The sequence below is a fragment of the Mycobacterium sp. URHB0044 genome, assembly GCF_000620625.1.
In the GTDB taxonomy this organism is placed as follows: Bacteria; Actinomycetota; Actinomycetes; order Mycobacteriales; family Mycobacteriaceae; genus Mycobacterium.
Genome location: NZ_JIAW01000011.1, coordinates 171431 through 228153, shown reverse-complemented (window position 1 = coordinate 228153; position 56723 = coordinate 171431). Strand labels below are relative to the sequence as shown.

At 67.6% G+C, this 56723-nt stretch carries 54 protein-coding genes and 1 tRNA gene (2 of these 55 running past the window's edge); 23 read left to right on the top strand and 32 right to left on the bottom strand.

All coding sequences use genetic code 11. From position 1 onward, the window contains the following. The 3 genes from N536_RS0122450 to N536_RS0122440 all read right to left on the bottom strand — a co-directional run. Positions 1–245: the 5' portion of a hypothetical protein gene (locus tag N536_RS0122450; RefSeq protein WP_029115670.1), read on the bottom strand. 40 nt of this gene lie to the left of the window's left edge; only the first 245 of its 285 coding nucleotides appear in the window; its start codon is at positions 243–245; its stop codon lies beyond the left edge, outside the window. Positions 246–608: 363 nt separating this feature from the next. Then, positions 609–1415, bottom strand: a complete 807-nt coding sequence (locus tag N536_RS0122445; RefSeq protein WP_029115669.1) for a rhomboid-like protein — start codon at positions 1413–1415, stop codon at positions 609–611. A gap of 9 nt (positions 1416–1424) precedes the next feature. Then, positions 1425–2339, bottom strand: coding sequence for an adenylate/guanylate cyclase domain-containing protein (locus N536_RS0122440; RefSeq protein ID WP_036437226.1), 915 nt, complete (start codon positions 2337–2339; stop codon positions 1425–1427). 258 nt (positions 2340–2597) lie between these two features. On the opposite strand from N536_RS0122440, the gene N536_RS0122435 reads away from it, so the two are divergent. Both N536_RS0122435 and N536_RS0122430 read left to right on the top strand, forming a co-directional pair. Beyond that, the gene (locus tag N536_RS0122435; RefSeq protein ID WP_029115667.1) at positions 2598–3632 is read left to right on the top strand and encodes an oxygenase MpaB family protein; all 1035 of its coding nucleotides are present in this window, start codon (positions 2598–2600) and stop codon (positions 3630–3632) included. Between the two features lie 3 nt (positions 3633–3635). Then, entirely contained in the window at positions 3636–4889 is a 1254-nt protein-coding gene (locus N536_RS0122430) for an acyl-CoA dehydrogenase family protein (RefSeq protein WP_029115666.1), read from the top strand. 109 nt (positions 4890–4998) lie between these two features. Here N536_RS0122430 and N536_RS0122425 read toward each other — a convergent pair whose 3' ends face one another. The 4 genes from N536_RS0122425 to infC are packed head-to-tail and all read right to left on the bottom strand — an operon-like array spanning position 4999 to position 7064. Further along, positions 4999–5754 carry an RNA methyltransferase gene (locus tag N536_RS0122425; protein WP_029115665.1) on the bottom strand — a complete coding sequence of 252 codons (756 nt, stop codon included), beginning with the start codon at positions 5752–5754 and terminating at the stop codon, positions 4999–5001. 32 nt (positions 5755–5786) lie between these two features. Next, on the bottom strand, positions 5787–6176 hold the full coding sequence (gene rplT, locus N536_RS0122420) for a 50S ribosomal protein L20 (protein WP_029115664.1): 390 nt from the start codon (positions 6174–6176) through the stop codon (positions 5787–5789). A 43-nt stretch (positions 6177–6219) separates the two neighbouring features. Beyond that, positions 6220–6414 carry a 50S ribosomal protein L35 gene (gene rpmI, locus N536_RS0122415; RefSeq protein ID WP_029115663.1) on the bottom strand — a complete coding sequence of 65 codons (195 nt, stop codon included), beginning with the start codon at positions 6412–6414 and terminating at the stop codon, positions 6220–6222. A gap of 8 nt (positions 6415–6422) precedes the next feature. Further along, the gene (gene infC, locus N536_RS0122410; protein WP_197040208.1) at positions 6423–7064 is read right to left on the bottom strand and encodes a translation initiation factor IF-3; all 642 of its coding nucleotides are present in this window, start codon (positions 7062–7064) and stop codon (positions 6423–6425) included. A 260-nt stretch (positions 7065–7324) separates the two neighbouring features. Here infC and N536_RS0122405 point away from each other — a divergent pair, with 260 nt between their 5' ends. The 3 genes from N536_RS0122405 to N536_RS0122395 all read left to right on the top strand — a co-directional run bounded on the left by N536_RS0122405 (position 7325) and on the right by N536_RS0122395 (position 12570). Further along, on the top strand, positions 7325–7660 hold the full coding sequence (locus N536_RS0122405; RefSeq protein WP_029115661.1) for a DUF1844 domain-containing protein: 336 nt from the start codon (positions 7325–7327) through the stop codon (positions 7658–7660). 45 nt (positions 7661–7705) lie between these two features. Further along, on the top strand, positions 7706–11014 hold the full coding sequence (gene lysX / locus N536_RS0122400; RefSeq protein WP_029115660.1) for a bifunctional lysylphosphatidylglycerol synthetase/lysine--tRNA ligase LysX: 3309 nt from the start codon (positions 7706–7708) through the stop codon (positions 11012–11014). A 164-nt stretch (positions 11015–11178) separates the two neighbouring features. Beyond that, positions 11179–12570: an alpha/beta hydrolase family protein gene (locus N536_RS0122395; RefSeq protein WP_029115659.1), complete on the top strand. Its 1392-nt coding sequence runs from the start codon at positions 11179–11181 to the stop codon at positions 12568–12570. Between the two features lie 8 nt (positions 12571–12578). Here N536_RS0122395 and N536_RS0122390 read toward each other — a convergent pair whose 3' ends face one another. Both N536_RS0122390 and N536_RS0122385 read right to left on the bottom strand, forming a co-directional pair. Beyond that, on the bottom strand, positions 12579–13682 hold the full coding sequence (locus N536_RS0122390) for a hypothetical protein (RefSeq protein WP_029115658.1): 1104 nt from the start codon (positions 13680–13682) through the stop codon (positions 12579–12581). Next, positions 13679–14992, bottom strand: a complete 1314-nt coding sequence (locus tag N536_RS0122385) for a hypothetical protein (RefSeq protein WP_029115657.1) — start codon at positions 14990–14992, stop codon at positions 13679–13681. The genes N536_RS0122390 and N536_RS0122385 overlap by 4 nt, the downstream gene beginning before the upstream one ends. A gap of 65 nt (positions 14993–15057) precedes the next feature. Between N536_RS0122385 and N536_RS43075 the strand changes: the two genes are divergently transcribed. Then, on the top strand, positions 15058–15687 hold the full coding sequence (locus tag N536_RS43075) for a hypothetical protein (protein WP_081809323.1): 630 nt from the start codon (positions 15058–15060) through the stop codon (positions 15685–15687). Between the two features lie 4 nt (positions 15688–15691). Here N536_RS43075 and N536_RS0122375 read toward each other — a convergent pair whose 3' ends face one another. The 3 genes from N536_RS0122375 to N536_RS0122365 form a co-directional block, all read right to left on the bottom strand. After that, entirely contained in the window at positions 15692–17002 is a 1311-nt protein-coding gene (locus N536_RS0122375; RefSeq protein WP_029115656.1) for a CHAT domain-containing protein, read from the bottom strand. 32 nt (positions 17003–17034) lie between these two features. Further along, positions 17035–18774 carry a hypothetical protein gene (locus N536_RS0122370; RefSeq protein WP_029115655.1) on the bottom strand — a complete coding sequence of 580 codons (1740 nt, stop codon included), beginning with the start codon at positions 18772–18774 and terminating at the stop codon, positions 17035–17037. A gap of 77 nt (positions 18775–18851) precedes the next feature. Then, a complete protein-coding gene (locus N536_RS0122365) occupies positions 18852–19343 on the bottom strand; it encodes a lipoprotein LpqH (RefSeq protein ID WP_029115654.1) in 492 nt (163 codons plus the stop codon). A 178-nt stretch (positions 19344–19521) separates the two neighbouring features. Here N536_RS0122365 and N536_RS0122360 point away from each other — a divergent pair, with 178 nt between their 5' ends. Next, complete coding sequence (locus N536_RS0122360; protein ID WP_051574695.1) at positions 19522–19827, top strand: hypothetical protein; 306 nt, start codon at positions 19522–19524, stop codon at positions 19825–19827. Positions 19828–19829: 2 nt separating this feature from the next. Beyond that, positions 19830–20996 (top strand): winged helix DNA-binding domain-containing protein, encoded by a 1167-nt coding sequence (locus N536_RS0122355; protein WP_029115652.1) that lies wholly within the window; start codon positions 19830–19832, stop codon positions 20994–20996. 14 nt (positions 20997–21010) lie between these two features. Here N536_RS0122355 and uvrA read toward each other — a convergent pair whose 3' ends face one another. Beyond that, a complete protein-coding gene (gene uvrA, locus N536_RS0122350) occupies positions 21011–23905 on the bottom strand; it encodes an excinuclease ABC subunit UvrA (protein WP_029115651.1) in 2895 nt (964 codons plus the stop codon). A 111-nt stretch (positions 23906–24016) separates the two neighbouring features. Here uvrA and N536_RS0122340 point away from each other — a divergent pair, with 111 nt between their 5' ends. Beyond that, the gene (locus N536_RS0122340; protein WP_029115650.1) at positions 24017–24694 is read left to right on the top strand and encodes an MBL fold metallo-hydrolase; all 678 of its coding nucleotides are present in this window, start codon (positions 24017–24019) and stop codon (positions 24692–24694) included. 15 nt (positions 24695–24709) lie between these two features. Here the strand turns inward: N536_RS0122340 and N536_RS0122335 are convergent, their stop codons facing one another. The 4 genes from N536_RS0122335 to N536_RS0122320 all read right to left on the bottom strand — a co-directional run bounded on the left by N536_RS0122335 (position 24710) and on the right by N536_RS0122320 (position 28959). Continuing rightward, entirely contained in the window at positions 24710–25153 is a 444-nt protein-coding gene (locus tag N536_RS0122335; RefSeq protein WP_029115649.1) for a universal stress protein, read from the bottom strand. Between the two features lie 295 nt (positions 25154–25448). Next, positions 25449–27080: a UbiD family decarboxylase gene (locus N536_RS0122330; protein ID WP_029115648.1), complete on the bottom strand. Its 1632-nt coding sequence runs from the start codon at positions 27078–27080 to the stop codon at positions 25449–25451. An 8-nt stretch (positions 27081–27088) separates the two neighbouring features. After that, positions 27089–27508, bottom strand: coding sequence for an SRPBCC domain-containing protein (locus tag N536_RS0122325; protein WP_029115647.1), 420 nt, complete (start codon positions 27506–27508; stop codon positions 27089–27091). An 8-nt stretch (positions 27509–27516) separates the two neighbouring features. Further along, positions 27517–28959: a UbiD family decarboxylase gene (locus N536_RS0122320; RefSeq protein WP_081809322.1), complete on the bottom strand. Its 1443-nt coding sequence runs from the start codon at positions 28957–28959 to the stop codon at positions 27517–27519. Positions 28960–29044: 85 nt separating this feature from the next. Between N536_RS0122320 and N536_RS39160 the strand changes: the two genes are divergently transcribed. Further along, entirely contained in the window at positions 29045–29566 is a 522-nt protein-coding gene (locus N536_RS39160) for a TIGR02444 family protein (protein WP_051574689.1), read from the top strand. Between the two features lie 4 nt (positions 29567–29570). Then, the gene (locus tag N536_RS0122310; RefSeq protein ID WP_029115645.1) at positions 29571–30152 is read left to right on the top strand and encodes a UbiX family flavin prenyltransferase; all 582 of its coding nucleotides are present in this window, start codon (positions 29571–29573) and stop codon (positions 30150–30152) included. Here the strand turns inward: N536_RS0122310 and N536_RS0122305 are convergent. Continuing rightward, positions 30149–31009, bottom strand: a complete 861-nt coding sequence (locus tag N536_RS0122305) for an acyl-CoA thioesterase II (protein WP_029115644.1) — start codon at positions 31007–31009, stop codon at positions 30149–30151. The two genes, N536_RS0122310 and N536_RS0122305, sit on opposite strands and share 4 nt — an antisense overlap. Before the next feature lie 27 nt (positions 31010–31036). Next, positions 31037–32104, bottom strand: a complete 1068-nt coding sequence (locus N536_RS0122300) for a hypothetical protein (protein WP_029115643.1) — start codon at positions 32102–32104, stop codon at positions 31037–31039. 260 nt (positions 32105–32364) lie between these two features. On the opposite strand from N536_RS0122300, the gene N536_RS0122295 reads away from it, so the two are divergent. Further along, complete coding sequence (locus N536_RS0122295; protein ID WP_029115642.1) at positions 32365–32826, top strand: hypothetical protein; 462 nt, start codon at positions 32365–32367, stop codon at positions 32824–32826. A gap of 22 nt (positions 32827–32848) precedes the next feature. Beyond that, on the top strand, positions 32849–33256 hold the full coding sequence (locus tag N536_RS0122290; RefSeq protein ID WP_036437223.1) for a hypothetical protein: 408 nt from the start codon (positions 32849–32851) through the stop codon (positions 33254–33256). Between the two features lie 6 nt (positions 33257–33262). Here N536_RS0122290 and N536_RS0122285 read toward each other — a convergent pair. Both N536_RS0122285 and N536_RS0122280 read right to left on the bottom strand, forming a co-directional pair. After that, positions 33263–33333 (bottom strand) — tRNA-Cys (locus tag N536_RS0122285). Between the two features lie 60 nt (positions 33334–33393). Beyond that, on the bottom strand, positions 33394–34158 hold the full coding sequence (locus tag N536_RS0122280; RefSeq protein ID WP_029115640.1) for a DUF899 family protein: 765 nt from the start codon (positions 34156–34158) through the stop codon (positions 33394–33396). 94 nt (positions 34159–34252) lie between these two features. Between N536_RS0122280 and N536_RS0122275 the strand changes: the two genes are divergently transcribed. Next, positions 34253–34987 carry an MgtC/SapB family protein gene (locus N536_RS0122275; protein WP_029115639.1) on the top strand — a complete coding sequence of 245 codons (735 nt, stop codon included), beginning with the start codon at positions 34253–34255 and terminating at the stop codon, positions 34985–34987. Between the two features lie 7 nt (positions 34988–34994). Here the strand turns inward: N536_RS0122275 and N536_RS0122270 are convergent, their stop codons facing one another. Together N536_RS0122270 and uvrB are read right to left on the bottom strand one after the other, a co-directional pair. Further along, positions 34995–36398: an MFS transporter gene (locus tag N536_RS0122270; RefSeq protein WP_029115638.1), complete on the bottom strand. Its 1404-nt coding sequence runs from the start codon at positions 36396–36398 to the stop codon at positions 34995–34997. 44 nt (positions 36399–36442) lie between these two features. Beyond that, a complete protein-coding gene (gene uvrB / locus N536_RS0122265) occupies positions 36443–38605 on the bottom strand; it encodes an excinuclease ABC subunit UvrB (RefSeq protein ID WP_029115637.1) in 2163 nt (720 codons plus the stop codon). A 95-nt stretch (positions 38606–38700) separates the two neighbouring features. On the opposite strand from uvrB, the gene N536_RS0122260 reads away from it, so the two are divergent. Both N536_RS0122260 and N536_RS39155 read left to right on the top strand, forming a co-directional pair. Continuing rightward, entirely contained in the window at positions 38701–39219 is a 519-nt protein-coding gene (locus tag N536_RS0122260; protein WP_051574687.1) for a DUF402 domain-containing protein, read from the top strand. 11 nt (positions 39220–39230) lie between these two features. After that, positions 39231–39842 (top strand): hypothetical protein, encoded by a 612-nt coding sequence (locus tag N536_RS39155; protein ID WP_051574686.1) that lies wholly within the window; start codon positions 39231–39233, stop codon positions 39840–39842. Here the strand turns inward: N536_RS39155 and coaE are convergent. Then, entirely contained in the window at positions 39839–41062 is a 1224-nt protein-coding gene (gene coaE / locus N536_RS0122250; protein WP_029115634.1) for a dephospho-CoA kinase, read from the bottom strand. The two genes, N536_RS39155 and coaE, sit on opposite strands and share 4 nt — an antisense overlap. Positions 41063–41186: 124 nt before the next feature. Next, complete coding sequence (rpsA, locus tag N536_RS0122245) at positions 41187–42647, bottom strand: 30S ribosomal protein S1 (RefSeq protein ID WP_029115633.1); 1461 nt, start codon at positions 42645–42647, stop codon at positions 41187–41189. Positions 42648–42707: 60 nt separating this feature from the next. Here rpsA and N536_RS0122240 point away from each other — a divergent pair, with 60 nt between their 5' ends. Further along, positions 42708–43958, top strand: a complete 1251-nt coding sequence (locus N536_RS0122240; protein WP_081809321.1) for a PrsW family intramembrane metalloprotease — start codon at positions 42708–42710, stop codon at positions 43956–43958. A 116-nt stretch (positions 43959–44074) separates the two neighbouring features. Here the strand turns inward: N536_RS0122240 and polA are convergent, their stop codons facing one another. Then, positions 44075–46735, bottom strand: a complete 2661-nt coding sequence (polA, locus tag N536_RS39150) for a DNA polymerase I (RefSeq protein WP_197040207.1) — start codon at positions 46733–46735, stop codon at positions 44075–44077. A gap of 177 nt (positions 46736–46912) precedes the next feature. Between polA and N536_RS0122220 the strand changes: the two genes are divergently transcribed. Continuing rightward, positions 46913–47275: a VOC family protein gene (locus N536_RS0122220; RefSeq protein ID WP_029115631.1), complete on the top strand. Its 363-nt coding sequence runs from the start codon at positions 46913–46915 to the stop codon at positions 47273–47275. Between the two features lie 3 nt (positions 47276–47278). On the opposite strand, the gene N536_RS0122215 is transcribed toward N536_RS0122220, so the two are convergent. Beyond that, positions 47279–48151 (bottom strand): LysR family transcriptional regulator, encoded by an 873-nt coding sequence (locus N536_RS0122215; RefSeq protein WP_029115630.1) that lies wholly within the window; start codon positions 48149–48151, stop codon positions 47279–47281. 88 nt (positions 48152–48239) lie between these two features. On the opposite strand from N536_RS0122215, the gene N536_RS0122210 reads away from it, so the two are divergent. From N536_RS0122210 to N536_RS0122190, 5 genes are all read left to right on the top strand, one after another. Then, positions 48240–49379, top strand: coding sequence for an FAD-dependent monooxygenase (locus N536_RS0122210; protein WP_029115629.1), 1140 nt, complete (start codon positions 48240–48242; stop codon positions 49377–49379). Further along, positions 49376–50047, top strand: coding sequence for an alpha/beta fold hydrolase (locus N536_RS0122205; protein WP_029115628.1), 672 nt, complete (start codon positions 49376–49378; stop codon positions 50045–50047). The genes N536_RS0122210 and N536_RS0122205 overlap by 4 nt, the downstream gene beginning before the upstream one ends. Positions 50048–50114: 67 nt before the next feature. After that, a complete protein-coding gene (locus N536_RS0122200; RefSeq protein ID WP_029115627.1) occupies positions 50115–50552 on the top strand; it encodes a Zn-ribbon domain-containing OB-fold protein in 438 nt (145 codons plus the stop codon). After that, complete coding sequence (locus N536_RS0122195) at positions 50549–51787, top strand: lipid-transfer protein (RefSeq protein WP_051574685.1); 1239 nt, start codon at positions 50549–50551, stop codon at positions 51785–51787. Before N536_RS0122200 ends, N536_RS0122195 begins: the two co-directional genes overlap by 4 nt. A gap of 8 nt (positions 51788–51795) precedes the next feature. Then, positions 51796–52023, top strand: a complete 228-nt coding sequence (locus N536_RS0122190; protein WP_029115625.1) for a DUF167 domain-containing protein — start codon at positions 51796–51798, stop codon at positions 52021–52023. Between the two features lie 79 nt (positions 52024–52102). Here the strand turns inward: N536_RS0122190 and N536_RS0122185 are convergent, their stop codons facing one another. From N536_RS0122185 to N536_RS0122165, 5 genes are all read right to left on the bottom strand, one after another. Further along, positions 52103–52861, bottom strand: a complete 759-nt coding sequence (locus N536_RS0122185) for an ABC transporter ATP-binding protein (RefSeq protein WP_029115624.1) — start codon at positions 52859–52861, stop codon at positions 52103–52105. Next, positions 52845–53702 carry an ABC transporter ATP-binding protein gene (locus N536_RS0122180; RefSeq protein ID WP_051574684.1) on the bottom strand — a complete coding sequence of 286 codons (858 nt, stop codon included), beginning with the start codon at positions 53700–53702 and terminating at the stop codon, positions 52845–52847. The genes N536_RS0122185 and N536_RS0122180 overlap by 17 nt, the downstream gene beginning before the upstream one ends. After that, complete coding sequence (locus N536_RS0122175) at positions 53699–54907, bottom strand: branched-chain amino acid ABC transporter permease (protein WP_029115622.1); 1209 nt, start codon at positions 54905–54907, stop codon at positions 53699–53701. The genes N536_RS0122180 and N536_RS0122175 overlap by 4 nt, the downstream gene beginning before the upstream one ends. Further along, complete coding sequence (locus N536_RS0122170; protein WP_029115621.1) at positions 54904–55914, bottom strand: branched-chain amino acid ABC transporter permease; 1011 nt, start codon at positions 55912–55914, stop codon at positions 54904–54906. The genes N536_RS0122175 and N536_RS0122170 overlap by 4 nt, the downstream gene beginning before the upstream one ends. 75 nt (positions 55915–55989) lie before the next feature. After that, positions 55990–56723, bottom strand: partial view of a branched-chain amino acid ABC transporter substrate-binding protein gene (locus N536_RS0122165; protein ID WP_029115620.1) — the 3' portion only. It continues 478 nt past the right edge of the window; the window shows 734 of its 1212 coding nt (coding positions 479–1212); its start codon lies beyond the right edge, outside the window — the gene reads right to left on this strand; it ends in the stop codon at positions 55990–55992.

Here is a 56723-nt window from a genome sequence, read left to right as displayed (position 1 = left end):
AGGATGGTGACGACACTGTCGCGGCCTACTGCGAGCTGAAGCAGGTCCTCGAAGTCGCCCCAAATCCACACCGTGCGTTCATCTGTTGCACCTTGGCCTGGCTCAGTACCCTCGCCGCACCACTGCAGCCCGTCGAGTTCGCCGCCGATCGGCAATGCCCCTCGGAAGTACTGCACGATCGATTCGTAAAACCCCGGAGCCAACCACTCCTCCTGGCGCGAGACGTCGCTATAGCCGAGGTCCATCGTGCCCGCTGGAAGAACTATGTTCGCCAATCTCGATCGGGGGCCGTTGCCGGGCAGGGACTCCACCGGTGGAGTAGTCGCCGGGGGCACGATCGACGGGACCCCTGACGTCGACGCGGGGGCTGGGGCTGCAGTGATCTGTGGCGCGGTCACCGTGACTGTGTTGGTTTCCGCAGGTTGAGATGGCGCACTGCAGGCGACGAGAACGCTAAGCAGCAGCGGCAGCGACAACCGCCTGAACATGTGCCAGGTGTTGACCACAATTCGCTTGCCCAAACGCGCCTCGGCCGCGGGTATGCCTCATTGAGAAGTTTGCTGAGCGATGCGAGGGGGTTCAATCCACCACTGCGGAAGTGCCACGCCTCATCCGGGCCGTACCGACTCAGGCGCGATCGGAGCGGGCACTTCCAGATCGCGAGGAGTTGCCCAAGGTCGCCACCCCAGCAGGGCGCCCAGCACCGCACCCGCGGCGCCACAGATGGTCCCGACCAGCATCGACAAGCCCGTGTTGGCCAGGATCAGGAAGCCGAACGCCGAGCCGACCCCCAGTAGGGCGACGCGCGGCGCCGTCCACCGACCAGGGGTGCCGAATCGCGTCGCCACCAGCATTCCCAATACCAGCGCCACGACATGCCCCACGTCGGTGAAGTCGCGGTCCACCCAGACGACGGCCAATCCGACCGCCAGCCACCAGCCGATCCAGATCGGCCGCCACCGGCGGGGCACGGCTGCGGTCAGCGTTCCCAGCACGGCGGTAGCCCCGTAGCTCATGCCGACGTCCGCGGCGCGGGTGATGGACGCGGGCAGCCAGCCGAGTTTCAGTGCCACGATGAGGCCCGCCGCGACCAGCAGCGTGGCACCGACGTGGCCGATGGCGAAGGCCAGCGCCAGACGTCTGCTCTGCCAGAGCAGTTCGGCGAGACCCATCAAGCAGACCAAGCCGGGCAGCCACACGTACGGTGCGCCGGCGTCGACGACGAACGCGCTGCCGAGCAGCGTGCCGAGGTGACCGTGGTTCAGGTTGTGCAGATTGGTGCTGGCGTGCCGGATCACGCGATCCGCAGCGGACGGCCCGAGCACGGAAAGGGTGCTGGTGACGCAGATCAAGATCACCGCATACGTCACGGTCACCCGCACCCGACCCAGCCCGGACAGCATTGCCGACACCATCAGTTACAACTATGCGCCGGCGGAATCGGCCTCGCCGTAATCCTGACCTGGCAAATCCCTGCGAATACTCAAGCGGTACATGGCCAGATCCTCGGGCACTCCGGCCATCTTCGGCGCGAAGAGCTGCTTGCGAATGCGTTTCGCCGTCACGCCGAGCGCATCGAACTCGTCTTCCGAGATGCCCTCCAACGTCGTCTGCGACACGACCAGCCCGCCTCTGGTGGCGCGTTCCATCACCCTGGCGGCGATGTTGACGTCGACGCCCAGCCAGTCCGAGCCGATGCGTTGCGGCCTGCCGGTGTGGATGCCTGCCCGCATCCGCGGCGTATATCCATCTACCTCAACGGTTTTCACCGCTTCCAACGCGGTGATGACGGAGCGCACGGCGGTGGTGGGGTTGGAGAACACGGCCATGGCCCCGTCCCCCATCCGCTTGACGATGTGTCCGCCCGAGGCCAGCAGCGGCGGTTCCATCACCTGGGCCACGCGGCGCAGCAACCGCAACGTGGCGTCGTCACCCGCCGAAAGCGACCAGTCCGAGAAGCCGACGAGGTCGGTGAACACCAGCGTGACCTCACGGTTCGCCGGTCGACCGGACACCCGCTCCGTCAGCGCCTGCCACACCTGCAACGTCGCGAGGCTGACTTCGCGCGTCGCGGCGTCGTGCTCCAGCAGCCGATCCGCGGCACGGGCGGCGGCCCGCGGACCTCCCTCGCCGTCCGCCGACAGGGGGTCGCCGAAGTCTGGGTCGCCTGGCAGCGCGCGACGGGCCCGCCGGATGAAGCCGATGACGTCGGGGCTGTGGTTGGTGTTCTTCAGCCAGGCCAGCGGCCCCGTCGACCGTGCGGGGGCGGAGGCGACGCCCTGCGGCCGTTCGATCGCGCCGACGCCGGCTGACCGTTCGTTGGGGGGTTCGGCATCCACAGCGCCACGATATGCGGCGCTCTTGAACGTTGGCAGTCACGATCGCCGGGCCGGTCGGCATTGCTGACGGCGCTGGCATCGAATGTGCAGGTGGCGGCTGATCTTGACGGGTGTCTAAGACATTGCTCACGTCGCGCGGGGTCGCACGTCGCAGCTCGGTAACGGTGTCGCCCGGCGCGCCCGCAAATCATGGACAACGTGTGTTGTCAACATTATCGTGAGCCGGACACCGTGGGATTTGGAATCAGCGAGGACACCATGACCGCGAGATCAACGACGACCGCGCCGGCAGCAGCCGATCCCCTCGGCCCCGACTCCCTCACCTGGAAGTACTTCGGCGACCTGCGCACCGGCATGCTGGGCGTGTGGATCGGCGCGATCCAGAACATGTACCCCGAGCTCGGCGCCGGCGTGGAGGACCACTCGATACTGCTGCGCGAGCCGCTACAGCGCGTGGCACGGTCGGTCTTCCCGATCATGGGCGTGGTGTACGACGGCGACCGCGCGCCCGACACCGGCGCCCAGATCCGCGGGTACCACGAGACCATCAAGGGCGTCGACGGCGCCGGGCGGCGCTACCACGCCCTCAATCCCGACACCTTCTACTGGGCGCACGCCACGTTCTTCATGCTGATCATCAAGACCGCCGAGTACTTCTGCGGCGGCCTGACCGAAGCCGAGAAGCGCCAGCTGTTCGACGAACACGTGCAGTGGTACCGGATGTACGGCATGAGCATGCGACCGGTCCCCCGCTCGTGGGAGGACTTCCAGGCGTACTGGGAAGCCAAGTGCCGCGACGAGCTCGAGATCAATCGGGCGACGTTGGACATCTTCTCGCTCCGGATCCCCAAGCCGTGGTTCGTCCTGCTGCCGACGCCCGTGTGGGATCAGATGTTCAAGCCGATGCTCGCGGGGCAGCGCTGGATCGCGGCAGGGCTCTTCGAGCCGGCGCTGCGGGAAAAGGCGGGCATGCGGTGGACGCCCAGCGACGAGGTGGTGCTGCGCCTGTTCGGGAAACTCGTCGAGATCGCCTTCGTCGCGGTGCCCGACGAGATTCGGCTGCACCCCCGAGCGGTGGCCGCCTACAAACGTGCGGCGGGCCGCCTGCCCGCAGACGCCCCGCTCGTCGAGGCGCCCGCGTTCACTGCTCCACCGCGCGACCGCCGAGACATGCCGGTGCACTACGTGCCTCGGCGCAAAAAGTCGCTGGTGGAGCGCGCGGGGTCGCTCGTACACACCACCTTCTCGCTGGCGGGTCTGCGCCCGGCGCGCGGTCGCGGAAAGGCAGCCTGAGCCATGCTCGAGTGGTCTGACGTCGACATTGCCGTGCGCGATGCCGTCCGGGAATTCGTGGACAAGGAGATCAGGCCGCACCTGGACGCCCTCGAGAGCGGCGACATGCCGCCCTATCCGATCGTCCGGAAGCTGTTCGCCACGTTCGGCATCGACGCGATGGCGAAGGAGTCGCTCGAGAAGCGGCTGGCCAAGATGCGCGACGGCGGATCGTCGGGGAAGGCGTCGTCGGGAGGCATGTTCGGCGGCGGAACCGACCAGGCCGGCATGGGTTTCGTCGTCGTCAGCGAATTGTGCCGGGTCAGCATGGGCGTCGTGACGGGCATGGGCGTCAGCCTGGGTTTGACTGTGTCCACCATCGCGTCTCGAGGCACCCTCGCCCAGCAGGAGCGCTGGCTTCCCGGTCTCGTCACCTACGAGAAGATCGGCGCCTGGGCCATCACAGAGCCGGATTCCGGCTCGGATGCGTTCGGCGGCATGAAGTCCTACGTCGTGCGCGATGGTTCGGGAAATGGGGACTACATCCTCAACGGGCAGAAGACGTTCATCACCAACGGACCCGATGCCGACGTCGTGGTGGTGTACGCCAAGCTCGACGAAGGTGATTCGGACGTCGCGAAGCGTGACCGCAAGGTGCTGACGTTCGTGCTCGATCGCGGCATGGACGGCTTCGTGCAGTCGAAGCCGTTGCGCAAGATGGGCATTCACAGCTCCCGCACCGGTGAACTGTTCTTCAACAACGTGCGGCTGGGTCGTGACCGGCTGCTCGGCGAGACAGAGGACAACAAGGCGGGCGACGGACGCGATAGCGCCCGGTCGAACTTCGCCTCGGAGCGGATCGGTGTCGCGGCGATGGCGCTCGGCGTCATCGAGGAATGTCTGCGATTGTCGGTCGACTACGCCAAGACGAGGACGTTGTGGGGCAAGGACATCGGCCAGTTCCAGCTTATCCAGCTCAAGCTGGCGAACATGGAAGTTGCCCGGATGAACGTGCGCAACATGCTCTTTCGGGTGATCGAGGCCGGCCAGACCGGTGCGACGATCTCGTTAGCCGAGGCGTCGGCGATGAAGTGGTACTGCTCGCAGGCGGCCACCGACGTGGCGATGGAAGCCGTGCAGCTGTTCGGCGGCAACGGCTACATGACCGAGTACCGGGTGGAGCAACTGGCGCGCGACGCGAAGTCGCTGATGATCTACGCCGGCAGCAACGAGGTGCAGATCACCCACGTGGCGCGGGGATTGCTCAGCGGCCAGTAGTCCGGCGACTGTGCGGATTCGTACGCCCCGGCGGCGTGTCGCGTACGACACCGCACAGTCGCGGGAATGGAGCTCGCGGGCCGGGGGAAGGGCGGCGCGGCCTCGGCGGCTAGTAATCCTGCGCCCGGGCGCTCTGATACATGCAGATCGCCGCCGCGGCCGCGACGTTGAGGCTTTCCGCGCCGCCACGCATCGGGATGCGCACCCGCGCGTCGGTCAACGCCGCGACCTCCGGCGGCAACCCGTGGGCCTCCGGACCGAACAGCCACGCGGTGGGTGTGGACAGCAGAGCCGCGAGTTCCGGACCGTCGAGCGACATCTCGCCGTCGACGGTGGTGGCGAACACCTGCACGCCGACGCCCCGAAGCGCCTTGATCAGGCCAGCGGCGTCGGGCTCTTCGAGGACGGGCACCGAGAAGATGCTTCCCGCCGAAGCGCGCAGACACTTCCCGTTGTAGGGGTCGACACCGTGCCCGGCCAGGACGACGGCGTCGGCGCCCATCGCATCGGCCAACCGGATCAACGTGCCCGCGTTGCCGGGTTCGGAGATCTCGACGGCGACGAGCACCAACCGCGGACTGGCGGCGAGTACGTCGCTCAGGAGCGTCTCCGGCATCGAACACACCGCGACGAGCCCGACGGGAGTGACGGTGTCCGACAACGCCTTCGCCGCCCGCTCGGTCACGACCTGAACGGGCGCACCGTGGAGGATGGCGCCGAATCGGTGCAGCGCCTCCTCGGTGGCGAAGACCTCGCCAACGAGACCGCGCCGCAACGCCGCCTCGACGAGGTTGGGCCCTTCGGCGAGGAAACGTGCGGCGCGGGTGCGGCCCACGTGGCGGTGCAGCTTGGCTGCGGCCACCACGCGAGCCGATCGCTCGGTGAGCGGGGTGGGGCTCAGGCGGCCTCTCCGGACGGCGCGTTGACGTCTTCCGGCAGGGCTGCCTTGGCGGCCTCGACCAGCGCGGTGAACGCAGCCGGATCGCTGACCGCGATCTCGGCCAGGTTCTTGCGGTCGACCTCGATGCCAGCGGCCTTGAGGCCCTGGATCAGCCGGTTGTAGGTGATGTCATTGGCGCGGGCCGCCGCGTTGATGCGGGAGATCCACAACTTGCGGAACTCGCCCTTGCGGGCACGGCGGTCGCGGTAGGCGTACGCCAATGAATGGAGTTGCTGCTCCTTGGCCTTGCGGTAGAGCCGGGACCGCTGTCCGCGGTAGCCCTTCGAGGCCTTGAGGACGGTACGCCGCTTCTTTTGGGCGTTGAGTGCGCGCTTCACGCGTGCCATGGGGGTGTTCCTATTCTCGTGCGGTCTTTACGGGGTGCTGCACTCAGCCGTTCAGCATCTTCTTCACGCGGCTGGTGTCGTTGGCAGACACCGTGGTACGGCCGTCGAGGCGGCGGGTGCGCTTGCTCGCCTTGTGCTCCAGGAGGTGCCGTTTGTTGGCCTTCTGGCGCACGATCTTGCCGGTTCCAGTGAGGCGGAAGCGCTTCGACGCTCCGCTGTGGGTCTTGGCCTTGGGCATGCTGTCCTCTAGTTCTGTGGTGTGTCGGTCGGTGCTTCGCTGGGCGGAGCTGCCGCCGGCTGGGCGGGAGCCGGAGCCGGTGCCGCGCGTTGAGCCGGTGGCGCGGCTGCGTCGTGTGCAGCTCTTGCCTTGGTCTTCGCGCCGCGGTGCGGCGCCAGCACCATCGTCATGTTGCGGCCGTCCTGCTTGGCTGACGTCTCGACGAAGCCGTACTCGGCGACGTCGGCGCCCAGCCGCTGCAACAGTCGGTAACCCAGTTCGGGCCGCGACTGCTCACGTCCGCGGAACATGATGGTGACCTTGACCTTCGACCCCGCTTCGAGGAAGCGGACGACGTGACCCTTCTTGGTCTCGTAGTCGTGCGGGTCGATCTTGGGTCGGAGCTTCTGTTCCTTGACGACGGTCTGCTGCTGGTTCTTGCGAGACTCGCGCGCCTTCTGAGCCGTCTCGTACTTGAACTTGCCGTAGTCCATGATCTTGCACACCGGCGGTTTGGCGTCCGGTGCAACTTCGACGAGGTCGAGATCGGCGTCCGCGGCGACGCGGAGTGCATCTTCGATGCGCACGATGCCTACCTGCTCGCCGCCCGGTCCGATCAGGCGGACTTCAGGTACGCGGATGCGCTCGTTGATGCGTGTCTCAGTGCTGATGGGGCCTCCTATGTAGTCTTGCCGGAGTCCCACGCCATCCGCACCCTGTTCCACGGAACAGAAAAGCCCTGCATATAGCAGGGCCCGATGCCGACCGATCACGGCTCACGCCGCCTGCGCAAAACGCAGAACGAGCGTCGCGAGACACTCGTGACCGGACCGCTGAGCCTGGTCTCGAAGACTGGCCAACGGTGGGAGCGGGACTCCACTTGGGTGTCCTGGCGTACGCCAGAACGGTCGCGCGTGCCACTCTAGCAGGCATGACCGAGATTCCTAACATCCGCGAACTGGCCGAAATTCCCGCGGTCGAGGTGATCACCCGGTCGGCCGTGATGCTGATGAGCGCGGCCGCCGAGAAGCTGGGGCTCTCAGCCGAGGATCCGGATGACAGCCCGCACCGCGATCTCGACGAGGCCCGTCGCCTGATCACCGCACTCGCCGGATTGGTGGCCGCGTCGGCCGAATACCTGGGCCCGCACGCCGGACCGGTTCGCGACGGTCTGAAGAGCCTCCAGCTCGCGTTCCGTGAGTCGAGTGCGGCACCCGACGAGCCGGGCCAGGGACCGGGCGAGAAGTACACCGGCCCCGTCTGGTAACCACTCTCACCCATTTCGCCGGTTGACCGCATATCCTCGCGGCCTATGACCCTGACCGCGGTGAACAAGAAACGGCGCGCGACGTTCTGGTGGGTACCCGCCGCGGCCGGGTGGACCGTGGGCGTCATCGCCACGCTGTCACTGATCGCCAGCGTGTCGCCGCTGATTCGGTGGGTCATCAAGGTCCCCCGCGAATTCGTCAACGACTACCTCTTCAACTTCCCAGACACCAGCTTCGCGTGGGCGTTCGTGCTGGCGCTTCTGGCGGCGGCGCTGGCCGCCCGCAAGCGGATCGCGTGGTGGATCCTCGTCCTCTACATGGTCGCCGCCATCGGCTGGAACGTCGTCGACCTGGTGACGGGCGACGAGACGGTCATCGTGGACGTCGGCGAGGTCATCGGCATCGCCTTCCACGTCGCGGCAATCGGTTTCCTGGTCCTGGCCCGCCCCCAGTTTTGGGCGAAGGTACGGCGCGGCGCCCTGTTCAAGGCGGCCGCCACCCTGGTCGTGGGTATGGCGGTCGGCACGCTCGTCGGCTGGGGACTGCTCGAGTTCTTCCCCGGCTCGCTGGCCCGATCGGACCGGCTCCTGTACGCGCTCAACCGGGTGAGTGCCTTCGCCGGCGCGGACGCCGATTCGTTCACCGGACACCCGCACGTGTTCGTCAATGCGCTGCTGGGCTTGTTCGGCGCGCTGGCGTTGATGGTCGCGGCCGTCGTGCTGTTCCAGTCCCAGCGTGCCGAGAACGCACTGACCGGCGAGGACGAGTCGGCGATCCGCGGCCTGCTCGAGTTGTTCGGCAAGAACGACTCGCTCGGCTACTTCGCCACCCGCCGCGACAAGTCGGTCGTGTTCGCGCCGAACGGTCGCGCCGCGATCACCTACCGCGTCGAAGTGGGCGTCTGCCTGGCCAGTGGCGACCCGATCGGAGACCCGAGGGCGTGGCCCGCCGCGATCGAGGCCTGGCTGAAGCTGTGCGAGACCTACGGCTGGGCGCCGGGCGTGATGGGCGCCAGTTCCGTTGCGGCCCAAGCCTTTCGCGAGGCAGGCCTCAACGCACTCGAACTGGGCGATGAGGCGATCCTGCACCCGGACTACTTCAAGCTGTCCGGCCCGGACATGAAGCCGGTACGGCAGGCGGTCACCCGGGCACGCCGGGCCGGTCTCACGGTGCGGATCCGCAGGCACCGCGAATTGTCCGCCGACGAAATGAGCCAGGTGATCAAGCGGGCGGACGCCTGGCGCGACACGGAGACCGAACGCGGCTTCTCGATGGCCCTCGGTCGCCTCGGCGATCCGGCCGACGGCGACTGCCTGCTGGTCGAGGCGGTGGCCGCCGACGACGGGGAGACGGTCGCGATGTTGTCGTTGGTGCCGTGGGGCACCAATGGGGCATCGCTCGATCTGATGCGCCGCTCGCCCCAGTCCCCCAACGGCACCAACGAACTGATGGTCAGCGAGCTGTGCCTGCAGGCCGAAGACATCGGCGTGACCCGCATCTCGCTCAACTTCGCGATGTTCCGCTCCGCCTTCGAGGAAGGTGCCCAGCTCGGAGCGGGCCCGGTTGCGCGCCTGTGGCGCGGCCTGCTGGTCTTCTTCTCGCGCTGGTGGCAACTCGAGACGTTGTACCGGTCGAACATGAAGTACCAACCCGAATGGGTGCCGCGGTTCGCCTGCTACGAGGACGCCAGGCTGATTCCGAGAGTCGGCGTCGCCTCCGTGATCGCCGAGGGTTTCCTGGTGCTGCCCTTCAGCCGTCGCGCCAAGCAACACACCGGGCACCACACGGCCGCGCCGGACACGTTGGTGCAATCGGGTCGTCTGCATCACGACGGCAGTGCGCCCGATCTCACCGGCCTGGACGTCCCGGTCCCCGAAGAGGCGGGGCCGCAGCGACTACCCGAACAGGTACGGGTTCGCATGGCCAAGCTGAAGGCCCTGCAGGCCAAGGGAATCGACGCCTATCCCGTCGGACAGGCCCCCAGTCACACCGTCGCCCTTGCCATCGACGCACGAGACGACGTCACCGTGAGCGTCGCCGGACGCGTACTTCGCCTCCGCGACTACGGCGCCGTGCTGTTCGCCCAGCTGCGGGACTGGTCGGGCGAAGTTCAACTGCTACTGGACAATTCCCGCCTCGCCGAAGGGAACACGTCCGACTTCACCGGCGCCATCGATCTGGGCGACCTGGTCGAGGTAACGGGCACCATGGGCCGCAGCAAGAACGGCACCCGCTCGCTGCTCGTCGACAGCTGGCGGCTGATCGGCAAGTGCCTGCGTCCCTTGCCAGACAAGTGGAAGGGCCTCACCGACCCCGAGGCGCGGGTGCGTACGCGCTACGTCGACCTGGCGATCAACACCGAGGCGCGCGACCTCATCACCGCGCGCAGCCGGATCCTGCACGCCATCCGCGAAACCCTGGTCGGCAAGGGCTTTCTCGAAGTCGAGACGCCGATTCTGCAACAGATTCACGGGGGCGCCAACGCGCGTCCGTTCATGACGCACATCAACGCCTACGACCTGGATCTGTACTTGCGCATCGCGCCCGAGCTGTACCTGAAGCGGCTCTGCGTCGGTGGCGTGGAACGCGTCTTCGAACTCGGCCGGGCATTCCGCAACGAGGGCGTGGACTTCAGCCACAACCCCGAGTTCACCCTGTTGGAGGCCTACCAGGCCCACGCCGATTACAACGTGTGGGTGCACGGGTGCCGCGAGTTGATCCAGAACGCCGCCGAGGCCGCCAACGGCAGCCAGGTGGTCATGCGGCCCGGTGCCACCGAGGGATCGCTGGAGCCCGTCGACATCTCCGGCGAGTGGCCGGTCAAGACCGTGCACGGCGCGGTGTCGGAGGCGCTCGGCGAGGAGATCGACACCGACACCGAGCTGGCGCGGCTACGCAAGCTCTGCGACGGTGCGGGCATTCCGTACCTGACGCACTGGGACGAGGGCGCCGTGGTGCTCGAGCTGTACGAACGCCTCGTCGAAGGCCGCACCGAACGCCCGACGTTCTACAAGGACTTTCCTACCTCGGTGTCACCGCTGACCCGCCCTCACCGCAGCAAACCCGGTATCGCCGAACGGTGGGACCTGGTCGCGTGGGGCGTCGAGCTGGGCACCGCCTACAGCGAGCTGACCGACCCGGTCGAACAGCGCAGGCGGCTGCAGGAGCAGTCGCTGCTCGCGGCGGGCGGCGACCCGGAGGCCATGGAACTCGACGAGGACTTCCTGCAGGCGATGGAGTACGCGATGCCTCCCACCGGCGGGCTGGGAGTTGGGGTGGACCGCGTGGTCATGTTGATCACCGGTCGCAGCATCCGCGAGACGCTGCCGTTCCCGCTCGCCAAGCCGCGCTGAGCATCCATCGATTCCCCGGTCGCTTCGCTCCAGCCCGCCGAAACTCACAGCCTGTCTCCAGGAACGCCAGACACCATGATGCCGTGACGACTTCGACGACGAGGATCGCCGAGACGCTGTTGGCGGACCCGGCCGGCGGCTACCGCCAACAACACCTCTCACTGATGCACGGCTGGCTGCCGCTGATGGTGCAGGCGCTCGCCGCAGTGGTACTGCTGCTCGCGATCGGGTGGCGCAACCGGCGCTGGCGGCTGGTCTGGCTGCCCGTGGCGCTGGGCATCGGCGCGGTGCTGGCGGCCACGGCGTATTGGTACATCTCCTCCGAGGGCCTCGCCGGCGACCCCGCTCCGAACTTGCTGTGGATCTGGATCGCAGTGACGGGCGTCGCGGCCGTGGTCCTCGTGGCCGGCTGGCGGGGTGCCCGTTGGTGGCGCCGTGGCGCGGCAACGGTCGCGCTTCCGCTGTGCCTCCTGTGTGCCGCGCTCTCCCTGAACCTCTGGGTGGGCTACTTCCCCACCGTGCAGACGGCGTGGAATCAACTCACCGCTGGACCGCTGCCCGACCAGACGGATCAGGCGACGGTCGTGGCGATGCAGGTGTCCCGCAAAGTCCCCGCCAAGGGCACCCTCGTGCCGGTGACCATCAGCGCGGCGGCGTCGGGGTTCAAGCACCGCGGCGAGCTGGTCTACCTGCCGCCGGCCTGGTACGCGTCGAATCCGCCGCCTCCGCTGCCGACCCTGATGATGATCGGCGGCGAGTTCAACACCCCGGCCGACTGGCTGCGGGCGGGCAACGCGATCAAGACCGTGGACGACTTCGCCGCCGCCCATCACGGAAACGCGCCGGTGCTCGTCTTCGTCGACTCCGGCGGCGCGTTCAACAACGACACCGAATGCGTCAACGGCGGCCGCGGCAACGCGGCCGACCACCTGACCAAGGACGTCGTCCCATTCATGGAGGCGACCTACGGCGTGAGCACCAGCCGGACCAACTGGGGCATCGTCGGCTGGTCGATGGGCGGGACGTGTGCGGTCGACCTCGCCGTGATGCACCCCGACATGTTCAGCACCTTCGAGGACATCGCAGGCGACCTCAGCCCGAACTCGGGCACGAAGGAGCAGACGATCGACCGGCTGTTCGGTGGTGACGCGGCCCAGTACGCCAACTTCGACCCCAGCACCGTCATCACCCGACACGGGCCGTACACGGGCATCTCGGGATGGTTCGACATCAGCGGGGCCACCTCACCACCGCCGCCCACGTTCAACCCCGCCAGCGCCAACGGCGGCGGCAACGGCCTCGGCGGGCGTGACGCCGCCGGACGGACGAGCGATCAGACCACGGCGGCGACGTCGTTGTGCGGGTTGGGTGCCGCCAACGGGATCCAGTGCGCCGTGGTGGCACAGCCCGGTAAGCACGACTGGCCGTTCGCCGCGCATGCCTTCGCCTCGGCACTCCCCTGGCTGGCCGGGCAGATCGGTACCCCCGACGTTGCCAAGCAGCCGTTGCCGGTGCCGACACCCGCGGCACCCACGCTGCAGGCCGCTGCGAGGTAACAGGGGGGTCAGTAGTCGGATTCCGCCGCAAGGATCTCGGCGAGGAACGCGTCGGGCCCGGGCTGCGCGAGTCTCGACCTGGCGAAGGCCCGAACCCGGTCCCGGGTGCGCGCGGCATCGTCCGAAGCGTCGACGTCGGCCCCGACGGTCACCGTCGTCGCCGACCAGTCATGGTCCCAGGCTTGCGTTTCGGTGACCTGTCGCTGTTCGGCGCCGACCAGCGCAAGCGTCGCGCGACCGTCGGCATCCAGGACGCCGGCGCCGCCAACGGCTCCCGACCGCAGCCGTACCGCGACGCCTTCGGCCGGCATCGTCGTGGCCACCCGCACCGCGGCGACCACTGCGGCGCCGTCGATCTCGATGGACCAGTCCACGGTCCGGTCGGCCGCGTCGAACAGACCGGGCGGAACGGCGATCCAGTTGACCGAACCGACTCCGCTGGCGATCGTCAACGCTGCCGTCCGAACCGATTCCGGCCCTGCCGCCAACGCATAGTGGTCGCGGCGCGCCGAATCTATCAGCGGTACAGCTAGTTCCGACCATCCGAGACCGAGTTCGTCGGCGAGCTCGCGGCAAGTGTCGACGAGCGCCGAAACGCGCGGATCATCCCCGTGTGCACCGGGGACGAGGCTCGCGGCGTGGGGCCGCAGCAGGTCCGTCACGTCGGAGTCGAACGTCTCGTCGGCGAAGTAGTCCTCGGCGGCGGCGGTCAGCAGTGCGATCTCGCCGTCCAGCACCGCCGGATCGAGGGCGACGATGCCGTCGCGCGAACTGGCGGGCCACCACCGTCGCAGCCAGTGGCCGACGGCGATCCGGCGCAGCGCAGCCAGCTCGTCGGGCGACGGCTCGACACCCGCGAGGTCGACGGCGCGTCCGTCCTCCGCCGTGCCATCACGCAGTGCGGTCAGTGCGGCGACGTGTCCGGTTTCGCCGACGAGGCGCCAAAGCCATTCCGCCGCATGCACATCGGTGAACGTGATGCGGGCGGCGCCGGACGGATCGTCAACCGTCCACGCCAGTACCGCTCCGCTGACCTCGAGCACGGCGACCGCGGGTGACTCCGCGACGGTCGGCCCGGTGCTCCACAGACCAGAATCGGCGACGAGTCTCATCGAGCCGACTCCAGCATGCTCTTGATCCTCTGCCTGTGATCCAGGCTGACCGACCTGGCCACGCCTTCCAACAGCGCTCTCACGTCGTCGACGTCGTCGCAGGGTTCCTGCCACACGTCACGCCCGTGCAGCCGCGCCCACAACCGGCTGGTGTACGGGCGGGCGAAGGCCGCGAGGTCGTCGATCACCTGCCGTTGGCGTGGATGCAGCGGGCCGCCGTCGGCGAGGTATCGCCTGGCGTGCAGCACGTAGGCCTCCTTGCGCAGCCGGGCCTGAATCAGCCGGCCGAGTTCGTAACGTGGCACGGCGGATTCGCGCAGCGGAGCAAGGTCGACGGCCACCTCGATGCCCGCCACCAATGTTGCCTGCTTGTCCTCGGCCAGCAGTCCCCACGGCGCGCAGGCGCGGTCGACCTCCTCGGCGCACAGCAGCGGAATGTCGGGGAGTTCGTCACGGTCCAGCGCACGGCGCAGTGTCGCCCGCACGCGGTCGATGACGCTGCGGTCCAGGGGCCGGTCGCCGTGGACGCCGTCGACCATCGGCGGAGGTTGTTGCGGGGCGATGGCGCTCAATCCGACCTCGACGATGGACCACGGCAGGTCGGCGAACTCGCGGCGGGCCGTGGCGCCGAGGTTGTAGGGCGTCGCGTCGGCGGTCAGCACCGACCAGACCCGCTGCCGGGCCGACTCGGCGGTGTGGCCGTCGGCGGGGCCCAGCACGGTCGACAGGCCTGCAAGGAACGGGCCGGGGATGGCGTCACCGGGGTGGACGTCGCTCCAGCTCCGGTCGAGCTGGCGGGTGAGCTTGGCGATGACGTCCTCGCCAGCCACGTAACGGTTCAGCTGCTCGATTCCGGTGCGGTCGCGGTCCTCGTGGACGTCGCGCAATACGGCCTCGGCCGTGACCCGGTCGTCGGGGCCGGGTGCTCCCCTGGTGACGGCGAGCTCGAAACAGACTGGGAAGTAAAGTTCTTGGGCATTTCCCGTGGTGATGCGCAGCCGACGTCGCTCCGTCTTCAGTAGCGCGAACCAGGCGGCAGTGGCGCGCAGTCGAGCCGCGTGGTCGGCGATGAGGTCACGTGCCGCCGAGGCGGTGTCGGGCCCAAGGACCGGCGCGGAGTACTGCGGGTTGGCTCGCAGCCGCAGCACCAGGGGGTCCAGGATGCGCTTGACGGTGCGGCGCAGAGGGCCGCCGTCCGAGCCGCTGAGCACCTCGACGCCAGGGCCGATCGCCCGCCACGCCTGGTCGATCACCGCGCGCCGTGGTTGCGCGACGGCGACCGTCGTGACCAGCCGCGGCTCCGTACTCATCAGCTCAGGATAGGTGGCCGGGAAAGTTGGGTTCGGTAGCCGCCGTCGTCGTCGACCCTGATGTCATGCCCGACACCCTCGTCATCACGCTCGTCTTCTTCGCCTTCGCCGCACTCGGAGTGGCTCTGGTCGGTCCGCTTGCCCGCCGCCGAGGGCGTGCCGTGCCCGCACCGGATGCCGGCCAGTCGGTTGGGATCGGCACCGTGCGCACCATCGCAGGCCCGATCACCGTCGACGTCGAAAGCGTGTCGGGTCAGCGGTTCGTCGGCCGCCTGCGCCACGGAGACGGAGATCCGGAGTTGCGTCCGGGCGTGGTGCTGCTGGTCGCATTCGATCCCGATGCGCGCGAACATCTTTCGCTTGCGAACGACATGGTGGCGGTTCGGTCGGCGTTCGACCAGATGCTGATCCGCAAGGGACTGGTAACGCCCGATCAACTCGAGTTGATCCGCCACGGCACCCGATCGCACGGCGTGGTGACGGCGATGCGGACCACGGGTGAGGCTCGGGAGGACTATCGGGAAGTCGAACTCGACCTGATGGTGAGGAAGCCCGAGGGCGGGCAGTTCCCCGCCCACGAGACCACGCTGATTCCCGAGTCTTCGCTGACCGATGTGACCCCGGGCAGCGTCGTCGACGCCTACTACCGCAGCGGCGACGAGTCGGCCGTCGCAGTCTGCGTGCCGCCGAGTTGAAGGATCACCGGGCACCGTCGACGGTGAAGGTGACGAGAGCCGCCCAGTAGACGGGGTTGGCCGTGGCATCGCCCGCCCGCCACCGCCGCATCTGGTCGCGTTGCCAGCGATTGACGTCGCGGCCCGCGTCCGCGGACTGGTGCGCCTCGTCCACCGCGACGATGACGTCGGCCATCGGGTCTACGTCCCTGGCTTGCGTGAACTGCCGGTATCCCGCGGTGGTCGGGAGCGACCAGAGCGTGGCCGTGACGAGTTGCGCGCCGCCGAGGACGGCGGCGGCGACCAGTCCGGTCGCCTCGTCGAAGCGGTAGTCGCCGCCGGAAGCGCAGGCCAGCAATGCAACCCGCGGCGGCATGACCAAGCGCATCGACATCACATCCGCGGCGGTCAGCGGTCGTTCGTCGGCGAGGTGCAGCGCTGCCCGATCGGCGCTGCCGGAGTCGGCCGCGCTGGCGTGACCCACGAACATGAGCCGACTCGGACCGTCGGCCAGTCGGTCGGCCAGCCAGTTCCAGTCGGCGTCGGTGCGACGGAACAGCTCGACGGCCGCGGCGACGGCAGGCAGCACCGGTCCCCGGCTCAACGTCGCCGCGAAGTGCCGGGCCAACGGCGCGTCGGGCGACGGACGGCCCAGGACCGAGCCGAGCGCCGAGTCGGCCCGCTGCCCTGGCACCCGCGGGTCGAGCACGAGCAGCGGAGGCCGGTCCGCAGACCGGCCCCACTCGGTACGGGGCCGCGGTGAATTCACGATGTTGGCGGGCACCGCCATCAAGACGTCCACGAGTTCCATCAGCCGGTAACCCTCGGTCACCGATTCGGCATCGGCGGCCGGCCACGTGATTCGGGCGGCGGACGTGCCCTCCACCGTGACTGCGGCGGTCTTGGCCCGCAGCAGGTCGTCGGCGGTCGGGCGCACCACGGGTAACGCGAGCATCCCCCACGGCACGCGGGCCAGGCGCGCGCTGGGCGACACGAACAAGACACTGCGCGGTGTGTTCGCGTACTCCAGCAGCAGCTGCCAGCCCGCGTCGGACACCAACAGCACGCCCAGCCGATACGCAAGCGTCAGCTCGCCGGCCTGGTCGGCGAACGGGCCGACTGTGAGCGCCCGCGTCAGGGCTGCCGCGACCGTCTCCCCCTCGTTCGGTTCGGGTAGCGCTCCTGCGAGTTCGTCCAGCGCCGCCAGCAGAAACGGTTCATCGACCACCCAGGTCACCGTTCGGTCCGGCCGTCCGACCACGCGCAGACTGGCGTAGGTGGCGATGCCGACGTCGGCGAAGCGCAGGACCAGGGTGTCCGGCGGGCAGGAGCGCAGCGACCCGGGATTTGGCACCTGCGGCTGTGCCGTCAAGGCCACGTCGACCAGGCGGCTTCGTCCGTGGTGACGTGCTGGCCGTACCGGTCGAGCGCCAGGTCCCGGTAACGGGCAAGCACGGGACCGGCTGTCGGGTCCATCCGCAGCGGCGGCAACGGGGCCAGCCGAGTCAATGAGCGGCCCGACTGCACCGGCGGGCCCGCGGCCACCAACGCAAGCTCGTCGACGTCGCTGATCGGGGCAAGGGCCGTCGAGGCCCTGGACCACTCCACCACCTCGGACTGCCGACTCTCGGCGCTGAAGGCACCTCTGGCGCTGTGGTATTCGATCAGCTCGCTGGTCAACTCGCTGTTCTCCGACTCCCACACCACTGCGAACGCCCCCGCCAGCAGCGGTGCGGCGACGCACTCGGCCCACTGCGCCCGCGCCTCCGCGTCGGCGATCGAGTAGCGCACCGAATCGACCGCAAGGGCGGCAGGAAGTTTCAGGTCCGCGGCCCGTGCCAGCTTCTCCATCGCGCCGCGATACTCGGGACTTCCCGGCTCGGCGTGCATCGCGCCCTGCGCGGTGCGGTACCGCGCCTCGGCGGCCGACCAGTCCTCGTCCGGTCGACCGGCGCCGTCGAAGCCGAGATCGGCCAGTGCGTGCGCGCGCCACACCGAGCCGAGGTGATCGTCGAGCCGTGCGTACGCCAGCCAACTGCTGCGGGGTGACTCGTCGAGGCAGACGCGCGCCTGCTCGACCATGTCGATCGCATCCTGATAGCGGCCTCGGACTATGGCGATCCAGCTGCGCTGCAACAGGATCCGGTGGATGTGCAAGGGCTTGCCGAGCTCACGCCAGTGTCGCTCGGCATGCTCCCAGCATTCGTCGGCGACCTGGAGCCCGCCGGCCGCCATTCGGTACAGCCCGAAGTACAGCCAGCAGCGGGAGACGTCGTTGGCGCGCAGGTACTCCGCGATCACGGGGTACGCCTCGCGCACCAACTGCTCGGTGTTGAGTCGGTCGCCCATGGCCCAACTTGCGGTCGCCCGCTCCAAACGCGTTCGGGCGATCGCCAACTCCCAGCCACGCGCCTCGGCGCGAGCGGCCGCCCTGCGTAACCACGGTTCGGCTTCTGACAGCGCGCCGGTCTCGATGCAGAATCTGGCGTAGGCGATGGCGCCGAGGACGAGCAGGTTGTCGCTCGACTCGCTTGAGATTGTCGGCCCCTGGATGTCGTTGATCACGTTGTGCCACAACGGAACCGAGCGGACGTGCAGATCGTCCTCGCACAGTGCGGTGGCACAGTTGATCCGGGCATAGGTGCACAGGTACGCGTGCTCGTCGCACAGATCGGCGAACGCGGGGTCGTCGGACGCCATGTCGTCAAGGACGTCCAGCGCGGCCGCGGCACCCTCGTGGTCACCCATGGCTGCGGTGAGCCCGGCGTCGAGGAACTGTGCGCGGCGCGAGTACCTGCAGATCAGGTGGCGTGCCTCGGCGGTGGTCATCGTCGACTGCGCGACGATCTCCGGTGCCGCCGTGCCGGACAGGATCGACGAGTAGATGGCCAGCGTGTCGCGGATCCGGCTTATCGCCTCCCGCACGCCGTCGTAGGCGGTCCTGACCAGATAGAGCTCGCCGAGTTGCGCGAGGACCTCGAGCATCAGGTCGTCGCGGTCGGCCTCCTCGATCTGCGGCATCAGCGACAGCAGCAGCTCCTTGGCGGCGGTCTCGTCGGCGGCCAGGGCAAGGTGACGGGCCCGCTCCAGCTCACCGGGGATCGACACGGCTGCATCATAAGTCGCTGGACACGATGGAAGGCGGCGGACGTGCAATGCACGTCCGCCGCCCGGGGTGAGACCCGTCAGTTGCAGGTCACCTTGATCTCGAACTTCTTCGTGATCATCCCCGCCATCGGGTTCTTCATGTCGGCGCCCTGCGCCTCACCGGTGATGGTGTAGGTGCTTCCGTCGACCTTGACGTCGGCCGAGCCGGTATTCATGCCACCCATCGAGGCGACCGCCAGCGCGTTTCCGTCGACCGTCAGACCCAGGGACTCGACCTTCGGGGTGGCCTCGTCGGTCATCACGACACCGAGTCCGCCGGCGGCGCCTCCGCTGGCGACGTTGATCTTGCCGGCCTGCTTGACGCAGGTCACGGACTTGAGGTCCAGGCCGGCCAGGTCCTGGCCCTCCACCTTGACCTCGGTGTTGCCGGTCGTGCTGACCGCGGTGGTTCCGCTGCCGCCGCTTGCGGCGGTGCTCGACGCCGGTGAGCTGCCCTTGTCGTCGGAGCAGCCGACCAGTACGGCGGCGGCGGCGACGAGCCCGATCCCAGCAGCCAGAACCCGATTCAGTGATGTTGCCATTGAACTTTCCTCCGCTTCACGCGTCGCCCCGATGGCGTCGTCGTGAGAGAAGTACATCCGGCCGGATTCGCTACCGATCCCAACTATGCGCCCGAGGTACGGTGACGATGTGTCCGATGAAAGGCCCGACTCTCAGCCCGACGAGCCGGTTCCCGGTGACGACGTGATGGATGTCGAGCCCGAGCCGGTGCCCGACGAGGCGGTCCTGTCCGTCACCGCCGAACCCGTGCCCGTGCAGCCCGCTGACACCGGCTACACCGCGGGTGGCGTGCCGACGTTCGATTCCGTGCGCGAGAAGATCGAGACGCGGTACGGCACGGCGATCGGGGCGGCCGAACTGGCCGCCGAGACGCCGGAGGGCCGGACCGTCGAGGAGCAGTACGACGCCCGTCAGCGTGCCGCCATCAAGCGGATGGAGCAGATCCGCGCGTCGATGCGCGACGAGACCGGCCCCGAGTCCGGCCCAGCCTGACGGTGCGCTCCTTCTCCGTCGACGAACGGCGGGCCCGGCTGGGGCGGCGTCACCTGCTGGCCACCGCGTCGGCAGGCGGATCCATCGCGGAGATCACGTCACAGCTGGTCGGACTGCACGCCACCGATCCGGCCACTCCGTACCTCTCGCTGTGGGCGCGGATGCCCGGATTCCAGGTCGAGGACCTGGATGCCGCCCTCTACCAGGACCGCTCGGTGGTCAAGCATCTCGCGATGCGCCGCACGTTGTGGGTGCTCAACGCCCGTGACCTGCCCGCGGTCCAGGCCGCCGCCAGCGATCGGGTGGCGGCCAACGAACGTCGCAGGCTCATCGCCGACGTGGAGAAGGCGGGCATCGCCGACGACGGTGAGGCATGGCTGGGCCTCGCGTCGAAGGCGGTGCTCGGCTACATCGCCGAACATGGCCCGGCGAGTGCTCGGGAACTTCGTGCCGCCCTACCGGAGTTGGCGGGAAACCACGACCCGGCGCCCGGAAAGAGTTGGGGCGGAGCGACTCCCGTCTCACCACGGGTGTTGACCGTGCTGGCCGTGGAGGGCTTCCTCGTCCGCGGGCCGAACGAGGGCACCTGGACCACGTCGCGTCCGCGCTGGGCGTCGGCGCCGAGTTGGCTGGGCGCAGCCGCGCAGCCGACGGCCGCAGAAGCCGCACGGGAATTCATGATCCGCGCCTGGTTGCGCACGTTCGGGCCCGCGACCGTCAATGACGTGAAGTGGTGGTTCGGCAACACGCTGACGTGGGCCAGGGACGGACTGCGCGACGTGGAGGCCGTCGAGGTCGACATGGACGGCGTGACCGGCTACGTGCTGCCCGACGACCTCGAGCCCGAATCCGCACCCGCCCGCTGGTGCGCGTTGCTTCCTGGCCTCGACGTCACCACGATGGGATGGCAGGACCGCGACTGGTACCTCGGCGAGCATCGCGGCCAGGTATTCGACCGCAACGGCAACGCCGGGCCGACCGCATGGTGTGACGGGCGGGTGGTCGGCGGGTGGCGTCAGGACGCCGACGGGCGCGTGGTGCTGCAACTGCTCGAGGACGTCGGGGCGAGGACCGCCAAGGCGTTGGCGCGCAAGGCAGACGAGCTAACCGAGTGGCTGAGCGGGGTGCGGATCAACCCCCGCTTCCCGTCGCCGCTGTCGAAGGGCTAGCCGCTGTCGAAGGGCTAGGCGCTGACCTTGCGCCGCTTCTTCTTGGGCGCGGGCATGTCGAGCAGCTCGGCGAGGAACTTCCCCGTGTAGCTGCTCGCGTCGGACGCGACGTCCTCGGGCGTGCCAGCTGTCACGACCGTGCCACCACCGCCGCCCCCCTCGGGCCCCATGTCAACGATCCAGTCCGACGTCTTGATCACGTCCAGATTGTGCTCGATGACGATCACCGTGTTGCCCTTGTCGACGAGGCCGTTGATGACCTTCAACAGCTTGCGGATGTCGTCGAAGTGCAGACCGGTGGTCGGCTCGTCGAGGATGTACACGGTGCGCCCGGTGGAGCGCTTCTGCAGCTCGGAGGCCAGCTTGACCCGCTGCGCCTCGCCACCGGACAGCGTCGGTGCAGGCTGCCCGAGCCTGACGTAACCGAGACCGACGTCGACCAGCGTCTTGAGGTACCGGTGGATCGACGAGATGGGTTCGAAGAACTCGGTGGCCTCCTCGATCGACATGTCGAGCACCTCGGAAATGGTCTTGCCCTTGTAGTGCACCTCGAGAGTTTCCCGGTTGTACCGGGCGCCATGGCAGACCTCGCACGGCACGTATACGTCAGGAAGGAAGTTCATCTCGATCTTGATGGTGCCGTCGCCGGAGCATGCCTCACAACGGCCGCCCTTGACGTTGAACGAGAACCGCCCCGGCTGATAACCCCGCACCTTGGCCTCGGTGGTGGCGGCAAACAACGTCCGGATCTTGTCGAAGACCCCGGTGTAGGTGGCCGGATTGGAGCGCGGGGTCCGACCGATCGGCGACTGGTCGACGCGAACCAACTTGTCGACCTGGTCGAGCCCGTTGATCCTGGTGTGCCTGCCGGGTACCTGACGCGCACCGTTGAGCTTGTTGGCCAGCACGGACGCCAGAATGTCGTTGACCAGGGTCGACTTGCCCGAACCCGAGACCCCCGTGACGGAGGTCAGGACGCCGAGCGGGAACGCCACGTCGATCTCGCGCAGGTTGTGCTCGCGGGCACCGATGACGGTCAGCTGACGCTTGCGGTCGATGGGCCGCCTGATCGCAGGGACCTCGATGGTCTCCTTGCCGGAAAGGTAAGCGCCGGTGATGGATTCGGGGTTGTTGAGCAGGTCGGCGTAGGTGCCGCTGTGCACGATGCGACCGCCGTGCTCACCGGCCGCCGGGCCGATGTCGACCACCCAGTCGGCGTGCGCAATGGTGTCGAGGTCGTGCTCGACGACGATCAGCGTGTTGCCGAGGTCGCGCAGCCGCACCAGGGTGTCGATCAGCCTGCGGTTGTCGCGCTGGTGCAAGCCGATCGACGGTTCGTCGAGCACGTACAACACGCCGACGAGCCCCGAGCCGATCTGGGTGGCGAGCCGAATGCGTTGCGCCTCACCGCCGGACAGCGTCCCCGCCGCCCGGGACAGCGACAGGTAGTCGAGCCCGACGTCGAGCAGGAAGCCGAGCCGGGACTGCACCTCCTTGAGCACCTGACCGGCGATCGCCTGTTCGCGGTGACCGAGGGTGAGCGCATTGAGGAAGTCCGAGCAGTCGGCGATGGAGAGTTCGCAGACCTTCGCGATGGACATGTCGCCGTAATCGCCCGCCGCGAGCGTGACGGCCAGGATCTCCGGCTTGAGCCGGGTGCCCTCACAGACTGGGCACGGTACGTCGCGCATGAAGCCGTCGTAGCGTTCCTTCATCTGCTCGGATTCGGTCTGCTCCATGCGGCGTTGCAGGAACGCCATCACGCCTTCGAAGTCCGCGTAGTAGGACCGGGTACGTCCGTAGCGGTTCTTGTACTTGACGTGCACCTGCTCGTCGCATCCCTCGAGGATGGACTTGCGCGCCTTCAGCGGGAGCTTGCGCCACGGGGTGTCGACGTCGAACCCCAACGCCTCGCCGAGCCCGGACAACATGCGGGTGAAGTACTCGGCGGTGTGGCCCATCGCCCACGGCGCGATGGCGCCCTCGGCGAGGGTCAGGTCGGGATCGGGCACGACCAGGTCGGGATCGACCTCCTTGCGGATGCCGAGGCCGGTGCACTCGGGGCAGGCGCCGTAGGGCGAGTTGAACGAGAAGGACCGCGGCTCGAGGTCGTCGACCGACAGGGGGTGGCCGTTGGGGCAGGCCAGCTTCTCGGAGAAACGCTGCTCGCGGTGCGGATGGTCGTCCTCGCGGTCGACGAACTCGAGCACGACGATGCCGTCGGCGAGGCCGAGTGCGGTCTCGATCGAGTCGGTGAGCCGCTGCTTGGCGCTGGTCTTCACGGTCAGGCGGTCGACGACCACCTCGATGTCGTGCTTCTCCTGCTTCTTCAGCTTCGGCGGCTCGGTCAGTGGGTGAACCACGCCGTCGACCCGCACCCTGCTGTAGCCCTGGCTGTTCAGCTTGTCGAAGAGGTCGGCGAACTCGCCCTTGCGGGTGCGGACCACGGGCGCAAGCACCTGGAACCGGATGCCCTCGTCCATCGCGAGCACCTGGTCGACGATCTGCTGCGGGGTCTGCCTGGCGATCCGCTCGCCGCACACCGGGCAGTGCGGAGTGCCTGCCCGCGCGTACAGCAGACGCAGGTAGTCGTAGACCTCGGTGATGGTGCCGACGGTCGAGCGCGGGTTCCGGTTGGTCGACTTCTGGTCGATCGACACCGCGGGTGACAGGCCCTCGATGAAGTCGACGTCCGGCTTGTCCATCTGGCCGAGGAACTGGCGGGCGTAGGCCGACAGCGACTCCACGTACCGGCGCTGGCCCTCCGCGAAGATGGTGTCGAACGCCAGCGACGACTTGCCGGATCCGGACAGGCCGGTGAAGACGATCAGTGCATCGCGGGGCAGATCAAGATCGATGCCTCTCAGGTTGTGCTCGCGTGCACCCTTGACGATCAGGCGGTCTGCCAACTGATCCCTCTCCCGGTCCCGTACTGCTCTCCGACCCGCAGAAAGCTATCCACGGCCATGCTATGTCCACCCACCGACAAGTCCCCCGCCAAGCCCGTTACCGTGGCTGACATGAGCGTCGTCGATGACAACTACACAGGCCACGTCGAACCCGGCACCGCCGCACGCCGCACCCTCCCCGGGGCGTCGATCGTTAAGGCATCCGTCGGCCCGATGGACAACAACGCCTACCTCATCACGTGTTCCCAGACCGGCGAGACGCTACTCATCGACGCCGCCAACGACGCCGCGACCCTGCTCGAGCTGATCGAACGACACGCGCCCAAACTGACGCTGATCGTCACCAGCCATCAGCACCCCGATCACTGGAAGGCGCTGGCCGAAGTGGTCGAGGCCACCGGCGCCCCGACGGCGGCCCATCAGCTCGACGCCGAACCGCTCCCCGTCAAACCCGACCGGATCCTCGCCAACGGCGACACCATCCGAGTCGGCGAGCTGAGCTTCGACGTCATCCACCTCCAGGGGCACACCGAAGGCTCGGTGGCGCTCGCACTGGCCGGGCCCGCAGCCGGCGACGCGGTCCAGCTGTTCACCGGCGACTGCCTGTTTCCCGGTGGCGTCGGCAAGACATGGCAGCCCGGTGACTTCGAACGGTTGCTCGGCGACGTGACGACCCGCGTCTTCGACGTCTACCCGGACTCCACCGTGGTGTATCCGGGCCACGGCGATGACACCACGCTGGGTGCGGAGCGTCCGCACCTCGACGAGTGGAGGAAGCGGGGCTGGTAGCCCCTTACGCGACCGTCAGGACGTGTGGACGATGAGGACGTCGGTCTTCGAGCGACGCGCCACGTTCGCGGGCACCGACCCGAGCAGGCGGCCGGCAATGGTGCTGAGGCCGACGTTGCCGACGACGAGCAGATCCGCGTGCTCCTGCTCGGCGAGTTCTACGAGGGCGTCAACGGGAGCACCGACGACGGCCTTCTCCTCCACCGAGCCCGCGCCGGCAGCCTTGGCCCGGTCCCTCGCCTCACGCAGGATGGCGTAGATGGGGGCGTTGCCGGACATCTTGTAGCCCTCGTCCTTGAGGACGTCGGCCGCGCGCTGATCCTCGCTCTGAGGGAAGTACGCCGTCGCCACGATCAGCTTGGCGCCCGACCCGGCAGCGATCGCACCGGCCCGATCCACCGCGCGTAGCGACGAATCCGAGCCGTCCGTGCCAACCACCACGGTCTGATAGCCGCTCATGCATGCCCTCCAAGTGTCGTTTGCAACGCCACCCGAGACAGTAACGCGTCACCCCTCAGGCGGGGGTCGATTCGCTGACACGCATTCGCTCGGCTGACGCGGCATCGTGCGTTCTACCGGCCATGATGGTAACCCGTTGTGCAGTGCTCAAACCCGATGTCGTGACCAAACCTACGGGCAGCACGGCATTCCGGCGTCGTCGCAGCGCACGCGCCTGCGTGACGTGCGTCATGTTACGGCCATGCCAATTACCGCAATCACGTTCGACGCCAGCAGGTTTCGCTGCTCCCCCGGTTCAGGGGCGGTGCCTGGGGTCGAAGTTGTGCGGTTCGGTTTCCTCGACCTTCACCGCAAAGTCGGTGTCGGAGAACGTGTAGCGGTACCACGGTTCGTCGTCGCAGCGTCCGAGTTGATGCCGAAGATTGCTGAATGCGCCGTAGACGGCGCGGTACGGCTGCCCGTTGTAGTGCTGGAGGATTTCCTTCCACGTGCGGGGAGCTTCGCGGATGAGCGCAGCCATGTCGAGCGTCAATTCCGCCTCCGACATGACGACGACATCTGGCGGTGGATCGCCGAGTTCGAACACGGTGCTGCGGTCGAAGTGGCTCTTGTTGAACTTCGGGCTGATCGGGATGGTGCAGTCCAAACCGATCTTCGATGCGGTGCCCGGTGCCGCGTCTTCGGCGATCATCGGGTCGACGGTCATCGTGTTGCCGTTCGGAATGGTCACGGTGTCGAGGTGGGGCATGTACCGGAACGCCATCGCGAACTGCACGGCATTGTCGTCCCAGATGTCGACATCCTCGTCGAAGACCATCGCGATCTTCGGAAGCCCCTGCTTCGAGCACGTCAGCATCACCCCGAGCGCCTGCTTGGAGTCGCCTGCGCCGCGCGGTTTGATCTTCGCGTACGCGATGTTCGACAACCCGCCAAGCGGTGCGCGAACTTCCTTGACGTCGATTCCGGCCATGGCGAGCCCTCCGTACAGGTCGGACTCGATCATGGGCAGCTGGAGCATGTTGTCGGTGTACCAAGGGTGCAACCCACCGATGGTCGCGTGCTGGAAGATGCCGCCCTTGCGGAACGTCATCGCCTTGACGACGGCCCGGAAGTTGGCCTTGATGCCGCCGCCATACATCCCGGTGAACTCGCCGTACGGGCCCTCGTCGTGGGTCAATCCCTCCGTCGCCATCAGCTCGCACTCGATCACGATTTCGGCGTTGGCCGGCACCAGCAGGTCGATGGTCTCGCACTTCACCAGCTCCGCGGGGTGGCCGTAGAAGCTGCCGAGCACTTCGAAGTCGTCGGTGCCCGGAGGTACGCCCGTCAGCGCGGCCACCTTGTCCACCAACGGGCCACCGAGCACGATCGCCAGCTCGAGGTTGTGCCCCTTGGCTTGTGCCGCTTGGGCATTCAGGCGGGCGCGGTGCGAGGTGCACGTCATGTCGAACAGCTTCTCGTTCTTCGTCCGGAACATGCTGCGGTAGATGCCCCAGTCGTAGACGCCGGTATCTGGGTGCTTGGTCACCACCAGGTTGTCGTTGGTGTAGGCGTGGCCGTCGCGGTCATGGTGGAGGAACAGCGGTAGCCGCGTCAGGTCGACGTCGTCACCGGTGAGGATCACCTCCTTGCACGGTGCGGTGTCGACGACCGTGGGCTTGATCCGACCCTTGCCGAGTTCGACCATCCGACGGCCAGTTTCGCTCTTGTCGCAGCCGAGTGCCCACGCCGTCTGATCCTGATTGGAGTAGGCGTTGGCCAGGAACTGGAACTCACAATCGGTGACCTTCTCCACCAGCACCGCGGTCAGCGGGTTGGCCTCCATGACGGCGGGCAGCTCGTCGACCCGCTTCTCCTCCTTGATGCGGACGAGGAGGCCCGCCTTCTCCATGTCGTCGACGAATTCGCTGAGGCTCTGCTGTGGCATTGGGGTCCTTACTCGAATGCCGGTGCGGCGGCGCCGGTCTCGACGTAATCGCGTAGGTGGTGGAGTAGGACGCCCCACGTCGTGTTGCACTTGCGGAAGTTGCCATGGGTACCGGGCCAGCCAGCGTGTTGGAGCTCCAACAGGGTCCGCTCGCCAGCAGGGGCGATGGTGAACGTTGCCGTGGTGCCGACCGAGTCCCCCGGCCCGCGGGTACACCGCCATTGCACCCCGCTCACCGGCTCCGAAGCGACCACCTGCCAACGGAATTCGGGATGGTCGGAGTACGAGAACGCCCATTCGCCGCCGACCTCTCCGCTTCCCGTCGCGGACGGCGCATGCCAGCCCTTGACGCCGGCCAGCGTCGTCAAGGCCGTGAACACCTCGTCGGGTGTGGCGTCGATCTTGATCTCGTGATCGATGTCGGGCATGTCCCCTCCTACCTCGCGTCGAGTTCGGGAAAGTCGTAGTCGCGCCAGCCGGGGACGTCGGCGACCTCGACGACGTGACCGCCGTGTTCCTCCGACGCCGGCCCGCAGAGGTCACCCACCTTCTTGATCACCGTGCCGTAGGGATAGGTGGCGTCGATGCCGATCGCCGAACCGGTGCGCTGGTCCGCGGGCAGCGACTCGTCGGCCGTCGGGTCGAGCGGTCCGCCGGGCAGGCTGTCCACGATGATCACGTCACGTGCCGGCTGGGTGCGGAAGGCCATCGCCCACTCGACCTGTTCCGAGTCGTGCACGTCGATGTCGGGGTCGACCACGACCACCATCTTCGGTCGCAGGTTGCTGCCCATCGCCGCGAGGATCGCGCTGCGCGCCTCGCCCGAATACCGCGGCGTCATGGCGATGATCAATCGGAAGTAGACGCCGCCCGACGGCGGGATCGCCACCGCCGTCACGGTCGGAAACTGCTGACGGAACATGTCGTAGAACGACGCCTCGAACGACAATTGCTTGAGGATGTGGTTCTCGGTGGTGGGTCTGCCGGTCAGCAGGGCCTGGAAGTACGCACCGGTGCGATGGGTGATGGCGGTCGGCCGGACAACGGGTTTCGGTGACGCGGGCGTGTAGTAGCCGGTGTACTCGCCAAGTGGCCCCTCGTCGACTGTCTGGGTGAAGTCGACCTCGAACTCGATGACCACCTCGGCGTGCGCGGGCACCCACACGTCGTTCGTGCGGCACTTGACGAGCTCGACTGCTGCGCCGCGCATGCCGCCGACGACCTCCCAGTCGTTGGTGTCCTCCGGCACCTGGATCGGGCAGGAGTAGGCGATCATGGGATCGACGCCGATGACCAGCGATGCGCGAAACGTCTTCTGGCCCATTAGTTTTGCCTTGGCCTGGTTCTTCGCGAACCGGTGACTGGGCGCAGCCATCAGCGACATCGTCTGAGAGTCGATGATCTCGCAGCGGTAGTGACCGATGTCCGGGACGCCGGTCTCGGGGTCGTGGCTGACCACGAAACCCGGCGTGATGTACGGACCGCCGTCGTCGGGGCTGTACCGCGGGACCGGCAGGATCGACAGGTCGATGTCGTCACCGAGGATCACGTTCTCGTGCACGGGACCGTCGTCGACGTACGTCGGCGGAATGCGGGTGCTCAGACGGGTCACGATCTCGTCGAAGACGTTCTCCTCGCTACAGCCATACGCGATGAGTGCCTTGGCGTTCGAGTTGTAGACGCCGCCGACTAGTGGGAACTGGGTGCCGTTCTGGGTGAACACGACGGCCGGGCCCGAGACGGAGGCGCTCTTGCGCATCGCCTTGGCCACCTCGAGTTCGAGCGCCACCGGCCGGTCGACGTCGATCAGCTCACCGCGAGAGCGCAGCGCATCGAGGAACTCTCGAAAATCCTGGAACGGCACGACGTTATGCCCCATACTCTTGCGTGGTGGCCAGCAAAGACAAGATGTACCTTGCCAGATCCGCCTCGGCAATGGGCCCGTGCCACGCGAACGACCTGTGATGGCCGCGGATCCAGACTTCGTCCGCTTTGCGCTGGACGTCCACGGCGTCGACGGCGTGTCGCCGGCGTGTATCCTCCTGCAAGATCGCTGTGGCCTCGACGTCAACGTGCTCCTGGCCGCCGCGTACGTCGGGGCGGCACGCGGGTCGGCCTTCACCGGCCACGAGCTCGAAGGCGCGCGCAGCCGGACGCTCCAGTGGCATCACGAAGTGGTCCGGCCACTCCGCGCGTTGCGGCGGCGTCTCGTTGACGGTCCATCGCCCGCCCCGAATCCGGCGACGACGACGCTGCGGGAACGAGTCAAGGCCGTCGAGCTGGACGCCGAGATGATCGAACTCGACGAACTCGCCCGATTCGTCGCGGGGGTGGACGCATCGGCGGCACCGGGAACTGCCGATGAACGGGCAACGGCGGCCATGCACGTCGTGGTACGCGAGAGCGCCGGCCGGGAGCCAGGCGAGGACGAGCACACCGCGATCGCGGTCATCGCCGCTGCCGCAGCCCGATTCGGCAAGGAGTAGACGCATGAAGAGAATCATCGTGGCGATCACCGGAGCGTCGGGAGCCATCTACGGCGTGCGGGCGCTCGAATTGCTCAAGGCCGTGGACGACGTCGAGACCCACCTCATCATCACGCCGTCCGCTCAGCGGACGATCGCCCACGAGACCTCCTACCGGCCCGACGACGTCCGTGCGCTCGCCAACCACGAGCATCACCCCCGTGACATCGGCGCGGCGGTGGCATCGGGTTCGTTCGTCACCACGGGAATGCTCGTTGCACCGTGCTCCGTGAAGACACTGAGCGGCATCGCGAACTCCTACAACGACGAACTCGTGGTCCGCGCGGCCGACGTCTGCCTGAAGGAGCGCCGGCGGGTGGTTCTGATGCTGCGCGAGACGCCGTTGCATGCCGGACACATCGATCTGATGGCGCGGGCGACCACGAACGGGGCGATCATCATGCCGCCCGTCCCCGCGTTCTACGCCTTGCCGACATCGCTCGACGACGTCGTCGACCAGACCGTGTCCCGGGCCCTCGAGCTACTGGACATCGTCCTTCCAGGGGTCAAGCGATGGGACGGCCGGTCGGTGCAAGACGACGCCTAATCCGACCGCGTTCGGCCGAAGTACAGTTCCTGGTTCGCGATGCAGACCAGCTGGCCGGCGCGGTTGTACATGGTGGCGCTGGCCAACCCGCGGCCGCCAATTCCGCTGGGCGAGAACTGATCCGAGAGCACCCAGTCGGACAGGTCGACCGGCCGGTGAAACCAGAGCGCGTGGTCGATCAACGCCGAGAAGGTCGTCATGGGCGTGGCGCGCCGCATGGTGATCGCCGTCTCGAGCATCGTGGTGCCCGACAGATAGGTCATCAGACAGCTGTGGAGCACGCCGTCGTCCGGAACGGGTTCGGTTGGCCGCCACCACATCCGGATTCTCGGCGACGGCGCGGGCAGCTCGAGGGCAAGCCTGGGCGGCGGATCGACGTAGCGCAGGTCGAACGGCTGGGGACGGACCCAATGCCCGTGATGCTCGTCGGCGTAGGACGCCAGTTGCTCCTGCACCGGCGGCAATGAATCCGGGTCGGGCACATCGGACATCGGCAGTTGATGGCCGTCACCGTCGACGGGGGTGCTGAACGATGCGAGCGCTTCGAGCAGCACCTCGCCGTCCTGGCGGGCGGTGACCTGCCGGGTGGACAGGGTGCCACCGTCCCTGGACCGAATGACGTTGAACTGCACGGGACGTCGCGCGTCACCGGCCCGCAGGTAATAGACGTGCACGCTGTGCGGCGTGCGGCCGGGCGCCGTGCGACTGGCCGCCATGAGGGCCTGCCCTGCGATGTGACCGCCGACGATGTGATGGACGGCGTTGTCCAACTGAGCGGCCACGAAGTCGTCGTCGCCGACCTGATCGACCTGCAACGTGGCGACGATGTCGGACAGGGACGGCGAGCTGAAGGTCACCTCGGCATCATGCCGCAGGGCAAACGGTCACCAATCGTCGCGTCGAGGCACCGCGATGGCCGAGCCCGCGCCACCGCCCGCGTTCCGATGTGCCGACCAGGCCGTGCCCTCGCAAACCAGATCCGTCGGGATGGGCAGCGTGCTTGGCAGCGGAAGGCCGAAGTCGGGTACCGCTGACGCGACCGGAATGGACGGTACGACGCCGACCGGCGCAGGCACGCCACCGAGCCCGCCGATGGGCACCACCGGAACGGGAGGCACGGGCGGGACCGCCAGCGCAGCGGCCTCGGCCATCGGAGCGGCGGCGGCCGCCGAGGCAGCTTCCGCACCGGGCGCAGCCAGCGGAACCACACCGGCGGAGTCGGCTAACGGGGCGGCCACCGGGGGTGCCGCTTCGATGGGCAGCAGCGGGGCCGGCGGCGGTGGTGGGACGGCTTCGATGGGCGCGACGGGCGGCGGCGGGGGTGCTGCGGGCAGCGGCGGGGGTGGCACGGCTTCCGGTGGCGGCGCGACAGCCGCGGCTTCGGCGAGGGGCGCAGCCGGCGGCGGTACGGCCTCGACGGGGGGTGGCGGCGGCGCCACACCGGCCATGTCCGCGATCGGCGCAGCCGGAATCGCGGGCGGGATCGCCACCGGCGGCGCGATGGCGGGCGGAAGGACGACGGGCACGGGCGGAACCGCGGCCGCAGGGGCTGCGGCGGCGAATGGCGCGCCCACACCGGCGGCATCGGCGATCGGGGCGGCCAGCGCCGCGACGGGAGCCGGTGGCACGAGCCCCGCGGCATCGACGAGCGGAGCCGCTTCGACGGGCGGTGGCGGTGCCGCCGGCGCCAGTGCCGGTGTCACGACGTCGATGGGAACGGCCGCCGGTGGCGGCGCCTCGGGCAACACGTTGGTGAGCGCCGCGGAGGCAGCATCCTGCACTTCCGCAGCGCTGGGCGGTGACGCAGCGAACTGCTGCACGATGTCGAGGCACGGCACACCGGGGCTCGTCGCCGGAACCGCCGTTGCGTTGGGGCCCAGAATGATGACAGGACAAAACAGCCCTGCCGTCGCCATGGCCGTGATGACCACGCGATTGGTCGTGCGCGACATGCCTACCTCAACGGTTCCCGAAGCCGAAATGCCTCTCACAGAACGTATCGTGTTACTGCTGTTGCACAAGTGATATTTGAGGCGGTTATGAAACCGTTGCCGCGCAGTGGCGCTTCAGAGACCGGCACGCCAGGAACTCCCTTGTTTTCACCCCAGAAGCGTTGCGCCAGTGCCGATTACGTACGCCAGCGGTGGCAACACCGAAGTTGGGTGGTTCGACAATTTTCCGTGCGGTGTTTAGGTCGTCTAAGCTGGTCGCCATGTGGTCTACGAAGGCAACGGCCGTTGCTGCCGCGCTGACGGTCGCCGGCTTCTGCGCCTCCGGCGGAATCGCCCATGCCGAACCGGCTCCCCCGTCGCCCGCACCCAAGACGACCATCGACGCCAACGGCACGTACAAGGTCGGCACCGACATCGTGCCGGGCACGTACAGCTCGGCCGGCCCGATCGAAAACGGCGTCTGTTCCTGGAAGCGGAAGAACGGCGACAGCCTCGTCGACAATGCGATGACCAAGAAGGCGCAGGTCGTGCAGATTGACGCGACCGACACCACGTTCACCACCAGGGACTGCCAACCGTGGCAGTTGACCGACTGCTCGCAGGGTTGCGCGCCGACGACCGCGTCGCCCAGCAGCGTGCTCGGTCAGCTCGGGACGTTCCTCGTCCCACGGCTTGGCAGTGCTCCGCCTGCAGCAGCTCCGCCACCCAGCCCCGCCGGCTAGCGTTCTGATTTACCATCCAGGAATGAACCGGCCCGCAATGGTTCTCTGGGTGGCCTCGATCCTCGCGCTGGCAGGCATCGCCGGCCAAGCCAGCGCGCACGCAGCGCCACCACCCCCCGGCACACTTTGCGCGTTCGAACTGTCGCCACCACAGGTGGTGCCGGTCGAAGGAGCCGACACGGTGACCGCCACGGTCACTCCGACGGGCTGCGCCGGCCCCTTCACACCCCGGATCAGCGTCGTATGCGTCCAGCCAGCCGACGCACCCACTCAGTGCTCGCAAGCCCGAGACATGGCCACCGCCACGGTGTCCGTGCCCTACCGCCCAGGGGCGACGTACACCTCGACGGGTAGAGGCCTTGGCGCCGTGTTCAACGACGCGTCCGAGCCGAATTGGCAACTGCTGGGACCCTTTACCGCAGTCCTCTAGCACGCGAGCGGATGACGGGATTCGAACCCGTGTAAACGGCTTTGCAGGCCGGTGCCTGACCACTCAGCCACACCCGCGGTGCCCATGACGATGCCAGCGCGGCCGATGCCTGCCCAGTGTTTCGCTCCCGCTGATCGCTACTCCAGCGGAACGCCCGCGGCGTTCCCGTCCTGTGGCCAACCCGCCGGCGAGTCCTCCCACGCCTCCTGCCGTCCGTAGGGGGTGAGGTCGAGGAACGGATACCCGGGCGCGGAATGGTCGAGCCCGCGCGTGTACGCCGAGTAGGTGTGGAACACCTCGTCGCCGCGCCGCAGAAACACACTGGCACCCGGCATGTCACCGCGCAGGTCGTCGTCGGTCCAACCGTCGGCGTGCAGTTCGTCGAGCGACTTGTAGTTGTATTCGATTGGCGCGCGGGCAGGATCGAGGGTGACGTGGAAGTCGTACGTGAAGCCGCCGTCGCGCGACGAATACCACGGGAACGTCCAGCCGTGCTCGTCGCGATACCTCGCGATGCTGGCGTACGGCGCGCGGGACACGCAGGCGAACGTGACGCCCCTGCCAGCCAGCAGGGCCCGATCCCCCTCGGTGAACGTCAGGTCGGCAGCGGCAGTGCAACTGGGGCAACCCCGGTCCACGGCGTCGATCCACATGAAGTGGTGGATGTAGAGCTGCGGCCTGCCCTCGAAGAGGTCGAGCAGCCGCACTTCACCATCGGGGCCCTCGAAGACGTAGTCCCTCACCACCTTCACCATCGGCAACCTGCGACGCTCGGCGTTGACGGCATCCCGCAGATGGGTGACCTCACGTTCGCGGGCCAGCAGCCTGCGCCGCTCGACGAGCCATGCCTCGCGGGTGGCGACCTCAGGGAACGCGGTTGGTGCGGCATCGATCGCTGTCATTCGACTTCCTCTCGAATCGTGTTCTCTGCTGTATCGACTCGAGTGAGCGCGAAGAGTCATCGGATGACCCGAAATCCGCGATAACTTCTTACCCATGCACCTCTGGCTCGCCGATCCGGCGTTCTTCGGCGGCCCCGGCCAAGGCACCCGGCAGATCATCGAGTTGTTCGTCGCGTTCGGGCTGACGGCGCTCATCGGCATCGAACGCGAGATCCAAGGCAAGAGTGCCGGATTGCGCACCCAGACCATCGTCGGCACGGCGGCGGCGTTGATCCTGCTCGTCAGCAAGTACGGCTTCTCGGACGTGCTGGTCGACGGTCTGGTGGTGGTCGATCCGTCCCGGGTCGCCGCGCAGATCGTCACCGGCATCGGCTTTCTCGGGGCGGGGATCATCATCTTCCGCCGCGGTTCGGTGCACGGTCTGACCACCGCAGCGTCGGTCTGGGAATCCGCGGCCATCGGCATGGCGGCGGGCTCGGGCCTGCTGCTGCTCGCGTGCACCGTCACCGCCATGCACTTCCTCATCGTGCTGGGGTTCATGCCGATCGCCCGACGACTGGCGTCCAGGCTCAGCGGTTCGACGCGGCTGCACGTCACCTACGCCGAGGAGCGCGGCGTGATGACGGCGCTTCTGCAGGCGTGCGAGCGCAGGCAGTGGCAGCTGACCGAACTGGCCGCCGATCCGCCCGGCGAACCGCTCGGCGCCGCGCCGGGTCAGTCGGGAGTCATGCTCACCCTATCGGGGACCGGAATTCTGCAGGCACCCGCCGTCCTGGCCGGAATCGACGGCGTCACGGCGATCCGCCAGCTCGACGAGGACCCCGACTGAGCGGTGCTCAGTCCTGCCGGCCGGCCCGAGTGGCGCGGACGGAGGCGAGCGTGCCGATCACCGCGAGGCCGGCGAAGATCGCGAACAGCCACCGCGCGGCGGTCGCGTCGCCCCGGTCGGTCAGGTTGACCACCACACCGGCCAACCCGGCACCGAACGCCCCGCAGATCAGTTGGACGGTGTTGATGGCCGCTGCGGCCGTGCCGCCCTCCTCGGGGTCGTCGACCGAACCCATCGCCCATGCCGACAGGTGCGGCCAGGCCATGCCCACGCCGGTGCCGGTGACGATCAGCGCGACCACCCACACCGCGATCACGCCGACGGGCGCGTCCTCGAACTGACTCACCGCGGCGAGTCCGAGACCGGCGGCCATCACGAGCGGCGCCACCGCCACGGTCCGCACGACGATCCGCGGCTTCGTCAGCGATGCGCTGGTGATCTCGCCCACCGTCCATCCGACCGAAAGGGCGACACCGAGGAATCCCGCCGCCACGGGCACCAGATGAGCCAGCCGCTGGCCGAACAGCGGAACGTACATGTCCACCATCGTCGCGGCCATCAGCAGCCCGAGCGTGAGGTAGATCCACTTCAGCGGACCCGGCCGAAAGGCGGTGGGCGGCAACACCGAAGCCGCGGTCCGGCGATCGACGACCAGGAAGGTGGCGACCAGTGCAACGCCTGCCGCCAGCAACGCGGCGGTCAGGGCGGTGTTGCGCGGAATGCCTGCCACGCTGATCGCCAGTGCCGCCGCCCCAAGCAGAAGCAGCGACCACACCGGGATCCGGCTGCCCCGACTAGGCCCGGTGTTCGACGAACGTCCAGGCAAGGCGAACGGCACCAGTACCGCCATGATCACCGTCAGAATCGCGAGTACACCGAAAGCCCAACGCCACGAACCGAATTGGGCGAACAGCCCACCGGCGGCCGGACCTGCCAGGGTGCCGACGCCCCACATCGCCGAGACGACCGCCGACGCCTTGGTCCACAATGATTGCGGCAGAGCCGCGTTGATGACCGCGTAGCCCAATCCGGCGAGCACGCCGCCGCCAGCGCCCTGCACGGTGCGCCCGACCAGCAGGAGCTCCATGCTCGGCGCGGCCGCCGCGAGGAGGCTGCCTGCCCCGAACACGCTCAGCGCGCCGAGGTAGGCCCACCGCGGACCGAGCCGGGCCAGTGTCGCGCTCACCGTCGTGGCCGCGACCACCGACGCCACCAGGTACACCGTCGTGACCCAGGCATAGAAGCGCTGACCGCCGATTTCGGCAACCGCGCTCGGCAGCAGGCTGATGGTGAGGAACTCGTTGGTGGCGTACAGCGCGACGCCACCGGCGAGCACGGTCGACGCCCCGAGGTACTTCGGACCCAAGAGGTCCCGCCAGCCTGCCGTGGGCACCGCACCAGTCTGAGTCACGCGCACCACCGTAAGAGCTCAACCACGGTTGAGATCAAGTACCGCTACTTGAGTCCGGCGGCATCCATGCCGCGCAGCTCCTTCTTGAGGTCGGCGATCTCGTCACGGAACCGCGCCGCCAACTCGAACTGCAGATCGCGCGCGGCGGCCATCATCTGTGCGGTGAGGTCCTTGATCAGGTCAGCAAGCTCGGCCCGCGGCATGTTGCTGGTGTCGCGGCCCTCGATGACACCCGCGCTGACCGCCCGGCCCGGCTCGCCCTGGGCGCGCCTGCCCCGCGACGCGTTGCGGCCAGATCCACCGACCTCGACGGTCGCATCGGTGTCGTCGGCCTCGCGGTACACCTGGTCGAGGATGTCGGCGATCTTCTTCCGCAGTGGCTGCGGATCCACCCCGTGCGCCTCGTTGTAGGCCACCTGTTTGGCGCGACGACGGTCGGTTTCATCGATGGCCTGCTTCATCGAGTCGGTGATCTTGTCGGCGTACATGTGCACTTCACCCGACACGTTGCGGGCGGCGCGGCCGATGGTCTGAATCAGGCTGCGGGCGGACCGCAGGAACCCTTCCTTGTCGGCGTCGAGGATCGCGACCAGCGATACCTCGGGCAGGTCGAGGCCCTCGCGCAGCAGGTTGATGCCCACCAGCACGTCGTATTCGCCGAGCCGCAACTGCCGCAGCAACTCCACGCGGCGCAGCGTGTCCACTTCTGAGTGCAGATACCGGGTCCGGATGCCGGTCTCCAACAGGTAGTCGGTGAGATCCTCGGCCATCTTCTTGGTCAGCGTCGTGACCAGCACGCGCTCGTCGAGTTCGGTGCGCTTGCGGATCTCGCCGATCAGGTCGTCGATCTGCCCCTTGGTGGGCTTGATGATCACCTTGGGGTCGACCAGGCCGGTCGGGCGGATCACCTGTTCGACGAACTCGCCGCCGGACTGACTGAGTTCGTACGGGCCCGGGGTGGCGGACAAGTACACGGTCTGCCCGATCCGGCTGGCGAACTCCTCCCACGTCAGCGGCCGGTTGTCGACGGCCGACGGCAACCGGAACCCGAAGTCGACCAGGTTGCGCTTGCGCGACATGTCGCCCTCGTACATGCCACCGATCTGCGGCACCGTGTTGTGCGACTCGTCGATGACGAGCAGGAAGTCCTCGGGGAAGTAGTCGATCAGGGTGGCAGGCGCCGACCCGGCCGGACGGCCGTCGATGTGCCGCGAGTAGTTCTCGATGCCCGAGCAGAAGCCGACCTGGCGCATCATCTCCACGTCGTAGTTGGTCCGCATCCGCAACCGCTGCGCCTCCAGCAGCTTTCCCTGACCCTCGAGTTCGGCCAGCCGCTCCTCGAGCTCCTTCTCGATGGTCGAGATCGCGTGGGCCATCCGCTCCGGACCCGCCACGTAGTGGGTGGCGGGGAAGACGCGGAGCGAGTCGACCTTGCGCACCACGTCACCGGTCAGCGGGTGCATGTAGTAGAGCGCCTCGATCTCGTCGCCGAAGTACTCGATGCGAACCGCGAGCTCCTCATAGGACGGGATGATCTCGACCGTGTCACCACGCACCCGGAACGATCCACGGGTGAACGCCATGTCGTTGCGGTTGTACTGCACGTCGACCAGCAGCCGCAGCAGCCCGTCGCGCGGCACCTCGTCGCCGACCTTGAGCTCCACCGACCGGTCCAGGTAGGACTGCGGTGTGCCGAGGCCGTAGATGCAGGACACCGACGCCACCACGACAACGTCACGGCGGGACAGCAGGCTCGACGTGGCGGAGTGCCGCAGCCGCTCGACGTCGTCGTTGATCGAGCTGTCCTTCTCGATGTAGGTGTCCGTCTGCGCGATGTACGCCTCGGGTTGGTAGTAGTCGTAGTACGAGACGAAGTACTCGACCGCGTTGTGCGGCAGCATCTCCCGCAGCTCGTTCGCCAGCTGTGCGGCCAGCGTCTTGTTGGGGGCCATCACCAGCGTGGGCCGTTGCAGCCGTTCGATGAGCCACGCGGTGGTAGCCGACTTGCCGGTGCCAGTGGCGCCGAGGAGTACGACGTCGCGCTCCCCCGCCTTGATGCGGCGTTCCAGTTCCTCGATGGCCGCCGGCTGGTCGCCCGCAGGGCTGTGCGGGCTGACCACCGTGAACTGGCCGCCCGCGCGCACGATCTCACCGACGGCGCGGTACTCCGACTGCGCCAGCACGGGATGTTCGGTAGCGAATGCCATGTTCACCAGGTTAGAACCAACCACCGACAGAGGCGATTCCCCGGTCGCTTCGCTCCTGCCCGCCGAGCAGCGATTCCCCCAGTCTCTCCCCTCCTATGCTGGAACCCATCCACCCGCCCAAACACGAGACCTTCGATCTCACCGCCCGCACCAACACTGATCCCAAGGGGATCGTGCGGGCCGTCGACGTCTACACCCTCGAGCCGTGGGGCCTGTACATGGCCCGGCCTACCCCCGGCCGAGCCCAGTTCCACTACCTGGAGTCGTGGCTCTTGCCGTCGATCGGGTTGCGCGCCAGCGTCTTTCACTTCAACCCTGGCCACGAGCGCGATCAGGACTTCTACCTCGACGTCGGCAGCTATGCGCCGGGGACGACCACGTGGCACGCCGAGGACCACTACCTCGACCTCGTCGTCCGCACCGGCGCGAGCGTGGTGCTGGCCGACGTCGACGAGCTGCTGACCGCGACCCGGCACGGTCTGCTGACGCCGGAAACCGCCGAGCACGCCGTTCGCACGGCGACCCGCGCCATCGACGGCCTGGCCCGGAACGACTACGACCTCGGCCGGTGGTTAGCTACCCTCGACATCCGCCTGACCTGGCGGGGCGCGTAAAGTCGGCTGTCATGAGCATCACCAAGGGTGGACGGATCTCGGTCGCGGCGGCCGCCCTCCTCCTGTCCGCGGCGCAGTTCGGTTCGGGTGTCGCACTCGCCGATCCCGAGTTGCCGCCAAGTCCCGATGCCACCGAGCAGTCGGTCGATGCGCCCGCTCCGCCACCAGAAGGGCAGGTGCCGGACCTCGGACCCGGGCCCTACAACGTGGTCTACCGGGCCCGGGTCGACGGGGTGTCACGCGGCGCCACCATCAACTACACGATCGCCGACGACCAGGTGAACACCGCGAACCCGACGATGGTGCCGGGGCGGATCTTCGAGGCGACGGGCGTGGTGTCCGACGTGCAGAAGGCCGGCATGCAGGTGTCCATCCAGTGGCCGTACTCAGCCAGCCTGCACTGCGAGATCCTGGCGAACGACCAGATCGTCGCGCAGGCCGACCAGTTCGTCGCCCCCCGTCTGACGCCGCAGCGCAACGATCCCGGGTACGGCGTCCTCAGCTGCGGCACGGTGACCAACTTCCCGACCGGAAACACCGCCCCGATGGACGTGCCTGCGCCCGTCGAAGGCGCACCGCCTGCCGATCCGAACGCTCCGGTCGAGCCCGCCCCGGTCGCCTAGTCCGAAGGCGGTTGGGGCCGCCACGCCGTGGCGTCGGCCCACGCCCAGGCTCGGCGATAGGCGTCGAGGAACCACGGTTCCTTGGCATCGGCGTAGTGCGCAGCCGTCGAATGACCGGCCTCCGCGGCACGCTTGACCGCCAGGTATTCGGCCTGCGCTGCGGAGTTGGCCTTGAGCCAGTCCACGAACAGCAGCGCGAACTGCTGGTTGGGCCAGCCGTCGACCCGAATGTGCACGTGGGTTGACCGGCCGGGATCCGCCGAAGCGTGATATCGCTTGTGCCACAACGCCGGATCGTCGCGGTGGTCGAATTCCGGATTCGTACTGCGCGCGTCGGACTTCGGGACGTCGCAGATGGCGGGTACCCGCGGATATCCGGCCGCTAGCAGTGCATCGGTGAGTTCATCGGCGACGTCCAACGACGCCACCGTGACCTGGACGTCGATGACGTCCTTGGCGGCCAGGCCCGGCACGGCCGTCGACCCGACGTGGTCGACCCGTACGGCCCGATGTCCGCACGCCGTCTTCAACCGGGCGACGATGCGCCGCGCCTGATCGGGCCAGGTCGGGTCATACGGCACGACGGCGGGCGCGCGGTGCGCCGGTTCCCGCGCGGCGACGTTGTGCGCGAACGGCAGGATCCGGTCGTGCCACAGCGTGCGGGCACGTTCGGTCAACTCCTCGGTGGTGCCGGAGTTGTCCAGCCACACGTCAGCCGCCGCGCGCCGTTGTTCCTCGCTGGCCTGGGCCGCAATTCTCGCGCGGGCGTCGGCCTCCGGCATGCCGCGTTGCTGGACGAGGCGGGTGACCCGAGTTTCCATGTCCGCGTGCACGATCACGACCAGTGGGAACATCGGCGCCATCTGCGACTCCACCAAAAGCGGGATGTCCTCGACGATGACCGCGTCCTCGGGTGCCGCGGCGATCAGCTCGGCGCGTCGCTTGCCGACCAGTGGGTGCACGATTCCGTTGAGCGTCGCCCGCTTGTCGTCGTCGGGGAACGCGATCGCGGCCAACGCCGGCCGGTCGAGCGCACCATCGGGCAGCAGGATCTCCGAGCCGAATGCCTCGACCAGGGCGGCCAATCCCTCGGTTCCTGGTTCGACGACCTCGCGCGCGATCACGTCGCCGTCGACGACGATCCCGCCGCATTCGGTGAACGCGGCGGAGACGGTCGACTTGCCGGCCCCGATGCCGCCGCTGAGTCCGATTCGAAGCATGGCCCCAGTCTGTCAGGGGGCGATCCGGCCGCTCGACGACACCCGTCAGATCGCCAGCGCCGTGTGCACATGACAAAACTCCCCGGCTCCGTTGGGAGCCGGGGAGTTCCGTTGTCAGTCGTTGCTAGGCGTTGCCAGCCAGCTTCTCGCGAAGCGCGGCCAGCTGAGCGTCGCTCGCCAGCGTGCCGCCGGAGGACTCACCCGAGCTGGAGGAGGAGGACGAAGACGACGAGCCATTGGCGGTGGCGGGCCTGCTGGCTGCCTCCGCGTCGGCCGCCGCGAACTTCTCCATCTGCGCGGTGTGCATCTTGTGGCGGCGCTCGGCCTCGGCGTACCGGGCCTCCCACTCGTCACGCTGCTTCTCGAAGCCCTCGAGCCATTCGTTGGTGTCGGCGTCGAAGCCCTCGGGGAAGATGTAGTTCCCCTGCTCGTCGTAGCTGTCGGCCATGCCGTACTTCGACGGGTCGAACTCCTCGGTGTAGTCCTCGTTGGCCTGCTTGAGGCTCAGCGAGATCCGGCGACGCTCCAGGTCGATGTCGATGACCTTGACCATCGCGTCGTCGCCGACCTGGACCACCTGGTCCGGGACCTCGACGTGGCGCTCGGACAGCTCCGAGATGTGCACCAGACCCTCGATGCCCTCCTCGACGCGGACGAACGCACCGAACGGCACCAGCTTGGTGACCTTGCCAGGCACGATCTGGCCGATCGCGTGGGTGCGGGCGAAGTGGCGCCACGGGTCTTCCTGAGTGGCCTTGAGCGACAACGACACCCGCTCGCGGTCCATGTCGACGTCGAGAACCTCGACGGTGACCTCGTCGCCCACCTGAACCACCTCGGACGGGTGATCGATGTGCTTCCAGGACAGCTCCGAAACGTGCACCAGGCCGTCGACGCCGCCGAGGTCGACGAACGCGCCGAAGTTGACGATCGAGGACACGACCCCCTTGCGGATGGCGCCCTTCTGCAGCTGGTTGAGGAACTCGCTGCGCACCTCGGACTGGGTCTGCTCCAGCCACGCGCGACGCGACAGCACCACGTTGTTGCGGTTCTTGTCGAGCTCGATGATCTTGGCCTCGATCTCCTTGCCGATGTACGGCTGCAGATCGCGGACACGACGCATCTCCACCAGCGACGCGGGCAGGAAGCCGCGCAGACCGATGTCGAGGATCAGGCCGCCCTTGACGACCTCGATGACGGTGCCCTTGACGGCCTCGTCCTTTTCCTTGAGCTCCTCGATCGTGCCCCACGCGCGCTCGTACTGCGCACGCTTCTTGGACAGGATCAGACGACCTTCCTTGTCCTCCTTGGTGAGGACCAGCGCCTCGACCTCATCGCCGACGGACACAACCTCGCTGGGGTCGACGTCGTGCTTGATGGAGAGTTCGCGGGAAGGAATGACACCTTCGGTCTTGTAACCGATGTCGAGCAAGACCTCGTCGCGGTCCACCTTGACGATGGTCCCCTCGACGATGTCGCCATCGTTGAAGTACTTGATGGTCTTGTCGATCGCGGCGAGAAAGTCCTCGGCCGAGCCAATGTCGTTGATGGCTACTTGCGGCGAGGTGATGGAGGGACTTGGCATATGGTGGATGGCTCCGGACAGGTTCAATCGTAGGGACAGTTGTTGTTTATGTGACTCGCGATGAAGCACAGACGAGTACTCGATGAGCCTACTCGACTGTGCACACGCTGGACAAACTCGGGTCGCTACCCTGCTCTAGTGTCCCACCCCGCCACGCCTCCGTCAGCGCAGCCGCCGCAGCCGTTTCTCCCGCCTCTGCCCCGCCGGGTCCGCAAGGTCGGAGCACCTCTGGCCGCGATCATCGCCATGGGCACCGTCACCGGACTGATCGTGATCCTGCTGACCGCCGTCAACCCGGTGGGAACGGCGATCGGGTTCGTCCTGGCCAGTGCGGCGATGACGATCGTCGTGCTGGCCTACATCTGGTTGGACCGGTACGAACCGGAGCCGCCACGACTGCTGATCCTCGCGTTCGTCTGGGGCACCTCGATCGCCGTCGTGGTGTCGGTGATCCTCGAAGTCTGGTTCGGAGCATTCGTCGGCGACACCGAGGAGACGACGAGCTTCGGAACCGTCGCGATCGGCGCGCCGATCATCGAGGAAGCCATGAAGGGCCTGTTCCTGCTGCTCATGATGACCGGCAGGCGGCGCAACGAACTCAACACGCTCACCGACTGCCTGGTCTACGCCGGCATCACCGCGGTTGGCTTCGCCTGGTTGGAGAACATCTTCTACATTGCCAACGGCGAATCCGTCGGCGATGCACTGCTGACCGCGGGGCTGCGGCTGATCATGGGGCCGTTCGCGCATCCACTGTTCACCACCATGACCGCCATCGGGGTGTACTTCGCGCTGAACCGGCGGAACTTCTTCGCCAAGGCCGGCTGCGTCCTGCTCGGCTACCTGGGCGCGGTGCTCATGCACGGCCTGTGGAACGGCTCCTCGATGGTGAGCATCGAGGCCTACTTCCTGGTCTACCTGCTGTGGATGGTGCCGATCTTCGGGTTGGCGATCTGGCTCGCCGTCGCCAGCCGTCGCAGGGAGGAGCGAATCGTCGCCGCCAAGCTGCCGGGGATGGTGGCGGCCGGCCTCGTCACCGCCAACGAGGCGACGTGGCTCGGCTCGATCCGCAACCGCAAGCTCGCGATCCGCGCGGCGACCGCCCACGGCGGGCGCGCCGCGGGCAAGGGCGTGAAGAAGTTCGCCGCCCAGGTGGTCGAACTCGCCTACGTGCGCGACCGAATCGACCGCGGCTTTGGCGACGAGCGGGTGTACGCGCTACAGAACGAGGAGGCGTACTGGGTGACGATCACCAGGGCCGGCGCCTCGAGCCTGCCCTGGCTGGCCGAGTACCGCATCCCGACCCCCTAGTGCGCCGCCACGTCATGCGCGGCTTACTAGTGCGCCGCCACATCATGCGCGGCTTACTAGTGCGCCGCCACATCATGCGCGGCTTACTAGTGCGCCGCCACATCATGCGCGGCTTACTAGTGCGCCGCGGCGTCCCAGCTGCGCCCGTACCCGACCGATACCTCGAGCGGGACGTCCAACGGGTAGGCGCCGCCCATGTTCTCCCTGACCAGCGCCTCCAGCGCTTCGCGCTCCCCTTCGGCCACCTCGAACAGCAGCTCGTCGTGAACCTGCAGCAGCATGCGCGACGTCAGCCCGGAGTCCTTGAGCGCCAAGTCGACGTTGATCATCGCCACCTTGATGATGTCGGCGGCACTGCCCTGGATCGGCGCGTTGAGCGCCGCCCGTTCGGCCGCCTCGCGGACGTTGCGGTTACTGCTGTCCAATTCCGGTAGATAGCGCCTGCGGCCCAGCACGGTCGAGGTGTAACCGTCCTTGCGGGCCTGGTCGACGACCTCGTGGAGGTAGTCGCGCACCCCGCCGAACCGGGCGAAGTACGCCTCCATCTGCAGCTTGGCCTCTTCCGTCGAGATCTTCAGCTGCGACGCCAGCCCGTAGGCGCTGAGGCCGTACGCCAGCCCGTACGACATCGCCTTGACGCGGCGACGCAGTTCGGGGGTGACCTCCTCGATCGGGACGCCGAAGGCCCGCGACGCGACGAACGTGTGCAGGTCCTCACCGGTGTTGAACGCCTCGATGAGCCCCTCGTCGCGCGACAGGTGCGCCATGATCCGCATCTCGATCTGGCTGTAGTCGGCGGTCATCAGCTCGGCATAGCCGCTCCCGACGACGAACCCGTCCCGGATCTGGCGGCCGGCCTCGGTGCGGATGGGGATGTTCTGCAGGTTCGGTTCGGTCGACGACAGCCGGCCGGTGGCGGCGATGGTCTGGTTGAACGTGGTGTGGATCCGGCCGTCGGAGCCGACCGCGTTCAGCAGCCCGTCGACGGTGACCTTGAGCCGGGTGGCGTCCCGGTGGGCGAGCATGTGTTGGAGGAACGGGTGGCCGGTCTTGTCGAACAACGACTGCAGCGCGTCCGCGTCGGTGGTGTAACCCGTCTTCGTGCGCTTCGTCTTCGGCATCTCGAGTTCGTCGAACAGCACCACCTGAAGCTGTTTGGGTGACCCCAGATTGATCTGCTTGCCGATCACGGCGTACGCGGCCTCGGCGGCGTCGCGAATCTGGTCGGCGAACTGGCTCTGCAGTTTGCCGAGCAGGTCGAGGTCGACGGCGATGCCCGCGGATTCCATGGCGGCCAGCGCCCGCTGGACGGGCAGCTCCATCTCACCCAGCAGTGACACCGAGTCGATGCGGGCGAGTTCCTCGTCGAGGGCGTTGGCCAGGTCGGCGACCGCAGAGGCCCGCAGCAGTAGCGTCTGGACCGCCTGGTCGTCGACGCCGTCGGAGTCGTCGAGCAGCGAAAGCTGTTGCTGCTCCGGGCTGTCCGCACGCAGTTCCCGACGCAGGTAGCGCACGGACAGATCGTCGAGCGCGAAGCTGCGCTGGCCAGGGCGGACCAGATAGGCGGCCAGGGCCGTGTCCGAGGTGACGCCGGCCAGCGTCCAGCCCCGCCCCGCGAGGTCGTGCATCGCCAGCTTGGCTTCGTGCAGAGCCTTGGGCGCCGCCGGGTCGGCCAGCCAGGCCGCCAGGGCGGCCTCGTCCGCGGGGTCCATGTCGGCGGTGTCGAAGTACGCGCCCTCACCGTCGGCCGAGACGATGGCCACCGCGGTGGCATCGGAGTCGAACGCGAGGTGATTGCCCACCACGGCAAGGCCGAACCGTCGGCCGCTGCTGTGCTCGGCCAGCCACGCCGCCAAACCACCGCGCTCGAGCACACCGCCACGGACGTCGAAGCCGCTCTCCACCTCGGGGTCGGCCGACGCGAGCGTCTCGAACAACCTGTCCCGAAGCACCCGGAACTCCAGGTCGTCGAAGAGGCGATGGATCTGATCGCGATCCCACGGCTGCATGCGCAGCGTATCCGGCGTCTGAGCCAGCGGCACGTTCTTCACCAGCTCGGTCAGATCACGGTTGAGGATGACGTGAGAGAGATTGGCACGCAACGCATCTCCCACCTTGCCGCGCACCGCGTCGACGTTGTCGACCAGTGCCTGCAGTGAGCCGTACTCCACGATCCACTTGGCCGCCGTCTTCTCGCCCACGCCGGGGATGCCGGGCAGGTTGTCGCTCGGGTCGCCCCGCAGCGCGGCGAAGTCCGGGTACTGGGTGGGCGTCAGCCCGTACTTCTCGACGACCGCGTCCGGGGTGAACCGCGTCAGCTCCGACACGCCCTTGCGGGGGTACAGCACGGTGACGTCGTCGCTGACGAGCTGAAGCGCGTCGCGGTCCCCGGTCACGATGAGCACCCGGTAGCCCTCGTCCTCGGCCTGAGTGGCCAGCGTCGCGATGAGGTCGTCGGCCTCGAACCCCGGCTCGGCGAGCACGGTGATGCCGAGTGCGACCAACACCTCCTTGGTGATGTCGATCTGCCCGCGGAACTCGTCGGGCGTGGCGGACCTGCCGGCCTTGTACTCCGGGTACTTCTCCGAGCGGAAGGTCTGCCGGGACACGTCGAACGCCGCGGCGATGTGCGTGGGTTGCTCGTCGCGAAGCAGGTTGATCAGCATCGCGGTGAACCCGTAGACCGCGTTGGTGGTCAGCCCACCCTGGGTCTTGAAGTTCTCGGCGGGCAGCGCGTAGAAGGCCCGGAACGCCACTGAATTGCCATCCAGCAGCATCAATGTGGGTTTGGAATCTGGGCCGCCGGCGGGCGCCCTCTTCTTGTCGATCGCGGTACTGGCTGGGCTCACGGCCCTACTCTATGCACCCGCCCCGACAGCCCGACACTGCGGAACGGCGCTGTCCTATATGACCGATATGGTCGGCTGCGCAGCACCCAACCGAGAGGAACCTCCGTGGACATGAAACTCGAGCTGGTCACGCTTCCCGTCAGCGACGTCGACCGGGCCAAGGACTTCTACGTCCGGGCCGGCTTCAACGCCGACCACGATCACCGGGTCTCGCCCGAGTTGCGCTTCGTTCAGCTGACTCCGCCCGGGTCGGCCTGCTCCATCGCCATCGGGGAGGGCCTCACCGACGCCGCTCCCGGGTCGGTGGCCGGCATGCAGGTGGTGGTGGCCGACGCCGATGCCACCCACGCCGATCTGACCGCCCGCGGGATCGAGGTCAGTGCGGTCGAGGACCTGCCGTGGGGCCGGTTCGTGTACTTCGCCGACCCCGACGGCAACCGGTGGGCGGTTCAGCAACTCGTCGGATAGCCGTCACCGCAGTAGGTTTCGCGCCTTCTGCACGAGCACCCGCGCCGCGGGACTCATGGGCCCCTCCGACCGCCACGCCAGCACCAGCCGACCGCGTAGTTCGGGAACGATCGCCAGTGGGTGCAGCCGCTCACGGCTCCTGGCGACGGACGCCGGCACGATCGCAACGCCGAGGCCCCGCTCGGCCAGGTCCGCGAGTGCCAGCGGCGTGCTGGCTTCGAAGGCGATGCGCGGAACGATCCCCGCCCTGCGGCAGGCGTCGTCGAACTGGTGGCGAATGCCGGCGCCGAGGGGCAGGGCGATCAACGCGCGGTCGCGCAGGTCGGTCAGCCGGACGGTCTTTCGTCGGGCCAAGTCGTCGGTGAGGCACACGGCTGCGTCGATGGCCTCGTCTGTCGCGACCTCCACGCTCAGACCCTCCGGCACTTCGTCGCCGATCGAGACGATCGCCGCATCGAGGCGGCCCGTGCGGACGCCTTCGATCAATGCATCGGAACCGTCGGTACTCAACGTGATTTCCACGTTCGGGTGATCGGCGTGAAAGTCGGCAAGCAGGCCGGGCATGTCGACGTTGTGCGACGTGACCGTGCCGATCGTGACGGTGCCGCGCACCAGCGCAGTGAGCTCGTCGACGGCGAGGTGCATGTCGCCGACGGCTGCGAGCGCAGCTCTGGCGTGCGGAAGCGCGGCCTCGCCGGCGGCGGTCAACCGCACCGAGCGACGCGACCGATCCAACAGCGGCAGGCCGAGTTCCCGCTCCAACCGCTGGATCTGAGCACTGACGGCCGGTTGCGCGACGTGAATGCGTTCGGCGGCCCTGGTGAAATTCGCTTCCTCGGCGACCGCGACGAAGTATTCGAGCTGACGCAGTTCCATAAGCTCTGATTATAGTTTGGGGAAGTACTTGGTATTGGACTTATAGAACTGCGCGACCGACCCTGGAAGCCAAGGGAAGGGAGACGACATGACGGAGATTCTCATCGCCGGTGCAGGCATCGGCGGCCTCACCACCGCATTGACCTTGCGCGCGCGAGGTATCGAGTCGACCGTAATCGAGCGCGCGTCGGAGCTGCGGCCCCTGGGCGTCGGAATCAACCTGCTCCCCCACGCCGTGCGCGAGCTGTACGCGCTGGGGCTCGGCGACGAACTGTCCAGGGTCGCCGTCGCACCGGCGGCGATCTCGTACTACGACACGGACGGCAACCTGCTCTACCGCGAACCGCGAGGCATCGACGGCGGCTACGGCTATCCGCAATTCTCGGTCCACCGTGGCCAGCTGCAGATGCTCCTGCTATCAGCGGTGCGAGACCGGCTGGATCCCAACGCCATTCGAGTCGATACACGATTGGTCGGCTTCGAAGATCACGCAGATGGTGTGCGGGCGCACACCTCGGCAGGCGATTTCGCGGCCGATGCCCTGGTCGGAGCAGATGGCATTCATTCGGTGGTGCGGGCGCGGCTGCATCCGCAAGCCGACCCGCTACTGTGGTCGGGTGTGCGGATGTTCCGAGGCGCCACCGACGGTGAACTCCTCGACGGTCGCACGATGGTGATCGTCAAGGACGGCGAGGGCGTCGACCTCGTCACCTATCCGATCGGCGGTGGCCTGGTGAACTGGGTGGTCATGCTGCCCGAGTCCGAGCCGGGACCGTTACCCGGTGATGCGAAGTGGAACCGGCCCGGCGACCGGGCGACCATCGTGCGGCACCTGCAGGGCTGGCGACTCGGTTGGCTGGACGCCGCCGACCTCGTGCGGCGCACCGACGAGGTGCTGGAGTATCCGATGGTCGATCGCGACGTGTTGCCGTGGTGGGGTCACGGGCGTGTGACCCTGCTGGGCGATGCCGCCCATCCGATGTATCCCGTTGGGGCGAACGGTGGTTCGCAAGCGATCGTCGACGCTTCCGTCTTGGCCGAGGAGCTGGCTGGTGACTTCGACGGCGGCCTGCGACGCTATGAGGAGAAGCGTCGAGCAGAGACCGCCGACGTGATCGGCGCCAACCGCGAGATGCACCGTGCCGGCGCGACGCAACGTCCCGAGGACCTGGCCCAGGTGACGGGCAAGTACCGCCGCGACACACACGCCGACAGGATCCGGGCATGACCACCTACGTACTGATCCCTGGCGCCTGTCACGGCGGTTGGTGCTTCGACGATCTCGCGGCGCAACTGCGCGCACGGGGGCATCGCGTCCTCGCGCCCACCTTGACCGGCGTCGCCGAGCGCGCGCATCTGCTGCAGGCCGGCGTGAACCTGGAGACCCACATCGCCGACGTCGTCGCCGAACTCACCGTGCACGAGGTGGAGGACGCAGTGCTCGTCGGGCACAGCTACGGGGGCATGGTCATCACCGGCGTCGCGGATCGCCTTGCACACCAAGTGGATTCGCTGATCTACCTGGACGCGTTCGTGCCAACGGACGGCGAGTCGTGCTGGACGCTGACCACCGACGAGCAGCGATCCTGGTACACGGGTGTAGATGACACCGGTTACGGCGTTCCGCCGCTGCCGTTCTTCGACTCGCGCGCGACTGCGCATCCCCTGGCGTCGCTGATGCAGCCCATCCGGTTGAGAGGCGACCTGTCCGGGTTTCGCCATCGGGTATACGTCGCGGCCCGGAAATGGGACGGTGAGTCGCCGTTCGCGGCGACGTTCCAGCGGCTGCAAGGCGATGCGTCGTGGACGACGCACGAGCTCGACGGCGCGCACAACCTGATGCGTGACAACCCGGACGATCTGCTGCGGATTCTGCTGGCCGTGGGAGCGGACTAGACACCGAACTGGAACACGTTTCAGTTTTGCCGTTCGAATCGGTAGTCTGACCACCGTGCCAGGAGCAATCGACGCGACCAATCAGCTACCGGCCATCGACGGTTGGTTCGCCACCGACGACGCCGGACGCCCTCACCTGATCGCAGGCAAGTGCGGCCAGTGCGGTACGTACGTCTTTCCCCCGCGGGCGAACAACTGCCCCAACCCGTCGTGTACGGGCGACGAGCTCGAGCAGGTGCCGCTCTCGCGCCGCGGAAGGATCTGGAGCTACACCGAGAATCGCTATCCACCGCCTGCTCCGTATCCGGCAGCGGATCCGTTCGAGCCGTTCGCCATCGCCGCGGTCGAACTCGCCGACGAAGGGCTGATCATCCTCGGGAAGGTCGCCGAGGGCACCCTGGCCGCCGACCTGAAGGTCGGCATGGAGATGGAGCTGACCACCATGCCGCTCTACACCGACGAGGACGGATTCGTCCGCAGCGTCTACGCCTGGAGGATCGCATGACCGCGCCGGATACTTTCCCCCAGTCGCTTCGCTCCGGCCCGACGGAACCCCTGTACATCCTCGGCGCCGGTATGCATCCCTGGGGCAAGTGGGGCCGCGACTTCACCGAATACGGCGTCGTCGCCGCCCGCGCAGCACTGGCCGAGGCCGGCCTCGACTGGCGCCAGATTCAGCTGGTGGCAGGCGCAGACACCATCCGCAACGGCTACCCGGGATTCATCGCCGGGTCGACGTTCGCCCAGAAGCTGGGCTGGAACGGCGTCCCCGTCAGTTCGAGCTACGCCGCGTGCGCCAGCGGCTCGCAGGCCCTGCAGAGTGCGCGCGCTCAGATCCTGGCCGGGTTCTGCGATGTCGCCCTGGTCATCGGTGCCGACACCACCCCGAAGGGCGCGTTCGCACCGGTGGGCGGGGAACGCAAGAACGATCCCGACTGGCAGCGGTTTCACCTCATCGGCGCGATGAACCCCGTGTACTTCGCGCTGCTGGCCCGCCGGCGGATGGACCTCTACGGCGCAACGTCGGAAGACTTCGCCAACGTGAAGGTGAAGAACTCCCGCCACGGCCTGCAGAATCCGAATGCCCGGTATCGCAAGGAATCTGCGGTCGAGGACGTGCTGGCCAGCCCCGTCGTCTCCGACCCGCTGCGACAGCTGGACATCTGCGCCACCTCCGACGGAGCGGCCGCGCTGATCGTGGCCAGCAAGGCGTTCACCGAGAAGCACCTTGGCTCCGTGCAGGGCGTGCCGTCCGTACGTGCCGTCTCGACCGTGACGCCGCGCTACCCGCAGCACCTTCCCGAATTGCCGGACATCGCAACGGATTCCACCGCGGTGGTGGCGGCACCGGAGCGGGTGTTCAAGGACCAGATCCTCGACGCCGCGTATGCCGAGGCCGGGATCGGGCCCGAGGACGTGTCCCTCGCGGAGGTGTACGACCTGTCCACCGCTCTGGAGTTGGACTGGTACGAACACCTGGGGCTGTGCGCCAAGGGCGAGGCCGAGACGCTGTTGCGCAGCGGCGCCACGACGATCGGTGGCCGCATCCCGGTCAACCCGTCGGGCGGGCTGGCCTGCTTCGGCGAGGCGATCCCCGCCCAGGCGATTGCCCAGGTCTGCGAACTCACCTGGCAGCTCAAGGGCCAGGCCACCGGTCGACAGGTCGAGGGCGCCACCGTCGGCGTCACTGCCAATCAGGGCCTGTTCGGCCACGGCTCGTCGGTGATCGTCGCGCGGTAGGGGTGGACGTGGCCCAGACCGTCGTGGTCCGAGTCAAACCCGGCAGTCGCAAGGGCCCGCTGGTCGAGACCGGCGCTGACGGCGAGTTGACGATCTACGTTCAGGAGCGGGCCGTCGACGGCAAGGCGAACGATGCGGTCACCAAGCTTCTCGCCAACCATCTCGGCGTTCTGCGCAGCCGCATCGAGCTGGTGTCGGGAGCAACATCGCGGCTCAAACGCTTCCGCATCACCTGAAGCCCCTGGCGAGTGTGAACATCATTGCGAAGAATCTGCGAAAGTTCGCAAACAACTGCACTTTCGGCGGAACGAAGGCTCAGGCGACGCCGAGATACGCGGCGCGAATGCTGTCGTCTGCCAACAAATCCCTCGCGACGCCACTGCGGGTGACCCGTCCGGTCTCGAGGATGTAGGCGCGGTCGGAACGGGTCAGCGCCTGCTGCGCGTTCTGCTCGACGAGCAGCACCGTGGTGCCGGTCTTGTTGATCTCGGAGATGATCTTGAAGATCTGCGAAATCACCATGGGAGCAAGGCCCATCGACGGCTCGTCGAGCAGCAGCACCTTCGGCCGCGCCATGAGCGAGCGACCGATCGCCAGCATCTGCTGTTCTCCACCCGACAGCGTGCCGCCGACCTGGTTGCGCCGCTCGGCGAGCCGCGGGAACGTCTCGAGCACCCAGTCCAGCCGTTCGCGGTGCTCGGCCCGGTTGGCGAACTTCCGTCCGTAACAACCCATCTCGAGGTTCTCAGTGACCGTCATGCCCGGGAAGACGCCACGCCCCTCAGGCGCCTGGATCAGGCCGTCGGCGACCCTGCGGTGCGCCTTGACCTTCGAGACGTCCCTGCCGTCGAACCACACCGAACCCGACGACAACGGTCGCAGGCCCGAGATGGCGCGCATCATCGTCGTCTTGCCTGCCCCGTTGGAGCCGAGCAACGTGACGAGCTCACCCTCGTGGACCACCAGCGAGACACCGTGCAACGCCTGGATTCGCCCGTAGTGCACGACGACGTCGCGGACCTCGAGCAGGACAGGCCTGGGGTCTGGATCCGTCGTCTCACTCGAGCTCGTCATCGGGCACTCCCAGGTAGGCGGCGATGACCGCCGGGTCGTCACGGATCTCGGCGGGCAGCCCGTCGGCGATCTTGCGGCCGAACTCGAGCACCACGATGCGGTCGGTGACACCCATCACCAGCCGCATGTCGTGCTCGATGAGCAGCACGGTGTACCCGTCGTCGCGGATCGCGCGGATCAGGTCGATGAGCGCGGACTTCTCGCTGGGGTTGAAGCCCGCAGCGGGTTCGTCGAGACACAGCAGCTTGGGCTCGGTCGCCAGTGCGCGCGCGATCTCCAGCCTGCGTTGGTCGCCGTACGGAAGGTTCTTGGCCTTTTCGTCGGCTCGCTGCGAGATGCCGACGAATTGCAACAGGGCGGCTGCCTTTTCGATCGCCGACTTCTCCTCGCGCCGGTGCCGGGGAGTGCGGACCAGCGCGCCTGGCACGGACGTCTTGTGTCGGGCGTCGGTGCCGACCACGACGTTCTCCAACGCCGTCATCTCGCCCCACAGCCGAATGTTCTGGAATGTCCTCGCGATACCGCGCCGCGTGATCTGGTGCCGCTTGATCTTCCCGAGCGGTTCGCCGTCGAACGTCACCGTGCCCGACGTGGGCCGGTAGACGCCGGTGATGGCGTTGAAGCAGGTGGTCTTGCCCGCCCCGTTGGGTCCGATCAACCCGAGGATCTCACCCCGTTTGATGCCGAACGTCACCGCGTCGAGCGCGGTGAGGCCGCCGAACTTGACCGTGAGATCCTTTGTCTCCAGCAGCGGCTCGCCCTCTGCCACCTGCACGTCGCGGTGCAGGGCGGCGAGGTCCTCGTCGATCACGGGTTCGTTCGCCGACGGCTGTTCTGTCATGCCGCCGCCTTCGAGTCATCGGCCTTGCTCAGCAGCTTCTGCGCAGACCTGCCGTACGCGAGCAGCTGCTGGCGCACCGGGAACAGACCCTGCGGCCGGAAGATCATCAAGACCACCAATGCCAGTCCGAAGAACAGATACTTCAGGTCGCCGAGGTTGACCCCGAAGAGATGCACGCCCAGTAGGCGGTTGGGCAGGTAGACGATGATGAACGCGCCGAAGATGACGCCGAGTTTGTTGCCCTGACCGCCCAGCACCACGGCCACCAGGAAGAGCATCGAGTTGATGATGTTGAAGTTCGTCGGCGCGACGTACTGCACCTGGCCGGCGTACAGGGCGCCGGACAGGCCGCCGATCGCCGCACCGATGACGAACGCCCAGAGCTTGAATCGGAAGGTGTTGACGCCCATCACCTCTGCGGCGTCTTCGTCCTCGCGGATGGCCACCCAGGCCCGGCCCACCCGGCTGCGCTCCAGGTTGCCGACCAGTAGCAGGATTCCGACCACCAGGACCAGACCGAGCCAGAACCACCAGGTGCCGTAGTTCGCGTGGCCTGCGGAGTTGCCACTGGAGAAGACGCCGTTCGGCAGGCGTTCGCTCTCCCCCACCCGCGGATACGCGATCTGGTTCAGGCCACGCGACCCGTTGGTGATGTCGGCGAGGTTGTCGGCGAGCAGACGGATGATCTCGCCGAACCCCAGAGTCACGATGGCCAGGTAGTCACCCCGCAGGCGCAGAGTCGGCGTGCCGAGGATGAGACCGGCCAGCGCCGTCACGGCCATCGCCAAGGGTACGCACGACAGCCAGGCCCAGTCCTTGCTGAAGAATCCCGTGGGGCCCAGCTTGTTCCATGGACTGTCGGGGCTGGTGAGCAGCGCGACCGTGTAGGCGCCCACTGCGTAGAAGCCCACGTAACCGAGGTCGAGCAGGCCGGCCTGACCGACCACCACGTTGAGGCCTATGGCGATGATCGCGATCATCACGAACGCCGCCATGGTGCCGCCGAAGCTGATCCCCGGGGTGTCGAGGAAGTGCGGCGTGTGCAGTGGCAACAACCCGAGTAGGACGAAGCCGATGACACCGAAGATCCACTTCGACGTCCGCCCGAGACCGGCCCACCACTGCCGTAGACCGTCGCCGGGGGCCAACAGCCGCTGACCCGGCGACATCCGCGAATCACCTTCCGGCGCTGCTTGGTGGCTCATGCTCTCGCCTTCCCGAGGCTCTCACCGAGTATGCCGGTCGGTCGGACCAGCAGGACCAGGACGAGCAGCACGAACGCCACGACGTCGCGCCACTGGGTGCCGAACACCGCCTGGCCGTAGTTCTCCATGATGCCCAGCAGCAGCCCACCGAGCAGTGCACCACGCAAGTTCCCGATACCGCCGAGGACGGCCGCCGAGAACGCCTTGATGCCGAGCAGGAATCCGCCGGAGTAGATGATGCCCTGCGGCACCTTGAGCGTGTACAGCAGCGCCGCGGCGCCGGCCAGCAGTCCGCCGATGAGGAACGTGGTCATGATGATGCGCTCGCGGGACACCCCCATCAGCGTCGCGGTGGTGGGATCCTGCGCCACGGCCCGGATTCCGCGGCCGAACTTGGTCCGGTTGATCGCGATGTCGGTCAACAGCGCGAGCACCGTCGCCCCGGCGACGATGACCAGAGTGACGTTCGTGACGGTTGCCCCGAAGACGGTGAACTGAGTCTTGGGCTGTACCAGGATGATCGGCTGCTGGGCGTTGGAGCCGCCGTATCCCTTGATGATGTGCGGCAGGATGAAGTGCACGAATTCCTGCAGCACGAATGACATTCCGATCGCGGTGATCAGGAACGTCAGTGATCGCGCATTGCGCCGCCGCAGTGGGCGGTAGGCGATGAACTCCAGTCCCACCGCCGCCGTCCCGGAGACCAGCATCGCGAAAAGCATTGCTATCGCGAGGTACAGGATCGTCAGCGCGACGCCCTTGTTGTAGGCGTTACCGCTCGGGGTGAACCCGAGAAGGATGTCGAGGCAGAAGTACGTGCCGAACATGCCGAGCATGAAGATCTCGGAGTGGGCGAAGTTGATCAGCCGAAGGACGCCGAACACGAGCGTGTAACCGACGGCCACCAGTGCATAGATCGCACCCCAGGACAGCCCGTCGATCGTCAACTGCCAGAAGCCATTCAACAGGCCATCGACGTTGAAGTTGATGTTGGCGGCCAATAACACCGGCGGCTCCTCGCGGGATAACGGAGACGAGGCGCGCCCGAGCCGTCAGGTCTCGGACACGCCTCGTCTCAAGGGCTACTGAACCTTGAAGATCCAGATCAGGTTGGTGGTCAACTCTCCCTTGTCCGTCCACTGATACTTGCGTGCCACGCCTTGGCCGTTGTAGTTCTTCACGAAGTCCAGCAGCGCCGGGCGGGTGATGGCACCCGAGTCGATGCCCTTCAGCAGGATGGTGCCGAGGTCATAGCCCTCGACGCTGTAGGTGCCTGGCTCCTGTCCGAACTTCTTGGTGTACTCCTCGGCGAACGTCCCCGTCGCCGGGCCGCACGGGCAGCCAAGGATCGCGTCCTTCGACGCCTCGCCGGCCTGCTTGACGAACTCCGGGTCCTTGGTGCCGTCGGCGCTGACGAAGGTCGCCGTCACGCCGCCGTCCTTGAGCTGCTGGACCAACGGGGCCGCCTCGGCGTAGTAGCCGCCGTAGAACACCGCGTCCGGGCTGGCGCCCTTCACCTGGGTCACCGCGGCCGAGAAGTCCTTGTCGCCCTTCTTCACCTGGATGTTGCACGACGAATCCGCAACCGGCCCGAGGGTTTCGCGCACGGCGGTGGCCAGACCGAGGCCGTAGTCGGTGCTGTCGTCGATCACGCAGATCTTCTTGTACTTCAGCGTGTTCTTCAGGTAGTTGGCGATCGACGGACCCTGCACGCCGTCATTGGCAAGACCGCGGAAGAAGGTCTTCCAGCCGTTCTCGCTCAACGTGGGGTTGGTCGCCGACGCGGTGACCGCCACCAGTCCCGCTTGGTCGAACA

Bases quoted from the DNA above. Each gene is read 5' to 3' on its own strand.
- N536_RS0122195 (WP_051574685.1), top strand. From the start codon at position 50,549: ATGACCGCGCCGGATACTTTCCCCCAGTCGCTTCGCTCCGGCCCGACG.
- N536_RS0122360 (WP_051574695.1), top strand. From the start codon at position 19,522: ATGGATGTCGAGCCCGAGCCGGTGCCCGACGAGGCGGTCCTGTCCGTC.
- N536_RS0122435 (WP_029115667.1), top strand. From the start codon at position 2,598: ATGACCGCGAGATCAACGACGACCGCGCCGGCAGCAGCCGATCCCCTC.
- N536_RS0122405 (WP_029115661.1), top strand. From the start codon at position 7,325: ATGACCGAGATTCCTAACATCCGCGAACTGGCCGAAATTCCCGCGGTC.
- N536_RS0122295 (WP_029115642.1), top strand. From the start codon at position 32,365: ATGTGGTCTACGAAGGCAACGGCCGTTGCTGCCGCGCTGACGGTCGCC.
- N536_RS0122205 (WP_029115628.1), top strand. From the start codon at position 49,376: ATGACCACCTACGTACTGATCCCTGGCGCCTGTCACGGCGGTTGGTGC.
- N536_RS0122340 (WP_029115650.1), top strand. From the start codon at position 24,017: ATGAGCGTCGTCGATGACAACTACACAGGCCACGTCGAACCCGGCACC.
- N536_RS0122275 (WP_029115639.1), top strand. From the start codon at position 34,253: ATGCACCTCTGGCTCGCCGATCCGGCGTTCTTCGGCGGCCCCGGCCAA.
- rpmI (WP_029115663.1), bottom strand. From the start codon at position 6,414: ATGCCCAAGGCCAAGACCCACAGCGGAGCGTCGAAGCGCTTCCGCCTC.
- N536_RS0122260 (WP_051574687.1), top strand. From the start codon at position 38,701: ATGCTGGAACCCATCCACCCGCCCAAACACGAGACCTTCGATCTCACC.
- N536_RS0122385 (WP_029115657.1), bottom strand. From the start codon at position 14,992: ATGAGTACGGAGCCGCGGCTGGTCACGACGGTCGCCGTCGCGCAACCA.
- N536_RS0122330 (WP_029115648.1), bottom strand. From the start codon at position 27,080: ATGCCACAGCAGAGCCTCAGCGAATTCGTCGACGACATGGAGAAGGCG.
- N536_RS39155 (WP_051574686.1), top strand. From the start codon at position 39,231: ATGAGCATCACCAAGGGTGGACGGATCTCGGTCGCGGCGGCCGCCCTC.
- N536_RS39160 (WP_051574689.1), top strand. From the start codon at position 29,045: ATGGCCGCGGATCCAGACTTCGTCCGCTTTGCGCTGGACGTCCACGGC.
- N536_RS0122290 (WP_036437223.1), top strand. From the start codon at position 32,849: ATGAACCGGCCCGCAATGGTTCTCTGGGTGGCCTCGATCCTCGCGCTG.
- N536_RS0122325 (WP_029115647.1), bottom strand. From the start codon at position 27,508: ATGCCCGACATCGATCACGAGATCAAGATCGACGCCACACCCGACGAG.
- N536_RS0122310 (WP_029115645.1), top strand. From the start codon at position 29,571: ATGAAGAGAATCATCGTGGCGATCACCGGAGCGTCGGGAGCCATCTAC.
- N536_RS0122335 (WP_029115649.1), bottom strand. From the start codon at position 25,153: ATGAGCGGCTATCAGACCGTGGTGGTTGGCACGGACGGCTCGGATTCG.
- rpsA (WP_029115633.1), bottom strand. From the start codon at position 42,647: ATGCCAAGTCCCTCCATCACCTCGCCGCAAGTAGCCATCAACGACATT.
- rplT (WP_029115664.1), bottom strand. From the start codon at position 6,176: ATGGCACGCGTGAAGCGCGCACTCAACGCCCAAAAGAAGCGGCGTACC.
- N536_RS0122280 (WP_029115640.1), bottom strand. From the start codon at position 34,158: ATGACAGCGATCGATGCCGCACCAACCGCGTTCCCTGAGGTCGCCACC.
- uvrB (WP_029115637.1), bottom strand. From the start codon at position 38,605: ATGGCATTCGCTACCGAACATCCCGTGCTGGCGCAGTCGGAGTACCGC.
- N536_RS0122210 (WP_029115629.1), top strand. From the start codon at position 48,240: ATGACGGAGATTCTCATCGCCGGTGCAGGCATCGGCGGCCTCACCACC.
- N536_RS0122240 (WP_081809321.1), top strand. From the start codon at position 42,708: ATGAAGCACAGACGAGTACTCGATGAGCCTACTCGACTGTGCACACGC.
- N536_RS0122395 (WP_029115659.1), top strand. From the start codon at position 11,179: ATGCACGGCTGGCTGCCGCTGATGGTGCAGGCGCTCGCCGCAGTGGTA.
- N536_RS0122185 (WP_029115624.1), bottom strand. From the start codon at position 52,861: ATGACGAGCTCGAGTGAGACGACGGATCCAGACCCCAGGCCTGTCCTG.
- N536_RS0122430 (WP_029115666.1), top strand. From the start codon at position 3,636: ATGCTCGAGTGGTCTGACGTCGACATTGCCGTGCGCGATGCCGTCCGG.
- N536_RS0122180 (WP_051574684.1), bottom strand. From the start codon at position 53,702: ATGACAGAACAGCCGTCGGCGAACGAACCCGTGATCGACGAGGACCTC.
- polA (WP_197040207.1), bottom strand. From the start codon at position 46,735: ATGCTGCTGGATGGCAATTCAGTGGCGTTCCGGGCCTTCTACGCGCTG.
- N536_RS0122215 (WP_029115630.1), bottom strand. From the start codon at position 48,151: ATGGAACTGCGTCAGCTCGAATACTTCGTCGCGGTCGCCGAGGAAGCG.
- lysX (WP_029115660.1), top strand. From the start codon at position 7,706: ATGACCCTGACCGCGGTGAACAAGAAACGGCGCGCGACGTTCTGGTGG.
- N536_RS0122300 (WP_029115643.1), bottom strand. From the start codon at position 32,104: ATGTCGCGCACGACCAATCGCGTGGTCATCACGGCCATGGCGACGGCA.
- N536_RS0122320 (WP_081809322.1), bottom strand. From the start codon at position 28,959: ATGGGGCATAACGTCGTGCCGTTCCAGGATTTTCGAGAGTTCCTCGAT.
- N536_RS0122175 (WP_029115622.1), bottom strand. From the start codon at position 54,907: ATGAGCCACCAAGCAGCGCCGGAAGGTGATTCGCGGATGTCGCCGGGT.
- coaE (WP_029115634.1), bottom strand. From the start codon at position 41,062: ATGCTTCGAATCGGACTCAGCGGCGGCATCGGGGCCGGCAAGTCGACC.
- N536_RS43075 (WP_081809323.1), top strand. From the start codon at position 15,058: ATGCCCGACACCCTCGTCATCACGCTCGTCTTCTTCGCCTTCGCCGCA.
- N536_RS0122445 (WP_029115669.1), bottom strand. From the start codon at position 1,415: ATGGTGTCGGCAATGCTGTCCGGGCTGGGTCGGGTGCGGGTGACCGTG.
- N536_RS0122390 (WP_029115658.1), bottom strand. From the start codon at position 13,682: ATGAGACTCGTCGCCGATTCTGGTCTGTGGAGCACCGGGCCGACCGTC.